Source organism: Curtobacterium sp. AC272 (assembly GCF_979258155.1).
The window spans coordinates 455420-510731 of record NZ_OZ409838.1 but is presented as its reverse complement, the minus strand read 5'-3'; the positions used below and the strand labels follow the sequence as shown (position 1 = coordinate 510731).

Annotated in this window: 56 protein-coding genes, 5 tRNA genes and 6 pseudogenes (2 of these 67 cut by a window edge); 22 read left to right on the top strand and 45 right to left on the bottom strand. The window is 71.5% G+C overall.

Annotation, left to right across the window (positions count from 1 at the left end):
• The 6 genes and pseudogenes from ACZZ0J_RS02615 to ACZZ0J_RS02590 form a co-directional block, all read right to left on the bottom strand.
• Positions 1–683, bottom strand: the 5' portion of a protein-coding gene (locus ACZZ0J_RS02615; protein ID WP_463434640.1) for an ABC transporter ATP-binding protein. Its footprint begins 22 nt before the window's first position; only the first 683 of its 705 coding nucleotides appear in the window; its start codon is at positions 681–683; its stop codon lies off the left edge, out of view.
• A gap of 148 nt (positions 684–831) precedes the next feature.
• Positions 832–1287: a hypothetical protein gene (locus ACZZ0J_RS02610; RefSeq protein WP_463438128.1), complete on the bottom strand. Its 456-nt coding sequence runs from the start codon at positions 1285–1287 to the stop codon at positions 832–834.
• Positions 1288–1296: 9 nt separating this feature from the next.
• Positions 1297–1620, bottom strand: a pseudogene (locus ACZZ0J_RS02605) (ATP-binding cassette domain-containing protein); the annotation flags it as partial.
• A 193-nt stretch (positions 1621–1813) separates the two neighbouring features.
• Positions 1814–2698 (bottom strand): ABC transporter permease, encoded by an 885-nt coding sequence (locus ACZZ0J_RS02600; protein ID WP_463434638.1) that lies wholly within the window; start codon positions 2696–2698, stop codon positions 1814–1816.
• Positions 2695–3723, bottom strand: a complete 1029-nt coding sequence (locus ACZZ0J_RS02595; RefSeq protein ID WP_463434636.1) for an ABC transporter permease — start codon at positions 3721–3723, stop codon at positions 2695–2697. The genes ACZZ0J_RS02600 and ACZZ0J_RS02595 overlap by 4 nt, the downstream gene beginning before the upstream one ends.
• Positions 3720–5321 (bottom strand): ABC transporter substrate-binding protein, encoded by a 1602-nt coding sequence (locus ACZZ0J_RS02590; RefSeq protein WP_214546761.1) that lies wholly within the window; start codon positions 5319–5321, stop codon positions 3720–3722. Before ACZZ0J_RS02590 ends, ACZZ0J_RS02595 begins: the two co-directional genes overlap by 4 nt.
• A 155-nt stretch (positions 5322–5476) precedes the next feature.
• Between ACZZ0J_RS02590 and ACZZ0J_RS02585 the strand changes: the two genes are divergently transcribed.
• Genes ACZZ0J_RS02585 through ACZZ0J_RS02575 form a run of 3 tightly spaced genes read left to right on the top strand, consistent with a single transcriptional unit; the run spans position 5477 to position 7175 of the window.
• Positions 5477–6070, top strand: coding sequence for a molybdopterin-dependent oxidoreductase (locus ACZZ0J_RS02585; RefSeq protein WP_463434633.1), 594 nt, complete (start codon positions 5477–5479; stop codon positions 6068–6070).
• Entirely contained in the window at positions 6067–6906 is an 840-nt protein-coding gene (locus tag ACZZ0J_RS02580; RefSeq protein WP_323749137.1) for a ferredoxin reductase, read from the top strand. The genes ACZZ0J_RS02585 and ACZZ0J_RS02580 overlap by 4 nt, the downstream gene beginning before the upstream one ends.
• Positions 6906–7175: a DUF6510 family protein gene (locus ACZZ0J_RS02575; protein WP_463434631.1), complete on the top strand. Its 270-nt coding sequence runs from the start codon at positions 6906–6908 to the stop codon at positions 7173–7175. The genes ACZZ0J_RS02580 and ACZZ0J_RS02575 overlap by 1 nt, the downstream gene beginning before the upstream one ends.
• Positions 7176–7449: 274 nt before the next feature.
• On the opposite strand, the gene ACZZ0J_RS02570 is transcribed toward ACZZ0J_RS02575, so the two are convergent.
• Positions 7450–7521: transfer RNA gene (locus ACZZ0J_RS02570), tRNA-Gly, on the bottom strand.
• Positions 7522–7687: 166 nt separating this feature from the next.
• Here ACZZ0J_RS02570 and ACZZ0J_RS02565 point away from each other — a divergent pair.
• A complete protein-coding gene (locus ACZZ0J_RS02565) occupies positions 7688–7945 on the top strand; it encodes a hypothetical protein (protein WP_463434629.1) in 258 nt (85 codons plus the stop codon).
• On the opposite strand, the gene ACZZ0J_RS02560 is transcribed toward ACZZ0J_RS02565, so the two are convergent.
• A complete protein-coding gene (locus ACZZ0J_RS02560; RefSeq protein ID WP_463438127.1) occupies positions 7878–9218 on the bottom strand; it encodes a 2-isopropylmalate synthase in 1341 nt (446 codons plus the stop codon). The genes ACZZ0J_RS02565 and ACZZ0J_RS02560 overlap by 68 nt on opposite strands.
• Before the next feature lie 29 nt (positions 9219–9247).
• Positions 9248–9634: a hypothetical protein gene (locus ACZZ0J_RS02555; protein WP_463434627.1), complete on the bottom strand. Its 387-nt coding sequence runs from the start codon at positions 9632–9634 to the stop codon at positions 9248–9250.
• Between the two features lie 163 nt (positions 9635–9797).
• Between ACZZ0J_RS02555 and ACZZ0J_RS02550 the strand changes: the two genes are divergently transcribed.
• Positions 9798–10388, top strand: a complete 591-nt coding sequence (locus ACZZ0J_RS02550) for a FadR/GntR family transcriptional regulator (protein ID WP_463434625.1) — start codon at positions 9798–9800, stop codon at positions 10386–10388.
• Between the two features lie 61 nt (positions 10389–10449).
• Here the strand turns inward: ACZZ0J_RS02550 and ACZZ0J_RS02545 are convergent, their stop codons facing one another.
• The gene (locus tag ACZZ0J_RS02545; RefSeq protein WP_463434623.1) at positions 10450–10575 is read right to left on the bottom strand and encodes a hypothetical protein; all 126 of its coding nucleotides are present in this window, start codon (positions 10573–10575) and stop codon (positions 10450–10452) included.
• A complete protein-coding gene (locus ACZZ0J_RS02540) occupies positions 10572–11351 on the bottom strand; it encodes a hypothetical protein (protein WP_463434621.1) in 780 nt (259 codons plus the stop codon). Before ACZZ0J_RS02540 ends, ACZZ0J_RS02545 begins: the two co-directional genes overlap by 4 nt.
• A 140-nt stretch (positions 11352–11491) precedes the next feature.
• Here ACZZ0J_RS02540 and ACZZ0J_RS02535 point away from each other — a divergent pair, with 140 nt between their 5' ends.
• A complete protein-coding gene (locus ACZZ0J_RS02535) occupies positions 11492–11722 on the top strand; it encodes a hypothetical protein (protein WP_463434619.1) in 231 nt (76 codons plus the stop codon).
• A gap of 140 nt (positions 11723–11862) precedes the next feature.
• Here ACZZ0J_RS02535 and ACZZ0J_RS02530 read toward each other — a convergent pair whose 3' ends face one another.
• Positions 11863–13713, bottom strand: a complete 1851-nt coding sequence (locus ACZZ0J_RS02530) for a GMC oxidoreductase (protein ID WP_463434617.1) — start codon at positions 13711–13713, stop codon at positions 11863–11865.
• Between the two features lie 279 nt (positions 13714–13992).
• On the bottom strand, positions 13993–14724 hold the full coding sequence (locus ACZZ0J_RS02525; protein WP_463434615.1) for an oxidoreductase: 732 nt from the start codon (positions 14722–14724) through the stop codon (positions 13993–13995).
• Between the two features lie 373 nt (positions 14725–15097).
• Between ACZZ0J_RS02525 and ACZZ0J_RS02520 the strand changes: the two genes are divergently transcribed.
• Both ACZZ0J_RS02520 and ACZZ0J_RS02515 read left to right on the top strand, forming a co-directional pair.
• A complete protein-coding gene (locus ACZZ0J_RS02520; RefSeq protein WP_463434613.1) occupies positions 15098–15523 on the top strand; it encodes an MFS transporter in 426 nt (141 codons plus the stop codon).
• 450 nt (positions 15524–15973) lie between these two features.
• A complete protein-coding gene (locus ACZZ0J_RS02515) occupies positions 15974–16552 on the top strand; it encodes an MFS transporter (RefSeq protein ID WP_463434611.1) in 579 nt (192 codons plus the stop codon).
• On the opposite strand, the pseudogene ACZZ0J_RS02510 reads toward ACZZ0J_RS02515, so the two are convergent.
• From ACZZ0J_RS02510 to ACZZ0J_RS02495, 4 genes and pseudogenes are all read right to left on the bottom strand, one after another.
• Positions 16537–17297 (bottom strand): annotated as a pseudogene (locus tag ACZZ0J_RS02510) (SDR family NAD(P)-dependent oxidoreductase). The gene ACZZ0J_RS02515 and the pseudogene ACZZ0J_RS02510 sit on opposite strands and share 16 nt — an antisense overlap.
• Positions 17298–17558: 261 nt before the next feature.
• Entirely contained in the window at positions 17559–18539 is a 981-nt protein-coding gene (locus ACZZ0J_RS02505; protein ID WP_463434609.1) for a hypothetical protein, read from the bottom strand.
• A complete protein-coding gene (locus ACZZ0J_RS02500) occupies positions 18536–18847 on the bottom strand; it encodes a hypothetical protein (protein ID WP_463434607.1) in 312 nt (103 codons plus the stop codon). The genes ACZZ0J_RS02505 and ACZZ0J_RS02500 overlap by 4 nt, the downstream gene beginning before the upstream one ends.
• Positions 18848–19414: an SDR family NAD(P)-dependent oxidoreductase gene (locus ACZZ0J_RS02495; RefSeq protein WP_463434605.1), complete on the bottom strand. Its 567-nt coding sequence runs from the start codon at positions 19412–19414 to the stop codon at positions 18848–18850.
• A gap of 51 nt (positions 19415–19465) precedes the next feature.
• On the opposite strand from ACZZ0J_RS02495, the pseudogene ACZZ0J_RS02490 reads away from it, so the two are divergent.
• Positions 19466–19594 (top strand): annotated as a pseudogene (locus ACZZ0J_RS02490) (TetR family transcriptional regulator); the annotation flags it as partial.
• A 630-nt stretch (positions 19595–20224) separates the two neighbouring features.
• Here ACZZ0J_RS02490 and ACZZ0J_RS02485 read toward each other — a convergent pair.
• Together ACZZ0J_RS02485 and ACZZ0J_RS02480 are read right to left on the bottom strand one after the other, a co-directional pair.
• On the bottom strand, positions 20225–20431 hold the full coding sequence (locus ACZZ0J_RS02485) for a tautomerase family protein (protein ID WP_214546771.1): 207 nt from the start codon (positions 20429–20431) through the stop codon (positions 20225–20227).
• A 37-nt stretch (positions 20432–20468) separates the two neighbouring features.
• The gene (locus tag ACZZ0J_RS02480) at positions 20469–22109 is read right to left on the bottom strand and encodes an SDR family oxidoreductase (RefSeq protein ID WP_463434603.1); all 1641 of its coding nucleotides are present in this window, start codon (positions 22107–22109) and stop codon (positions 20469–20471) included.
• 97 nt (positions 22110–22206) lie between these two features.
• Here ACZZ0J_RS02480 and ACZZ0J_RS02475 point away from each other — a divergent pair, with 97 nt between their 5' ends.
• Positions 22207–22932, top strand: coding sequence for a TetR/AcrR family transcriptional regulator (locus ACZZ0J_RS02475; protein ID WP_463434601.1), 726 nt, complete (start codon positions 22207–22209; stop codon positions 22930–22932).
• The gene (locus tag ACZZ0J_RS02470) at positions 22929–23429 is read left to right on the top strand and encodes a VanZ family protein (protein ID WP_463434599.1); all 501 of its coding nucleotides are present in this window, start codon (positions 22929–22931) and stop codon (positions 23427–23429) included. Before ACZZ0J_RS02475 ends, ACZZ0J_RS02470 begins: the two co-directional genes overlap by 4 nt.
• Before the next feature lie 86 nt (positions 23430–23515).
• On the opposite strand, the gene ACZZ0J_RS02465 is transcribed toward ACZZ0J_RS02470, so the two are convergent.
• The 4 genes from ACZZ0J_RS02465 to ACZZ0J_RS02450 all read right to left on the bottom strand — a co-directional run bounded on the left by ACZZ0J_RS02465 (position 23516) and on the right by ACZZ0J_RS02450 (position 24482).
• On the bottom strand, positions 23516–24043 hold the full coding sequence (locus ACZZ0J_RS02465) for a hypothetical protein (RefSeq protein WP_463434597.1): 528 nt from the start codon (positions 24041–24043) through the stop codon (positions 23516–23518).
• 88 nt (positions 24044–24131) lie between these two features.
• Positions 24132–24206, bottom strand: a tRNA-Val gene (locus tag ACZZ0J_RS02460).
• Positions 24207–24254: 48 nt separating this feature from the next.
• Positions 24255–24328 (bottom strand) — tRNA-Cys (locus ACZZ0J_RS02455).
• An 82-nt stretch (positions 24329–24410) separates the two neighbouring features.
• A tRNA-Gly gene (locus ACZZ0J_RS02450) sits at positions 24411–24482 on the bottom strand.
• A gap of 215 nt (positions 24483–24697) precedes the next feature.
• On the opposite strand from ACZZ0J_RS02450, the gene ACZZ0J_RS02445 reads away from it, so the two are divergent.
• The 6 genes from ACZZ0J_RS02445 to ACZZ0J_RS02420 all read left to right on the top strand — a co-directional run bounded on the left by ACZZ0J_RS02445 (position 24698) and on the right by ACZZ0J_RS02420 (position 31145).
• A tRNA-Val gene (locus ACZZ0J_RS02445) sits at positions 24698–24770 on the top strand.
• 100 nt (positions 24771–24870) lie between these two features.
• On the top strand, positions 24871–26409 hold the full coding sequence (locus tag ACZZ0J_RS02440; RefSeq protein ID WP_463434595.1) for a DUF3375 family protein: 1539 nt from the start codon (positions 24871–24873) through the stop codon (positions 26407–26409).
• Complete coding sequence (locus ACZZ0J_RS02435; protein WP_463434593.1) at positions 26406–27185, top strand: DUF4194 domain-containing protein; 780 nt, start codon at positions 26406–26408, stop codon at positions 27183–27185. The genes ACZZ0J_RS02440 and ACZZ0J_RS02435 overlap by 4 nt, the downstream gene beginning before the upstream one ends.
• Positions 27182–28504 (top strand): ATP-binding protein, encoded by a 1323-nt coding sequence (locus ACZZ0J_RS02430; protein WP_463434591.1) that lies wholly within the window; start codon positions 27182–27184, stop codon positions 28502–28504. Before ACZZ0J_RS02435 ends, ACZZ0J_RS02430 begins: the two co-directional genes overlap by 4 nt.
• Before the next feature lie 80 nt (positions 28505–28584).
• Positions 28585–30546, top strand: a complete 1962-nt coding sequence (locus tag ACZZ0J_RS02425; RefSeq protein WP_463438126.1) for an ATP-binding protein — start codon at positions 28585–28587, stop codon at positions 30544–30546.
• Positions 30547–30845: 299 nt separating this feature from the next.
• Complete coding sequence (locus ACZZ0J_RS02420) at positions 30846–31145, top strand: hypothetical protein (protein ID WP_123292766.1); 300 nt, start codon at positions 30846–30848, stop codon at positions 31143–31145.
• A gap of 241 nt (positions 31146–31386) precedes the next feature.
• Here the strand turns inward: ACZZ0J_RS02420 and ACZZ0J_RS02415 are convergent, their stop codons facing one another.
• Positions 31387–32850, bottom strand: coding sequence for a peptide MFS transporter (locus tag ACZZ0J_RS02415; RefSeq protein WP_463434589.1), 1464 nt, complete (start codon positions 32848–32850; stop codon positions 31387–31389).
• A gap of 216 nt (positions 32851–33066) precedes the next feature.
• On the opposite strand from ACZZ0J_RS02415, the gene ACZZ0J_RS02410 reads away from it, so the two are divergent.
• Positions 33067–35202 (top strand): acyl-CoA dehydrogenase family protein, encoded by a 2136-nt coding sequence (locus ACZZ0J_RS02410; protein WP_463434587.1) that lies wholly within the window; start codon positions 33067–33069, stop codon positions 35200–35202.
• Positions 35203–35415: 213 nt separating this feature from the next.
• Here the strand turns inward: ACZZ0J_RS02410 and csrA are convergent, their stop codons facing one another.
• The 14 genes and pseudogenes from csrA to ACZZ0J_RS02340 all read right to left on the bottom strand — a co-directional run bounded on the left by csrA (position 35416) and on the right by ACZZ0J_RS02340 (position 45932).
• Positions 35416–35685, bottom strand: coding sequence for a carbon storage regulator CsrA (gene csrA / locus ACZZ0J_RS02405; RefSeq protein WP_111084126.1), 270 nt, complete (start codon positions 35683–35685; stop codon positions 35416–35418).
• Between the two features lie 4 nt (positions 35686–35689).
• Positions 35690–36421, bottom strand: a complete 732-nt coding sequence (locus ACZZ0J_RS02400; protein ID WP_463434584.1) for a hypothetical protein — start codon at positions 36419–36421, stop codon at positions 35690–35692.
• A complete protein-coding gene (locus tag ACZZ0J_RS02395) occupies positions 36418–36621 on the bottom strand; it encodes a hypothetical protein (RefSeq protein WP_463434582.1) in 204 nt (67 codons plus the stop codon). The genes ACZZ0J_RS02400 and ACZZ0J_RS02395 overlap by 4 nt, the downstream gene beginning before the upstream one ends.
• Positions 36596–38650, bottom strand: coding sequence for a flagellar biosynthesis protein FlhA (locus ACZZ0J_RS02390; protein ID WP_463434580.1), 2055 nt, complete (start codon positions 38648–38650; stop codon positions 36596–36598). The genes ACZZ0J_RS02395 and ACZZ0J_RS02390 overlap by 26 nt, the downstream gene beginning before the upstream one ends.
• Positions 38647–39794: pseudogene (locus ACZZ0J_RS02385) on the bottom strand (EscU/YscU/HrcU family type III secretion system export apparatus switch protein). Before ACZZ0J_RS02385 ends, ACZZ0J_RS02390 begins: the two are co-directional and overlap by 4 nt.
• The gene (locus tag ACZZ0J_RS02380) at positions 39698–40603 is read right to left on the bottom strand and encodes a flagellar biosynthetic protein FliR (RefSeq protein WP_463434578.1); all 906 of its coding nucleotides are present in this window, start codon (positions 40601–40603) and stop codon (positions 39698–39700) included. Before ACZZ0J_RS02380 ends, ACZZ0J_RS02385 begins: the two are co-directional and overlap by 97 nt.
• A complete protein-coding gene (fliQ, locus tag ACZZ0J_RS02375; protein WP_111084131.1) occupies positions 40603–40878 on the bottom strand; it encodes a flagellar biosynthesis protein FliQ in 276 nt (91 codons plus the stop codon). The genes ACZZ0J_RS02380 and fliQ overlap by 1 nt, the downstream gene beginning before the upstream one ends.
• A 9-nt stretch (positions 40879–40887) precedes the next feature.
• Positions 40888–41706, bottom strand: a complete 819-nt coding sequence (gene fliP, locus ACZZ0J_RS02370; protein WP_131846853.1) for a flagellar type III secretion system pore protein FliP — start codon at positions 41704–41706, stop codon at positions 40888–40890.
• Positions 41703–41942, bottom strand: coding sequence for a hypothetical protein (locus ACZZ0J_RS02365; protein WP_463434576.1), 240 nt, complete (start codon positions 41940–41942; stop codon positions 41703–41705). Before ACZZ0J_RS02365 ends, fliP begins: the two co-directional genes overlap by 4 nt.
• A gap of 34 nt (positions 41943–41976) precedes the next feature.
• Positions 41977–42216 (bottom strand): hypothetical protein, encoded by a 240-nt coding sequence (locus ACZZ0J_RS02360; protein WP_463434574.1) that lies wholly within the window; start codon positions 42214–42216, stop codon positions 41977–41979.
• A gap of 7 nt (positions 42217–42223) precedes the next feature.
• A complete protein-coding gene (fliN, locus tag ACZZ0J_RS02355) occupies positions 42224–42928 on the bottom strand; it encodes a flagellar motor switch protein FliN (RefSeq protein WP_123292757.1) in 705 nt (234 codons plus the stop codon).
• Positions 42928–43806, bottom strand: a complete 879-nt coding sequence (locus ACZZ0J_RS02350; RefSeq protein WP_123292756.1) for a flagellar motor switch protein FliM — start codon at positions 43804–43806, stop codon at positions 42928–42930. The genes fliN and ACZZ0J_RS02350 overlap by 1 nt, the downstream gene beginning before the upstream one ends.
• An 88-nt stretch (positions 43807–43894) precedes the next feature.
• Positions 43895–44743, bottom strand: coding sequence for an OmpA family protein (locus ACZZ0J_RS02345; RefSeq protein WP_463434572.1), 849 nt, complete (start codon positions 44741–44743; stop codon positions 43895–43897).
• Between the two features lie 82 nt (positions 44744–44825).
• On the bottom strand, positions 44826–45932 hold the full coding sequence (locus ACZZ0J_RS02340) for a flagellar FlbD family protein (protein WP_463434570.1): 1107 nt from the start codon (positions 45930–45932) through the stop codon (positions 44826–44828).
• A 198-nt stretch (positions 45933–46130) separates the two neighbouring features.
• Here ACZZ0J_RS02340 and ACZZ0J_RS02335 point away from each other — a divergent pair, with 198 nt between their 5' ends.
• From ACZZ0J_RS02335 to ACZZ0J_RS02325, 3 genes are all read left to right on the top strand, one after another.
• A complete protein-coding gene (locus tag ACZZ0J_RS02335; RefSeq protein ID WP_185002989.1) occupies positions 46131–47699 on the top strand; it encodes a helix-turn-helix domain-containing protein in 1569 nt (522 codons plus the stop codon).
• Positions 47700–47794: 95 nt separating this feature from the next.
• Positions 47795–48967, top strand: coding sequence for a DUF475 domain-containing protein (locus tag ACZZ0J_RS02330; RefSeq protein ID WP_463434568.1), 1173 nt, complete (start codon positions 47795–47797; stop codon positions 48965–48967).
• A 68-nt stretch (positions 48968–49035) separates the two neighbouring features.
• Positions 49036–50616 (top strand): Na+/H+ antiporter, encoded by a 1581-nt coding sequence (locus tag ACZZ0J_RS02325; protein WP_463434566.1) that lies wholly within the window; start codon positions 49036–49038, stop codon positions 50614–50616.
• 58 nt (positions 50617–50674) lie between these two features.
• Here the strand turns inward: ACZZ0J_RS02325 and ACZZ0J_RS02320 are convergent, their stop codons facing one another.
• The 7 genes and pseudogenes from ACZZ0J_RS02320 to ACZZ0J_RS02290 form a co-directional block, all read right to left on the bottom strand.
• Entirely contained in the window at positions 50675–51085 is a 411-nt protein-coding gene (locus ACZZ0J_RS02320; protein ID WP_463434564.1) for a formylglycine-generating enzyme family protein, read from the bottom strand.
• Positions 51067–51291, bottom strand: a pseudogene (locus tag ACZZ0J_RS02315) (SUMF1/EgtB/PvdO family nonheme iron enzyme); the annotation flags it as partial. The pseudogene ACZZ0J_RS02315 and the gene ACZZ0J_RS02320, both read right to left, overlap by 19 nt.
• A gap of 119 nt (positions 51292–51410) precedes the next feature.
• Positions 51411–51491, bottom strand: a pseudogene (locus ACZZ0J_RS02310) (hypothetical protein); the annotation flags it as partial.
• Positions 51492–51570: 79 nt separating this feature from the next.
• Positions 51571–53112, bottom strand: a complete 1542-nt coding sequence (locus tag ACZZ0J_RS02305; protein WP_123339569.1) for an arylsulfatase — start codon at positions 53110–53112, stop codon at positions 51571–51573.
• A 109-nt stretch (positions 53113–53221) separates the two neighbouring features.
• Positions 53222–53527 carry a hypothetical protein gene (locus ACZZ0J_RS02300; protein ID WP_463434562.1) on the bottom strand — a complete coding sequence of 102 codons (306 nt, stop codon included), beginning with the start codon at positions 53525–53527 and terminating at the stop codon, positions 53222–53224.
• Entirely contained in the window at positions 53524–54030 is a 507-nt protein-coding gene (locus ACZZ0J_RS02295) for a DUF1269 domain-containing protein (RefSeq protein ID WP_463434560.1), read from the bottom strand. The genes ACZZ0J_RS02300 and ACZZ0J_RS02295 overlap by 4 nt, the downstream gene beginning before the upstream one ends.
• Complete coding sequence (locus tag ACZZ0J_RS02290) at positions 54027–54446, bottom strand: SHOCT domain-containing protein (RefSeq protein WP_123339567.1); 420 nt, start codon at positions 54444–54446, stop codon at positions 54027–54029. The genes ACZZ0J_RS02295 and ACZZ0J_RS02290 overlap by 4 nt, the downstream gene beginning before the upstream one ends.
• A gap of 154 nt (positions 54447–54600) precedes the next feature.
• Between ACZZ0J_RS02290 and ACZZ0J_RS02285 the strand changes: the two genes are divergently transcribed.
• Positions 54601–55312 carry the 5' portion of an HAD family hydrolase gene (locus ACZZ0J_RS02285; protein WP_463434558.1) on the top strand. The gene runs 206 nt beyond the window's last position, so 712 of the gene's 918 nt are visible here — the first part of the coding sequence; it begins with the start codon at positions 54601–54603; its stop codon lies off the right edge, out of view.

The window sequence follows — 55312 nt, the reverse complement described above, 5'->3', positions numbered from 1 at the left end:
GTGCGGTGGCCGTCGCCGTGGTCGGTCCAGCCCTCGGTGTGCCGCCAGCGCGGTACCCCGTCGCCGACGTCGGGCAGCTCGGTGCTGCCCGGTTCGAGCGTCGCGGCCAGCAGGGTCGACGTGTACGGGTGGTTCGGGCCGGTGAAGACCCGTTCGGTCGGTCCGATCTCGACGATCCGGCCGCCGGTCATCACGGCGACCCGGTCGGCCACGCCCCGGACGACGGCCAGGTCGTGGCTGATGAACAGGCAACTGAGCCCGCGCGAGCGCTGCAGGTCGGCGAGGAGCGCGAGGATCCCGGCCTGCACCTGCACGTCGAGCGCGGTGGTGATCTCGTCGGCGATGACCAGGCGCGGCTCGGCGGCGAGGGCCCGGGCGATGCCGACGCGCTGCCGCTGCCCGCCGGAGAGCTGTGCCGGCAGCCGCTCGGCGAACTCCGGGCCGAGGCCGACCTGGGTGAGCAGCTCGCCGACGCGCTGCCGCGAGGACGTGCCCGTGAACAGCTTGAGCGGTCGCCCGATCGCCGCGCCCACGGTGCGCCGCGGGTTGAGCGACGTGTCGGCGTTCTGGAACACGAGCTGCACCGCACGACGGAGGTCCGGGGACCGTCCGGCGATCGGCTCGCGCAGGTCGCCGCTCACGGTCCCGTCGTCGAACGCGAACGTGCCCGACTCGGCCGGCACCAGGCCGGCCAGGGCGGTCGCGAGCGTCGACTTGCCGCTTCCGGACTCCCCACGACCGCGAGCGTCTCACGTGGCGCGATCGTGAAGGACACGCCGTCGACGGCGGCCGGTAGGCCGCGTCCGTAGCGGATCACCAGGTCCTCGGCGGTCACCACGGGACGGACGAGCGGTTCGGGAGGCACGGTTCGGCCGGCCGTGGAGGCGAGCGTCGACGAGACGGTCGCCGTCTCGGGCACGCGATCCGTCCCTCCCCCATCGGCACGGCCGTCTCGCCGCTGGCGCGTCGATCCGGAACCGGCGACGTGGGCCCAGGCCGTCGCCCGTCCGGTACCGCGGCCAGCAGGGCGCGCGTGTACTCGTGCTGCGGGGCGGCGAAGAGCGCCGCCGTGGCGGCGTGCTCGACGATCTCGCCGTCGCGCATGACGGCGATCTCGTCCGCCATCGCCGAGACGACCCCGAGGTCGTGGCTGACGAGCAGGACGGCCATGCCGAGCTGCCGTCCGAGGTCCGCGATCAGGTCGAGGACGGCAGCCTGGGTGACGACGTCGAGCGCGGTCGTGGGCTCGTCGAGCACCAGGACGCGCGGGCGGGCGGCGACGGCCATCGCGATGGCGATGCGCTGCTGCTGCCCGCCGGAGAGCTGGTGCGGGTAACGGCGGACGATCGCGTCGGGGTCTGGCAGCCGGACCAACCGGACCAGCTCGGCGACGCGCTCGGGGCCGTCGGGTTCGCGGTGGGCGCGCAGGGCCTCGCGGATCTGCTCGCCGACCCGCATCGACGGGGTGAGCGCCTGGCCGGCGTTCTGCGCGACGACGGAGGCGACGCCGCCGCGGAGCTCGCGGCGGCCGGACGGCGAAAGCGCGAACACGTCGTCGCCGCCGACGCGGACCGAGCCGCCGACGATCGTCGAGCCCGCGCGGAGGTGCGCGAGCAGGGTCCGGGCGACGGTGGACTTGCCGCTGCCGGACTCCCCGACGAGGCCGAGGGTGCGCCCGGCTGGATCGCGAAGGACACGCCGCGCACCACGGGGACCAGGCGCTTGCCGGCCGCGTAGGAGATCGCGAGGTCGTCGACGCGGACGATGGGGTCCGTCGCGGTCGCCGGTGCGGCCGGTGCGGTGTCGGTGTGCGTCATGCGCTCACTCCCTTCGTGGCGCGGTCGACTCCGAGCGACTTGCTCAGGCCGTCGGCTGCGAGGTTGAGCCCGATCACCAGGGTCGCCAGGGCGACGATCGGTGCGAGCGTGCCGAGCGGCACCACGGTCAGCGCCGTTCGGTTCTCCTGCACCATCAGCCCCCAGTCCGGCGTCGGTGGGTTGGCGCCGAAGCCGAGGAAGGACAGCGACGCGACGAGCAGCACGATCCACGAGGCCCGCATGGCGTACTCGACGAGCACCACGTCGAGGACGTTCGGCAGGATCTCGCGGAACACGATCGACAGCGCGCGTTCACCCCGGGCCCGGGCGGCCGTCACGTAGTCCTGCGTGATGACGGTGCGGGCGGCACCGCGGACGACGCGGGTCACGGCGGGCGCGTAGACGACGGTGACGGCGAGGACGATGACCCAGAGCCCGGCGTCGAAGACGGTGACGACGACGAGCAGGGCGAGGATCGACGGCACGCTGAGCAGGGCGTCGACGACGCGCATGACGGCCTCGTCGAACCAGTTGTCCGCGTACGCCGTGATGCAGCCGAGCACCGTGCCGACCGCGACCGCGATCGTCGTGGCCAGGAACGTCACGAGCAGGGCGTACCGGCCGCCGTTGAGCGTCCGCGACAGCACGTCACGGCCGTACTGGTCGGTGCCGAGCCAGTGCGTCCAGGTCGGGCCGGCGAGGACGTCGCCGGCGTTCGTCGCCACCGGGTCGTACCCGGCGATGACCGGTGCGAGCAGGGCGAGCACGACGTGCAGGGCGATGAGGCCGAGGCCGATGCTCAGCGCCGTCGAGCCGCGCAGGGGCGCGAGGGCCCCGGCGAGGACGAGGCGTCCGGGGCGGCGGGTGGCGGTGGCGGTCATGCGGCGGCCTTCCTGGTGCTGCGCGTCGTGCGGGTGCGCGTGCGCGGTCGCCGCTGGCGGGTCCGCAGCTTCGGGTCGAGGGCGAGCGCCACGAGGTCGGCGGCGAGGTTGCAGACGACGTAGATGACGGCGCTCAGGAGCGCGATCGCCTCGATCGTCGGCAGGTCGCGGTTGAAGACCGACTCGAGCATGAGCTTGCCCATGCCCGGGTAGTTGAAGACGTTCTCGACGACGACGACCCCGCCGAGCAGCCAGGCGACGTTGAGCGCGACGACGTTCAGCGTCGGCAGCAGCGCGCTCGGCACCGCGTGCTTCCAGACCACGCGACGCATCGTCAGGCCCTTGAGCTCCGCCGTGGTGACGAACTCGGACGCCATCACGTCGATGGTCGAGGAGCGGGCGGTGCGCACGATGTAGGCGGCCATCGCCAGGGTGAGCACGATGATCGGCAGCCAGATCGTCGGCAGGAGTTCGCCGACCGTGGCGTCGCTCCCCCGCAGCACGACGGCGGGGAAGACCGGCAGGCCGATCGCGAAGAGCAGCACGAGCACGGTCGCGACCATGAACTCGGGCACGCTCATCACGACGAGGCTGACGATCGAGATCACCTTGTCGGACGGGCGACCCCGACGGACCCCGGCGAGGACGCCGAGCGTCAGTGAGACCGTGACGCCGACGAGCATGGCGGGCACGGCGATGAGCATGCTGTTCCGGAAGGCGGTGAACAGCGTCGGCGCGACGGCTTCGCCGCTGACGAGCGAGGTGCCGAAGTCGCCGTGCACCGCGCCACCGAGCCACTGCAGGTAGCGGAGCCACACGTTCTGGTCGAGGCCGAGGGTCTCGCGGAGCTGCTTCACGGCGCCCGGGGTGGCGTTCTGGCCGAGGAGCTGCTGCGCGACGTCGCCGGGCAGTGCCTGCACGGCCAGGAACACGAAGAGCGAGGCGAGCACGACCGTGAGCACGGCGATGCCTACTCGGCGAAGGACGGGGACGAGGACGTCCGACGGGGTGTTCCTGGTCGTCATCGGCGCAGTCCGATCCGGAGGTAGTCGAACTCGAAGCCGTACTCCGAGTAGTTCACGACGTCGCGGGACAGCCCCACGAGCCGGTCGCCGAACATCGGGGTCATGTCGGCCCCGTCCTCGACCACGAGCCGCTGGGCGTCCTGGTAGAGCGTCAGCCGCTTGGCGTCGTCCATCTCGGCGCGGGCGTCGTCGAGCAGCCCGTCGAAGGTCTCGTTCGACCACGCGCTCTCGTTGTAGGACGAGCCCGTGCGGAAGATCTGGTTGAGGAGCTGGTCGATCGGCCGGCCGGTGAACCAGTAGCTCACCATGAGCGGCTTCTGCATCCAGATCTGCGTGTAGTACGAGTCCGAGCTCGCGTTGCGGACCGTCAGGCGGATGCCCGCGTCGGCGACGGCGTCGCGGTAGGCGACCGCCATCGGCGTGAAGACCGACTCGTAGCTCGACGTGTAGATCGAGGTCCGGAACCCCTCGTGACCGGCCTGCTTGAGCAGCGCCTTCGCCTTGTCCGGGTCGTACTCGCGGTGGTCGTCGACGAACGCGGCGAGCTGCGGCGGGACGGGGTTGTCCCACCCTGGCGAGCCGGTGCCCTGCAGGGCGGTGTCGACGATCTGCTGCGGGTCGTAGGCGAGCTTCATCGCCTGGCGGACCCGCGGGTCGCTGAACTCGTCGCTCGTGGCGAGCATCGGGATCGTGTACCACTGGGCGTTCTTCGACCGGGCGACGGTGGCGCGGTCGGACGCGGACACCACCCGAGCGGTCGCGAAGTCCAGGTTCGTCTGCGAGATCAGGTCGATCTGGCCGGCGAGGAGCGCGTTCACCCGGGCGGTGGTGTCCTGGATCGAGTAGAAGTCGATGCCGTCCAGCGCGGGACGCCCGGCGAAGTGGTCCTCGAACGCCTCGACACTGCCGGCACCGGCGGGGGTGAACGCGGAGAGCCGGAACGGACCCGTCCCGATCCCGGTGCGGCCGATGTCGGCGATCGCGGCCGCCGGCACGATGTAGCACTGGTACGCGGTGAGCAGCGACGGGAACTCGGCGTTCGGCTTGGTCAGCGAGAACCGCAGCGTGTACGGGTCGGTCGCACGCATCGAGTCGGCGTCCATCACCTCGCCGAGGACCCCGGCCTGCGGGCTGCCGGTCTTCTCGTCGAGGATGTGCCGGATGCTCGCGATGGCGTCGTCCGCGGTGAAGCGGCTGCCGTCGTGGAAGGTGACGCCACGGCGGAGCGAGAACGTCCACTCGGTGCCGTCGGCGTTCGCGGACCACTCCTCGGCGAGGTCGGGCACGGTGGTGCCCTGTTCGTCGAGCTTGACGAGTCGGTTGTAGAGCGCGCCGAGGTACTCGTACGCCGACAGGGAGCTGGCGGAGTCGAGGGTCTCGGCGGCCGAGGCGGCCGGGCGCGCGATGCGCAGGCGACCGCCGCGTCGGGCGACGCCGGTGGCCGCCGCCTCGGGGATGGTGGGCGTGCCGGCGTTCGCGCCGGAGCTGCACCCCGTCAGGGTGAGCAGGCCGAGGCCGGCCAGACCGGCGGCGCCGGTGAGGAGCGCTCGACGGCTCGGGCCGCGGGCGTTCCGGGGTTCGGGGACGATGGGCTGCATTCGGGGTGGCCCCTCCTGTAATCGTTCCGGTGAACGATAGAGGGAACCCGGCGATCCCCCAACTCCTGCTCCTCGTCCTCCGGAGTGTTTACGAACTCGTTACACGGGCGCCGCCGGCACGGAGCATGATCGGACCATCCCGTCCGAGGAGGATCATGGCGACGTTCACCAGGGGGTTCGGTGGCCGTCGGGCCGACCGCGACGACACCCGCATCCCACCCGGCCAGACCCTGGTGCGCGACTGGCCGGTCCTGTCAGCCGGTGCCACGCCCGACGTCGATCCGGCGTCGTGGACCTTCTCGATCCGCACCGAGAACGGTCTGCACACCTGGACGTGGGACGAGGTGCACGCGCTCGGCGTCGAGGACGTCACCGTCGACATCCACTGCGTCACGCACTGGACCAAGCTCGACATGGCCTGGCGCGGCGTCCCCCTCGACCGCCTGTTCGAGGACGTCGAGACGTCGCTCGACTACTGCATGGTGCACAGCACCGGCGGGTACACGACGAACGTGCCGCTCGACGAGCTGTTGGACGGCAAGGCGTGGATCGCGTTCGAGGCCGACGGTGAACCGCTCGAGCCCGAACACGGCGGTCCGGCGCGCCTGCTGGTGCCGCACCTGTACTTCTGGAAGAGCGCGAAGTGGGTGAGCGGGATCGTCATGCAGGCGGACGACGAGCCGGGCTTCTGGGAGAACGCGGGCTACAACCTGCACGGCGACCCGTGGAAGGAAGAGCGGTACTGGTGACGGTTCCCGACACCGACGTGTCCACCGACGTGTCCACGGATCCGTCCACGGATCCGTCCACCGACCTGGAGGCCCGGATCGCGCCCGCCACCCGGCCCGCGCCCCGCAGACGGCCGGCCTGGCACCCCGCGACGGTCGCCTCGGTGGAGCGCGAGACCCCGAACGCACGTCGGGTCGTCCTGGACGTCCCGACGTGGCCGGGGAACGACCCGGGCCAGCACCTGGACCTGCGACTCACGGCTGAGGACGGCTACCAGGCATCCCGCTCGTACTCGATCGCCTCGGCGGGTGACCGGACCGACGTCGTGCTCGCCGTCGACCGCGTGGAGGGTGGCGAGGTGTCCCCGTTCCTGGTGGACGCGGTCGAGGTCGGCGACGCGCTCGAGGTGCACGGGCCGCTCGGCGGCTGGTTCGTGTGGCGCCCCGCCCCGTCCGCCCGTCCGGTGCAGCTGATCGCCGGCGGCTCGGGGATCGTGCCGCTCGTCGCCATGGTCACCGCGCACGCCGAGGCCGGGGACCCCGCACCGTTCCGGCTGCTCGTCGCCGTCCGGACCCCCGACGACGTCTTCTTCCGCGCCGAACTCGACCGGGCCGTCGCTTCCGACGCTCCGCTCGACGTGACCACCGTGTACAGCCGGACCGCTCCACCCGGGTCCGCTGTGCCCGCGGGACGGCTGACCCGCGATGCGCTCGCCGCCGCGGTCTTCCCACCCGACGCCGGGGCGCTCGTCTACGTGTGCGGCTCGACGCCCTTCGTCGAGCAGGTGCTCCGCTGGCTCGCCGACCTCGGGCACGACACCACCGACGTCCGTGCCGAACGGTTCGGGGGCAGCTGATGACGGTCGTCGACGGCAACGCCCTCGCGGGGGTCCTGTCCGAGGTGCTCGGTCCGGAGCCGACCGTGACGGTGCTCTGCTGCGCGGGGTGCGGGTCCCGCGGATCGGTCGCACGCACCGCCGTGTACTGCTCGGCGATGGGCTCCGTCGCCCGGTGCCGGACGTGTGACACCGTGCTCGTCACGGTGGTCGAGGCCGGATCCGCGCGCTGGATCAGCCTCCCCGGTACCCGTGCAACGCTCGTCCCTATACCCGAGGACCTCTTCTGACGCAATCGCCAACCGCATGTCGTGCGGAGTTCTTGCGGTTTTCCGCATGCCCGAACTGGGGTCCAATCCGACCGTGACGATGCTCCGGATCACTCTTCGGGACATCGCTGGGCCACCCACCCGGCGTCTCCACTCGGGGCAGTGCGGCCTCTGCGTCCGGCGGGCGCGGGTACCCGAAGCCTGCGCCCCCGGATGCGCCCGCTCACGGCGCCCGGGAACGACAGAACCCCCGGTGCTGCTCTGTCGAGCAACCCCGGGGGTCCTGTTCCGTCCGAGCGGATGACGAGATTCGAACTCGCGACCCTCACCTTGGCAAGGTGATGCGCTACCACTGCGCCACATCCGCGTTCGCACGCCGTCTGGGCCGTGCGGAGTCGACTGTACCCGATCGCGGGCCCACGGACGTGTTCTGCGGCAGATCCGGGCGTGTCCGGTGTCGCGAGGCGCGGCCCGGCGCGGCCCGGCACGGTCATCAGGCACGGTCATCAGGCACCGAGGAGTTCGATCGGAGCATGAGCTACGTGCACGACAACCCGGGCGGGACCGAGGCCCACGGCGTCGACCTGATCGACGGCGACACCCCCGCCATCCGCATCCTGGTGCACGGCGACCTGCCGACCACGATCGAGCACGAGGGGCGGACCTGGCTCGCCACCGGCGACGCGCACGACGACGGTGACGACCAGGCACCCCGATCGCGATCTACCGCCCGGTCTGAGCCGAGCGGATCGCTCGTGCCGCCTGCAGGACGGCTTCCACGCTCGCGGTGAGCACCGAGCGGTGTCGTCCGGCCGCCCAGTGCACCCCGGCCCCGTCGCGGTACTCGAGCAGGGTCAGTGCTGCACTGGCGCTGCCCGTCGTCCGCGACGTCTGGTGCAGCGAGACGATGTCGACTGCCGTCCCGCACCCGGCGAGCAGTTCGACGACCGCCTCGACCGGACCGACGTCGACGAAGGCTCCGCGGTGCTCGACTCCGTCGATCCGCAGGGTGAGTTCGGTGCGCGCGCCGTCGCCGTGCGTCGCCTCGATCGCCACCAGCTCGACGTCCGCCGGGGCTCCGGCCGCCCGCTCGTAGCTCCGCTCGAACAGGTCGAGGAGTTCGGGTCCGTCGACCTCGGCCCCCGAACCGTCGACGTGCTGCTGGACACGACGAGCGAAGTCGATCTGCAGCCGGCGCGGGAGCTCGATGCCGGACGCCGTCTCGAGCAGGTGTGCGACACCGCCCTTGCCGGACTGCGAGTTCACCCGGATGACCGCGTCGTAGTCCCTGCCGAGGTCGGCCGGGTCGATCGGCAGGTACGGGACGCGCCACGCGGTCTCCGACTCAGGACGCCCCGCTGCGGCCGCGCGTGCTCGGTGTTCGGCGAAGCCCTTGCGGATGGCGTCCTGGTGGGTACCGCTGAACGCGGTGTGCACCAGGTCGCCGACGTAGGGGTGCCGCGGGTGCAGCTCGATGCGGGTGGCGTGTTCGACCGTCCGCCGGACCTCGTCGATGTCGGAGAAGTCGATCATCGGGTCGATGCCCTGCGCGTGCAGGTTGAGGGCGAGCGTGGCGATGTCGACGTTGCCGGTCCGCTCGCCGTTGCCGAAGATGCAGCCCTCGACGCGTTGTGCCCCCGCGAGCACCGCGAGTTCGGCGCACGCGATGCCGGTCCCCCGGTCGTTGTGGGGGTGCACCGACAGGATCACGCCGTCGCGCCGGGCCAGGTTGCGGTGCATCCACTCGATCTGGTCGGCGTAGACGTTCGGCGTCGCGATCTCGACGGTCGCCGGCAGGTTGATGACCACCGGGCGCTCCGGTGTGGCGTCCCAGAGCTCGGTCATCGCGTCGCAGACCTCGAGGACGAACTCCGGCTCGGTCAGGTTGAAGACCTCCGGGGAGAACTCGAACCGGACGTTCGGCAGGTGCCCCGCGAGCTCGAGGACGTCGCGGCCCCCGGCGAGGATCATCTCGCGCAGCTCGTCCCGGTCCTTCCCGAGCACGACGTCGCGCCACGTCGGGGCGGTCGCGGTGTACATGTGGATCACGACGTCGTTGGTGATCCCGCGGATCGACTCGACCGTCCGTTCGATCAGGTCACGCCGGGCGGGGTGAACACGACGATCGTGACGTCGTCCGGCGCCAGGTCCGTGTCGGCGAGCAGCCGGACGAACGCGTGGTCCGTCTCCGACGCCGACGGGTAGCCGACCTCGATCTCCTTGTAGCCCATCCGCACCATGAGCTCGAAGAACCGCCGTTTGCGTTCGGGGTCCATCGGCTCCGCGAGCGCCTGGTTGCCGTCGCGCAGGTCGACGGGGACCCACAGTGGCGCCGCGGTGAGCGACCGCGTCGGCCAGGTGCGGTCGGTGAGCGGGACGGCGACGCGGTCGGAGACGTCCTGGTACCGGTACGACGGCATCGGGGACGGACGCTGTCGGTTCCACGATGGGGTCGCGACGTCGGGGGTGGTGGTGGTCATGAGGCTCCTCTGCAGCTGTCGCGACGACCGTAGCACCACTCCTCAGACAAGTAGAGGTGTTGCGTGCGATGCGGCAGGATGGGCACATGACACCGGTCCGCCGCGAACCCTCGCCGAACAGGCCGCCGACGCCCTGCTCGCCCGCATCCGCGACGGTGAGTGGGTGCTCGGCGACAAGCTCCCCGGCGAGACGACGCTGGCACCGCAGCTCGGCGTCGGTCGCTCGACGGTGCGCGAGGCGATCCGGCACCTCGCCGGTCGGGGCGTGCTGGCCTCGCGGCAGGGCGCCGGGGTCTTCGTCACCGCGCTCGACGTGCAGGACGGCCTCGACGACGTGGTCCGCCGCGCCGACATCGCCGCCGTGGTCGAGGCCCGTATCGCCATCGAGGTCGAGGCGTCGTCCCTCGCCGCGGATCGCCGGACCCTGGCTGAGCTCCGCACGATGCGGCGCGCGGTCGAGGTACCGGCAGGAACGACGCGCCTCGATCGAGCAGCACGTCGACGCGGACACGGCGCTGCACCGCGCGATCGTCGTCGCCGCCCACAACCCGCTGCTCACCGAGCTCTTCGACGGGTTCACCCTCGCAGCCGCCAGGCGATGATCGAACTGCTGCGCATCGACGGGGTGTACGGCAGCGAGGCCGACCGCGACGTGCACGACGACATCGTCGACGCGATCGACGCCGGGGACGCGGCCGCGGCCGCAGCCCTGACCCGGGCGCACCTCCGCAGCCTGACGGCTCGGCTCGGCTGAGCGCAGGCCGGCTCCCGCCCGGTCTGGACCGCGCTCGGCGGCGGCCGGGTGCCCGTCCGGGTCAGTGGCCCCGGACGTCGCCCGTCAGGATCGCGTGCTCGGCGCCGGCCGACAGCTCGTCGTGCAGCGCGTCCGCGAAGAACTCCCCCGCACCGAGGCTGACCAGGTGGGTGAGTGCACCGGTCACGTCCGCCAGAGCGGGGTTCCACTCGTCGTGGAGGGATGCCCGGACGTGCCCGGACTCGTGCACGACGACGACCCCGATGTGGTCGTGGGCATCGCCGACCTCGAGCACGGCGTCGTACACGACGGGTTCGGTGTCCTCGCCGAGGGCTCCAGGTGCACCTCGCCGATCCCGGGCCACTCGGTGCGGAACACGGGCAGGTCCGGTGCGTGCAGGTGCGGGGCGCGTTCGTCGGTGACGGACTCGATCTCCCCCGACGTCAGGTACTCGTCGACGACCTCGTGGATCCGGTCGTGCAGTCCGGGCTCGTACTGCCACCAGCGCTGGTGCACCGCCCGGAGCCAGTCCTGCGTCGCGGCGTCGGCCGAGGCCGAGGTCCCGACCAGCTGCGGTGCCGTGCCGGGCGATCCGACGACCTCGAGCTGCTCGTCGTGCGTCTCGACGGTGATGGACCCGGTGGCCTCGTCGGGGTGCACGCCGTGGACGTCCTCGGGGGCCGCGGCCCAAATGCTCGCCGGGAGCTTCGGCGGCAGGGCGAACGCGACCGCGATCGCCGGACGTGCCAACGCCTCGTCGAGCGCGTCGCCGAGGTGCACCTCGTCCGAGCGGGACCCCATGACGATGCCGCCGGTGGGGGGCACGGCGGCCAACCGTTCGAGGTCCTCGTGGTCCGCGTTCATCGACGCGAACACGGGGGTGTCCGCCCACTGGACGAACTCGCCGGCCGCACGGTCCTGGTCCTCGAACGGCACGTTCCAGACCGAGGGGTCCGCGAGCACCCACGACGCCGAACGACCGGCGGGCCACGGCGCACGGCGTCGACCACGGCGGGGACGAGCCCGGGCAGCCCGCGGTACGCCGGACGCACGGTGAGCCGGTCCAGCGCGAGCAGGTCCGGCTTGCCGAGCATCTCGGCGGCGTGCGTCTGCAGCGACAGGAAGGTCTCGCCGGTGGCGTCCGGCACGACGATCGCCGCGGCGAAGCCACCGTCGACGTCGGACACCTGGTACCCGAGTACGAGCGCCTCGACCGACTCGGCGATCGGCTCGTGTACGCGGCGACCTCGGCGACCGACACCGCTTCGGCCTCGTCGTCGGTGATGGGCACCCGGACGTCGATCACCCACCGGTCGACGTCCTGGCCGGGGTAGGCGTCGCCGTCCTCGTCCGAGATCGTGATGTGCACGAGCCGCAGGGAACCGTCCCACGCGTCGTGGACGTGCTGGGCGATGGCGGCTTCAGGGTCGTCGGTCACGGACGCCACCGTATCGGTGGCGGACCGGGCACGTGGTCAACCGTGCTGCGCGACCATCGCGTCGACGCTCCGCATCGCGGTCGCCAGGATGGTGAGGACCGGGTTCACCCCGCCGTTCGTGACGTGCACCGAGCCGTCGGTCACGCGCAGGTTGTCGTGTCCCCACACTCGGCCGGTGGGGTCGACGACCGACGTCGCCGGGTCCGTCCCCATCCGGAGCGTGCCGGCCTGGTGCTGCCCACCGCTCGTGCCCCGGACCGGACCGTGCAGCTCCGCCACGCGCGTGGCGCCGGCCGCGCGCAACCAGTCGCCGCTCCGGGCGCTGGTGTGGTCGCGAGCACGGACGTCCTCCGGGTGGACCCCACCGCTGAACGACGCCACCGGGATGCCGTACCGGTCCGTCACCGCGGGGTCGACGCGGACGCGTGCGTCGGCCGTGGTGACCTCCTGGATCGGCCCCATGATCCGCATGCTGCGCCGCGCCAGGTCCCGCATCGCGTGCTTGCCGTCGAGCCCGGAACGCGGCGCGAGCCCCGTGCCGACGAGGTACTGGTACGTGTTCGACGGCGTCGCGATGAACTCGTTCGCCAGGATCCCGCCACCGATCTGCCCGGGCACGCCGTGCCGGTAGTCGGTGGTGGCGATCGACGGCCCCGGTCCGAGACCGTCGTCCACCACGTCGTCGAAGACCCCCATCGCGCCGCCGTAGACGTGGCCCTGCAGGTGCCGGCCGACCTGGTCCGCGCCGTTGCCGATGCCGTCGGGCTCCTGGTCGCTCCGGCTGTTCAGCAGGAGCCGTGCCGACTCCACCGCCCCGGCCGCCACGACGACCTCGGCGGCGTCGACCTCGGCCCGCCAGTCGCGGCCGTCCGCGGTGCCGACGATCGTGACGCCGACCACGCGGCCGGCACCGTCCGTACGCAGCCGGGCGACCCGTGACTCGAGCACGATCGACGCGTTCCCGGTGGCGAACGCGCGGGTCAGCATGGTGTTCTGGCTGCCGTTCTTGGCGTCGACCGGGCACGCGAAGCCGACGCACATGCCGCACTGCTCGCACGCGCGGCGACCCAGGTACGGCGTCGAGTTGATCAGGAGCGGGACGTGCACCGTCGAGATGCCCAGGGCGTCCGCGGCGCCGGCGAGCCGGTCCCGCGCTGCCCCCGACGGCAGCGGTGGCATCGGTCGCGCGCGCGAGCGTTCCCCGGACCACGGACCGTCGACGTCACCGCCGCTGACCCCGATCTCCCACTCGGCGCGCTCGTACCAGGGCTCGAGTTCGTCGTACCCGAACGGCCAGTCGGCCAGGGCGCTGCCGTCCGGCACGCCGTACGTCGACGCCATCGCGAAGTCCCGCGGCCCGAACCGCCAGGCCTGTGCGCCGTAGACCCGCGTGCCGCCGCCGGCCGTGACGGCGTTGTTGTGCCAACCCGGTGACGAGGGCCGGAGCACCAGGCGCTCGCGACCGTCCGCCACCGTCCGCGGGTTGCCGACGTCGGACGGCCCTGACCGCGGCGCCACGCCCCAGCTCGACCGCGGGTTCCGGATGTGGTCACGGCTGAGGTCCGCGGTGCCGGGCCACCCACCGGCCTCGACCACGAGCACTCGCCGACCGGACTCGGCGAGCCCGCACGCCGCGACACCCCCGCCGGCGCCCGACCCGACGACGACCGCGTCGTACCGATCGGCCAGCTGCGACGGGTGCACGACCGAGGGCGCTGCGGTCGGCACCGGTACCGGCACGCTCCAGCCGTCCGGCGGACCGGGCTGCCACCACCATGTCCCAGGACCGCTCCCCGCGTTCCCGCCGTTCCCCGCGTCGGCGTAGTAGCCCGCGGCCACGAGCTCGGCGAACCAGGTCCAGTCCGGACCCTGTTCGTCTCCCTGCAACGTCCGCGGACGCGTCGACGACGGCTCGGAGACGGTCCAGCCAGTCGGGCCGGTCGACCAGCACCCCGGCCAGGAACCCGAGCGCGCCGGCCTCGGACGCCGACGGGTACTCGTCCGCCGGCACCACCTGGTCGACCAGGGAACGGAGCCGTTCGTCGTGCGTGCGGAGGAACTCCTGCGCCGCGGTGGCCGCGTGGTCCGTCATCGGTCCTGCCTCCGAGCAGCGCCGGTGCCGCCCCACGAGCACCGTAACGGACACGGCAGGGTCCGAGGCCGGGCTCAGCCGCCGATGCCCTCCAGGTCGAGCAGGTCGTCGTCGCTCAGCACGACGGCGGCGCCCTCGAGGTTCTCGCGCAGGTGTGCCCGCGACGACGTGCCCGGGATCAGCAGGATGTTCGGGGACCGGCGGAGCAGCCACGCCAGGGCGACGGACATCGGCGTCGCCCCGAGCCGTGTCGCCACGGTCGAGAGCAGCTCGGACTGCAGCGGAGAGAAGCCGCCGAGCGGGAAGAACGGCACGTAGGCGACCCCCTCGTCGGCGAGACGGTCGATGAGCGGGTCGTCCTGCCGGTTGGCGAGGTTGTACATGTTCTGCACGGACACGATCGGAGCGATCCCCTGCGCTTCGTCCACTTGGTCCAGCGTGGCGTTGCTCACGCCGAGGTGCCGGATGACTCCCTGTCGCTGCAGGTCGACCAGCGTCTCGAACGCCGGGGCGATCGGCCCCGCGACCGGACCGTTCGCGTCGCCCAGCCGCAGGTTGACCAGGTCCAGCACGTCGACGCCGAGCGTCTCGAGGTTGTCGTCGACCTGTGCGCGCAGCTCGTCGGGCTCCCTGGCGGTGGGCCACCCGCCTCGGGCGTCGCGTCGCGCGCCGACCTTGGTCGCGATCACGAGGTCGTCGGCGTACGGGTGCAGCGCCTCGTGCAGCAGTTCGTTGGCCACACGAGGGCCGTACGTCTCGGCGGTGTCGATGTGCGTGATGCCGCCGGCGACGGCGTCCCGGAGCACGGCGACGGCTTCGTCGTGGTCCTTCGGCGGTCCGACGACCCAGGGCCGGCGAGCTGCATCCCGCCGTAGCCGAAGCGTGTGACCGATGCGTCGCCGAGGGTCCAGGTGCCGCCGGGCAGGCGAGGGGTGGTCGGGTTCATCGGATCTCCTTCGGGGACGTGCCCACGCCGAGGGCGCAGCGCAGCGCACTCCTGACAGCCTGCTCGCGTGGGCAGCGGCTCGCACGACACCGACGCGCGTTCCGGCCCACTTGCAGCGGACGCCCCGCTGGACGTACGCTCCAGGCAGAGGGCAAAATGCCTCGTCGCCCCGGCGGCCAGGCACCCACACGCGGTCTCGGACGAGTCGCCACTTCTTCATCGAAGGAGTGCACGTGTCCACCCGTTCCCCCGCCCGGCTCCGCGACGCCGGGATCGCCCTCGCCGGTCTGTCCGCCGTCTTCCTGTTCGAGATGCTCGACAACTCGGTGCTGAACGTCGCGCTGCCCAGCATCGGCCGTGAACTCCACGCGTCGACGACCGGCCTGCAGTGGGTCACCGGCGCCTACTCGGTCGTGTTCGGCGCCCTCATGCTCCTGTTCGGTGCGGTCGCCGACCGGTTCGGCCGACGCCGGGTGATGCTCGTCGGCCTGGTGCTGCTCGCGCTCTCCGCGCTGGCGACCACGCTCGTCACCACGACCGGCGAACTCATCGCGGTCCGCGCGCTCATGGGGCTCGCGGCGGCCATGCGACGACGCCCGGGTCGATGGCCCTGGCCTTCCGGCTCTTCGACACCGACGCCCTGCGGGTCCGGGCGCTGACGGTCATCTCCACCGCGGGCCTGGTCGGGCTCGCGGTCGGTCCGACGGCGGGTGGCTTCGCCCTCGCGGTGGCGCCGTGGCAGGCCCTGCTCCTGGTGAACGTGCCGATCGCGGCGCTCGCGTTCATCGGCATCCGGTCCGGCGTGCCGGCTGACCGACCGGAAGACCTGCACCCCGACCGGATCGACGTGACCGGCGCGCTGTTCGGGACCACGGCCCTGGTCGCTGCACTCGGGACGCCCACCCTCTTCGCCGAGGCGGGCAGCGCCTCCTGGCCGGGGTGGACCGGGGTCGTCGTGACGGTCGCGGCGGTGGCGGCCTTCGTGCGGCGGGAGCGCACCGCGGCACAGCCGCTGCTCGACCTGCGCCTGCTCGCCCGTCCGCTCGTCGCGAGCGGTCCTCGCGTACAAGGCGGCCTCCGGCCTGGCCGTCTCCGGCCTGTCGTACCTGGTGACGCTGCAGCTGCAGTTCGCCTGGGGCTGGTCACCGGCACTCGCCGCGATCGGGACGCTGCCGCAGGTGGTGGTGCTCCTGGCGTCCGGACGCTTCGTCGGCCCGTTCGTGCAGCGGGTGGGCCTCGGCCGCGCGGCCTGGCTGAGCGCCGGCGCCGTCGTCGCAGGACTCGCGCTCTTCACGGTCGGCGGCCGTGCCGGGTACGGCTGGGTCGCCGCGGCGCTCGTACTCGTCGCCGCGGGGATGCGGGTCGTCGGGGTCGTCGCCGGCAACAACGTGCTCCAGGGCCTGCCGTCGAACCGGACGTCGGTCGGTGCGGCGCTCGTCGACACCTCGAGCGAGCTCGCGACCGCGGTGGGCATCGCGGCGACCGGGACGGTGCTGGCGGTGCTCGTGCCGGGCAGCATCGCGACGACGTCCTGGAGCGTCGATCGGCTGGCCGCGTTCGAAGGCGGGATCACCGTCGCAGGCGTGGTCCTGACGGTCGTCGCCGCCGTGCTCGTCGCCGTCGGCATGGCCCGCGCGAAGACCCGCGCGGGCACGCCGGTTGCCGAACCGGCTCAGACGGCGCTGTAGCCGCCGTCCGCCACGAGCACGGATCCGGTGATGAAGGACGCCGCGTCGCTCGCCAGGAACACGACGCTCGGCGCGATCTCCTCGGGCAGGGCGAACCGCTGCTGCGGTGCGTCCTCGATCCAGTACCGCCGGAACTCCGGGGAGTCCACCGGGGCCATCTCGGTCTTCACGTACCCGGGGCGACGGCGTTCACGCGGATCCCGTAGTGCGCCCACTCGACGGCGAGCGACTTCGTCAGGTGGTGCACGGCGGCCTTCGACGCGTTGTACGCCGGCTGCCACTGCGGCCGGTTGACGATGAGCCCGGACATGCTGCCGATGTTCACGATCGAGCCCGAACCGGCGTCACGCATGTGCGCGCCCACCGCCGTCGACGTCTTCCACAGTGCGCGGACGTTGAGGTCGAACACGTCGTCCCACTCGCTGTCGGGCACGTCGAAGGCGTCGCGGTGGTGGCACGTGCCGGCGTTGTTGACGAGCACGTCGATGCGGCCGAGGGCCGTCATCGCCTCCTCGGTCATGCGCGCCACCTGCTCGCCGTCGGTGATGTCCGCCGTGATGGTGACGAAGTCGTGGCCGGCATCCGCGGCCTCGGCGGCGACACGGGCGTTGCGCTCCGCGGAGCGCCCGACGATGGCGACGCGGGCGCCGGCCTCGGCGAGGCCGAACGCGAACGCCCGACCGAGTCCCTGGTTGCCGCCGGTGACGAGGGCGGTCCTGCCGGTGAGGTCGAAGGGTGAGGTCATGGAGCGGGCGCCTTCCTGAGCGGGGTCGGCGCGGTGCACCGCGTCGACGAGGTACCGCCCTGCGTACACGACCCGGCCGGGAGGCGCGGCGTGCGTCCGCCCCGCGCCGCACCTGCCGCTGCGGTCACGACCACCGCCGCCCTCTCTCCCGCGACGCCGACCGCTGTGCACCTCGAGGGCCGGCGCAGGCGCCCGTCACCGTGGGCCCGTGGGCCCGTGGGACTCGGCGAGGTCCGATGTCCCGGTCACGGCCGGACGTGTTCATCCGTCGCCTTCTCGTTTCCTTCTGCGAACCGCGAACGCTCGAACGACTCGCCCCGGTGGCGCAACGACCATGACGCTGGTCACGACGAGCAGGGCGACGATTCCCACCGCTCCGATCGTCAGCAGGTCCGGGCGGAGGACGGACTGGCCCCGCAGGGCCTGCCACAGCGCGATCGAGGTGACCGCGGCGTACGCCGCCCCTGCCACGACCACGACGCGCAAGCGCGACCGCTCAGGCATCGTCGCCGGCAGGACGAGCGCGAGGAGCGGCAGCACCTGCAGGGCGTGCATCCCGACGAAGTGGGACACGCGGAGGTCGCCGTGGAGGGTGTTCCAGCCGAGCACGGGGATCCCGCCGGAAGGGTCGTCGCCCCCCACAGAGTGCGAGCCGTACGTCCCCGAACCCGGATCGGCCAGCTGCGCCGAAGTGGGGACGACCATGAGGAACCCCACGGAGAGGCCGGCCAGGGCGACGACGAGCCCGATCCGGAGCGCCCAGGCCGAGGCCCGGTCGTCCAGGGTCGAGAAGACCGCAACCGCGGCGCCGACGAGCAGCGTGGCGCAGTACATGAGGGTGACCCCACCGGCCATCAGCTGGTAGAACAACTGGTTCGTCGGGGTCGACACGTTGAAGTGGCTCCCCACGCCTCGCACGACCTGGATCGAGATCACGATGATCTCGAGCAGCGATGCCGCCGCGCCGACGGTCCCGGCCCACCAGCCGATCCGTCGCAGGACGGGTCGCTGCACCAGGGAGTGCATCCACGCCAGCGTGACCGCGTACAGCGCGAGGGACACGGAGAACTTGAGCGGCTTCGCCCAGATCGGGTCCGCTGCGAGCGTGCGCGGATCGACGATCAACCCCACGACGCACACCACCGCCCAGACGCCCATCAGCACAGCGAACGCCACGAGCGGCCGGTGCCAACTCCGGGTACTGAGCAGGCGGGCACGGGTCGCGTCGAGGACGACGCTCACGAGCGGGCGTCCACCGCAGTCATCTCCTCGGAGATCGACCAGAGCCGAGCAGCGGTCTCCGGGTCCTGTGCCCGCTTCGACCGGCCGATGACCTCGGCTCCACCGCGCATGTGCATCATGCGCCGCGGTCCGACGAAGGTCCCACCGGGCAGGTCGGCGGTCGCGGCCATGAGGGACGGCAGCGCACCGTCCTCTGGCTCCTGCCCGAGGACCGGGACGAGACGGTCCCACAGGTTCGGGCGCTGTCCGGCCGGCCGCTCGTAGATCGCCGTCTTCACCAGGCCCGGGTGGGCTGCCAGCGCGCGCACCTAGGACCCCGACGCCAGCAGGCGCCGGTCGAGTTCGGACGTGAACAGCAGGTTGGCGAGCTTGGAGTCCGCGTAGGCACGGCCGGCGTTGTAGGTGCGCCGGTACCAGTCGAGGTCGGTGAGGTCGAGTCGGGCCATGCGTTCCGCCTGGGAAGCGACGGTGACCACACGGTCGGTGACGTGCGGCAGGAGCAGCGTCGTCAGCAGGAAGTGTCCGAGGTGGTTCGTCCCGAACTGGAGTTCGTGCCCGTCCGCCGTCCGTTCCAGGTCCTTCGACTCGACACCGGCGTTGTTCACCAGGATCGCGATCGGCTCGTCGATGCCGTCGGCGAACGCCCCGACCGTGTCGAGCCGGGCGAGGTCGAGTCGGCGCACGCGGTGGGTCCCCGGAGCGCCGGGGAGGGCGGAGACGACCGCCCGGCCCTTCTCCTCGTTGCGGACCGCGAGGATGATCCGCGCTCCCGACCCTGCCAGTGCGACGGCCGTCGCACGGCCGATGCCGCTCGTGCCGCCGGTGATGATCACGGTCTCGTCGGTCGGTGCTCGACCGGTCCTGGTTTCGTCCATGTCGCCAATGTAGACACTGCCCACTTTGTTGTCAACGTCTACACTGGGGATATGAGTGCGCAAGCCCGTCCGTACCACCACGGTTCACTCCGGCAGGAGCTGGTGCGGGAGGGCCGCGCGCTCCTGATCGAGGAGGGGCAGCAGGCGGTGAGCGTGCGGGAGCTCGCGCGCCGCGTCGGCGTCAGTCACGGCGCACCCCTGCGACACTTCCGGGATCGGGAGGCCGTCCTCGACGCGATCGCCGCGGACGGCTTCGACGAACTCCGTGGCCACCTGGAGGCCGCGCGCGGTCCCGGGGACCTCGGGCCCCGCCTCAGCGAGTACGTCCGAGCGCACGTCCGCTTCGCCCAGGAGAACGGTCCCCTCGTCCAGCTGATGTTCACGTCGACCGACGACAGCTCTGGACCCGAGCGCGACCGCGGGTCGCGGTCCTCGGCGGAGCGGTTCTTCGCCCTGGGTGCGGAACTGCTCGGTGAGCGCGACCCGGCATCGATGGGCCCGGTCCCGTTCCTGCTCGCGGCGACGACCGAGGGCATCAGTGCACTGGCGGCGGCCGGGCGGATCCCCCGGAGCGTGTGGACGAGGTCGTCGTCGCGGCGGTGCGGATGCTCCTCCCACAGATCGAGCAGCAGCTCGGCCAGCCCTCCGACGTCTCGACGAGCCAGTCCGGCCCGTGATCGACGCGTGGCGGCCGCGGTCAGCGTGTCGCCTGGCTTCAGCCCGGACGTCGTGACGAGCGCGGTGTCGGAGTCGTCGTCGCCGAGAAGGCGGCGGGGAACCGTGTTGCCGGCCCCCGCCGCGCGCGGACGGTCAGACGCGGCCGAGCATCGCTTCGTTGAGGATGGTGCCGCCGAGCATCCAGCCACCGTCGGCGACCTCGTCGAGGATGACGAGCGTCGTGGGTCGGGCTCGCTCGCCGTAGACGTCGACGATGGCATCGGTGACGGCGTCCTGGAGCGTCTTCTTGGACTCGGGGGTCAGGGTGTCAGCAGGGATCTTGATGTTGGCGAAGGGCATGGTGTTCCTCTCAGTGGGGGGTCCGGACGTTCCGGGGTCAGGGTGCGGCGTTCGGGGACAGGAGGTCCGCGATGCCGACGCGGCGGTAGAACTCGGCTCGGATGCGGTCCGCGACGGCCGAGACGACCTCGCTGCCGTCGTGCGAGGGATCGATGTGGACGCGGTACGGACGACCACCGCCCGGCAGGTCCACGACCCGGACGATCTCGTCGGCAACGTCCTGTACGTCGGCGTCCGTCGGCACGGTCTCGGCGAGGCGGCCGGTCAGGTCCCGCCGGAGCGCTCCGTACTCCTCGTCGTGTGCAGCGACGCGGTCGGCGTCCGCCGGCACCGCGGCGTTGGTGAAGTGGTTCGTGCCCGAGGTGAAGGCGCCCGGGACCACGATGGTGGTGTCGATGCCGAAGCGGACGAGTTCTGCGGCGTAGCTCTCGGCAAGGGCGTCCAACCCGGCCTTCGCCGCGAAGTACGGCGCCACGAACGGCGGGTGTCCGCCGCGGGTCGACGAACTGCCGACCCAGACGACCAGTCCGGACCGGCGGTCACGCATGTGGGGCAGGACGGCACGGGCGACGCGTTGGGCGCCGACCACGTTGACGTCGTACAGCGCCGCGAACTGCTCCGGCGTGAACGCCTCGGCCGGGCCGTAGGCCATGTGTCCGGCGTTCTGCACGAGGACGTCGATGCGCCCGTGTGCACGGACGACGGTGTCGACCGCGTCCTCGACGGACTGCAGCGACTGCACGTCGAGCTCGACGGCGCCGAGCTGCAGCGCCTCACGGTCGGCGAGGTCCTCGAGCGCCCTGCGAACGGTCGCGTTCCGACCGTCGACGGCACGCATCCCCGCGACGACGACGTTGCCTGCCCGTGCGAGCGACTCCGCCGTCAGACGACCGAAGCCGCTCGGGCTCCGGTGACGAGGACGACCCGCGGCGTGGGCATCAGACCATCCCCCGTTGGCGCGGATGGTCTGCCCGTTCACCCAGTGTCCGTCCGGTCCGACCAGGAACGCCACGACGCCGGCGATGTCCTCCGGGGTGCCGAGGCGTTCGAGGGGCGGCGCCTTCGCCAGCGTGTCGATCTGCTCTTCCGTCTTCCCGTCGAGGAACAGCGCGGTCGCCGTCGGCCCCGGAGCGACCACGTTCGCCGTGACGTCACGGCCACGGAGTTCCTTCGCCAGGATCAGCGTCATGCCCTCTGCCGCGCTCTTGCTCGCGACGTAGGCGCCGTAGGTGGGGAACTGCGTCCCGACCACCGAGGTCGACATGCCGACGAACGCGCCACCGGCTCGGAGGCGACGTGCCGCCTGCTGTGCGACGACGAAGGTGCCGCGGATGTTCGTCCGGTGCAGCGCGTCGAGGACCTCCAGGTCCTGGTCGGCGATCGTCGACAGTGCGAGGCGTCCGGCGGAGTGCACGACGACGTCGACGCCACCGTGGTCGGCCTCGACCTGGTCGAACATGGCGGCCACGGCGTGCTCGTCGGCGACGTCTGCCTGCACGGCGACCGCGTGTCCGCCGACTGCTGTGATCTCCTCGACGGTGGCCGCGGCAGCTGCCGTCCCGCTCGCGTGGTTCACGATCACGGTGAAGCCGTCCGCTGCCAGACGGGACGAGACCGCGCGGCCGATACCGCGCGAGCCGCCCGTGACGATGGCAACGCGAGCAGAAGTGTGAGCCATAGGGTGTCCTTTCATTGATACGCGTCTACCGTTTCGACGCTACGACAGAACGTAGCATGACTACGATCGGTGCTACAAGCTGCGCTACGATCACTGCATGGCTCGTTCTGACGAAACACTCCGCAACGCGCTGCTCAGCGCGGCGGAGGAGCAGCTGGTCGCGTCTCCGGACGGGGACATCGCCACCCGAGCGGTCTGCGAAGCAGTGGGCGTGACACAGCCTGTCCTCTACCGGATCTTCGGCGACAAGCGTGGTCTCCTGGACGCCCTCGCCGAGACGGGTCTGCAGCGGTACACGCAGCGGAAAGCCGAACTCGAGGCGTCGGACGACCCGTCGGTGGACCTGCGCCGCGGCTGGGACGACCACCTCGCCTTCGCCCGCGAGCACGCCGCGCTCTACCGGCTGATGTTCGCTCCGCGACCGTGGGCGAAGAGCGCTGCCCGCGATGGACTGACCGTCCTGCTCGAGCGGACACTGACGCGCTGTGCCGCCGCCGGCATGCTCCGTGTCGACGTACCCGTCGCGGCGACGATGTTGCTCGCAGCCAACGTCGGACTCGCCCTCGACCGGATGAGCACGCCCGCGCGGTACGAATCCGCCATCGCTGCCGACGCGCTCCGTGACGCAGTCCTGAGCGCCGTCCTGGTGGAGCCGCGCGACCGGGGCCACGACGACCTCGACGCAGCGCCCCGTCGACAGCTCCGCGCGCAGCTCGACGCCGGTGGGTCGAGCGCATTGCTCCCCGAGGAAGCCGCACTCATGCGGGTGTGGCTCGACCGCCTCGACCCGCAGACCGACCGCGGCCACGGAGGGTCCCGATGATCTCCACCTTCCTCGTCGAGCACGCAGCCCTGGTCCGCGTCGCGTTCTGGGTCGGCGTCGCCGTCGCCGCGGGCCTGGCGTGGGCGCTCCACCGCCTGCGGCTCCGTGGTGTGCTGCTCGGCCTGTCCGGGTTGTCGTTCATCGCGGTGCTCGTGCTCACCCTGCTGCCCGACGGCGCTCGGCCTGACGGCGTCACGTGCACCGTGCAGTTCTCCGTCCCGTTCCAGGGCCTGGACACGCTCGCCAACGTCGCGATGCTGCTGCCGCTCGCACTCTTCCTCGGCACGGCGACGAACCGACCGCTCACAGTCCTCGCCGGTGTGATCGCCCTCTCCGCCGTCATCGAGGTCGTCCAGGCGCTCGCCCCGGTGCTCGGCCGGCGGTGCGACACGAACGACTGGTTCATGAACAGCGTCGGAGCGGTGCTGGGGGCGGCGATGGCGCTCGCCGTCTGCGCGATCGACCGACGGCGACGGGCTGCCTCCGTCTCTGGCTGAGGAGCTGCCGGCGCCGGCCGCCCCGGCGTCGGCGCGGGCGCCGGCCGCGACGAGGAACCGCCCGGCGGACCGCCGCGTCCGCTCGCTCAGCGCGTGTCGGTCGCGTCGCGCCGGTCGAGCTCGACGAGCATCGCGGCGGTGTTCCGCAGCACCTTCGGTGTCTGCACGAGGGTGACGACCAGGATCACGAGGAACATCGCCGCCGCGAACCAGAAGACCGGCCGCCCGGTGACGGCGAGGAACACCTCGAGCGCCATCAGCACCACGAACACGATGGGCCCGAACCACCGCTGCCGGCGGTACTGCAGCTGGTAGTGCGTGAGCGCCTGGCGCCACTGCGCCGGGTCGGCATCAGCGGGCAGTTCTCCGCGCCTGACCGCTCGGCCGAGCGCACGATCACGCGCTGCCGGGCCGACGCTCCGGCGTTGCCGACCGATCCAGAGCCCGAAGACCACGCCGAACGCGGCGCCTGTCACGGCACTCGCCGCGACTCGGATCCCGACGGGGACGTCGGCGGGCATGGTGACGAACGTCGACAGGTACCAGAACCCGCCGAACGCGACGGCGAGGACGATCATCACGGCCCACAGCGGCCACCCACGCATCGAATCCATCTCGCCATCGTGCCAGCCGAGCGCGGCGGTCGCCCGCAACGACGAAAGCCCCCGGCGGGACCTGGTGGTCCTGCCGGGGGCTTTCTCGTGGTGGGCGATACTGGGATCGAACCAGTGACCTCTTCCGTGTCAGGGAAGCGCGCTACCGCTGCGCCAATCGCCCAGATTCCCTGTCTGAACCGGGGTTCGTACAGGATCTGGAGGGTGTTGCTGGAGGTGGGGACGGGATTCGAACCCGCGTGGACGGCTTTGCAGGCCGCTGCCTAGCCTCTCGGCCACCCCACCATCGAGGTTCACGTCTCCGTGAGTACCCGAACGGTGGGATACCCTCTGGTGAGTCGTGGGACTTCGAGAAGGCCCACACTCGAGCGGATGACGAGATTCGAACTCGCGACCCTCACCTTGGCAAGGTGATGCGCTACCACTGCGCCACATCCGCATTTGTCTTTCCGCTGTCGCGGCGACGACGTAAACTCTATACGAACCCAGGGGCATCCACCAAAATCCTTCCCGTTCACCGGGCGTGTCCCCCGAGTTCATGCGGATCCGGCTGGTTCGAGCCCCCTCGTCAGCAGCGCGCCACACCCGGGGCGCGCGCCGTGTTCGATGCACCGCCGGACTTCCGCTACTATCGACTCGCACGAACAGTGCAGGGGGCGATTGGCGCAGTTGGTAGCGCGCTTCGTTCACACCGAAGAGGTCATCAGTTCGAGTCTGGTATCGCCCACCCTTGAGACAGAGCCCGACGCAGCAGCGTCGGGCTCTTGTCATCTCACCGGGCCGCATCATGCGGGCCACACCATCAGCACGATCGGACGAAGGGGCGCATGACCGACGTCGACCTCGAGTTCGCCCGGGTCCGAGCGGTCCTCGACCGTCCGACCCTGCGCCTCATGTCCCGCCCGACGAGCGCGACGGTCCTCGCCGTGTTCCGCACGGTGTTCGACCGCGACGTCCAGTACGTCCCCGCCGACCGCATGCACCTGCAGGTCGAGGAGCACGTCGCCCGCCTGCAGGCCTCGGGCGCACGCGTGCCCGCGAGCGAACAGCACGAGCAGAGCGAACAGGACCCCCGACCGAACGGCCGAGCCCTCTGCCGCGAGTGGGTGGCGGCACAATGGCTGGTCCGCTCCAACTCCCCCGACGGCGACGAGCAGTACTCCCTGACCAGTCACGCGCTCGAGGCCCTGAGCCTCGTCGACGCCCTGTCGGCCGACCGTGCCCTGATCAGCGAGAGCCGTCTGGCGATGATCGTCGACGCCGTGCACCGCTGGGCCGCCCGCGCCGAGCCGGACCCCGACGTGCAGATCCGCCGTATCGACGCCCAGATCGCCGAACTGCGGGCCGAGCGTGAACGCCTCGAGCACGGCGACGACGTCGTCACCGTCGAGGACGACCGGATGCGCGACGGGTACACGAACATCTCCGACCTGATCCGGCAGCTCCCGAGCGACTTCAAGCGCGTGGAAGAGGCCGTCGCGACGATGCACCGCTCGATCGTCGAGGACTTCCGGCAAGAGGTCCGCCCGATCGGCGAGATCCTCGACGACTACCTCGCGCGCACCGACAACCTGATGCAGGCGACGCCCGAGGGCCGCGCGTTCGAGGGTGCCTTCGAGCTCCTGCGCGACGACGCCCTGCTGCTCCGCCTGCGCGACGACATCGCGACGATCCTGTCCCACTCCTTCGCCGACGGGCTCGGAGCCGGTGAGCGCCGCGCGTTCCGCAACACGGTCACGATCCTGCGCCAGGGCATCGAGGACGTCCTCGCGCAGCGGCGCCAGCTCACCGCCACGCTCCGCGACCAGATCGTCGCCCACGACGTCGTGCGCGACCGCGAACTCGACGCCGTGATCCGCTCGATCAACCGCGGCCTGGCGACGCTGATGGACCAGGGCGGTGCGCGCGACCGCATCCCGCTCCCGCTGCTGCCGGCGTCGGCCGAGGTCGGCACCCTGCGCGAGCGCTTCTACGACCCGGACGCCGAGTCCGTGCCGCCGCCCATCGAGGAACCCGACGACGACGTCTTCGAGGACCTCGACGTCGAGATGCTCCGCAAGCACGGTGGCCCGCTCCTGACCGAGCTTCGTGCCGCGCTCCGGTTCGCCGACGCCGACTCGAGCGTCGACGCCTTCCACGGGCTGCCGCCCGAACAGCGTCGACCGGTCGAGCTCTTCGGCCTCGCCCACCTGCTCACCGGACGCGACGACTTCGAGTCCGCCGCGCACGTCGCCGAACACCGGACAGTGCGTCCGGACGGCAGCCCGGTCACCTTCCACATGCCCACCGCCGCGCTCGCTGCCGAGCACGCGCCGGTCGGCGATCCCCACGACGACACCGCAGAGAACGCACAGGAGGCACGGTGAGCGACACGACGCCGGCACCGGTCGACGAGACCGTCCCGTACGACGACCCCGCATCCGTCCTGCAGGACGACGAACGCGACGAATCCAGCTTCGCCCTCTTCGAGGGCGACGAGGGTCGGCTCGACGAGCACCAGCGACGTGCGCTGGTGGCGCTGCTCCGGCACTCGTACGTCAGCTCCCGCACGCACCCCGACGAGTGGCGTGCGGTGCTCGACGCCGAGTACCAGTTGCGGTCGCGTCTGAACGACCTGTTCCTCGAACTCCACGTCGACCGTGACCGCGAGGTCGCGTGGAAGCGCCAGGCCCGTTCGGAGAGCCAGCGCCGCACGTTCCCCACGTTGCTGCGCGACCTGCCGTACACCCGCGAGGAGACGATCGTCCTCGTCTACCTGCGGATGCGCCTGCGCGCCGATGCCCGACCGGGTCCGGACCAGGTGGTCGTCGACCGCTCGGAGATCCTCGGGCACGTCGCCGGGTTCCGACCGGCGACCGCGACCGACCGCACGCGCGACGAGGGCCGGGTGGCGAAGGCCGTCGAACGCCTCGTGACGGCGCGCATCCTGATCCGCACCTCGGACCCGGACCGTTTCCGGGTGGCGAGCGTCGTCGAGGTGCTGCTCCCCCTGGAGCGCCTGCTGGAACTGGACACGTGGCTGCGGACCACCACCGCGCACGAAGACGCGACCGACCAGGGCGGCGAGCCGACCGACGGAGCCGCCACGGGCCTCCCGGCCGACGAGACCGACACCGATGACGACGGCGAGACGGAAGCATGACCGACACCTTCCAGATCCCCGCGCTGTTCGACACGGTCGCGCAGTGGCGCGCCGAGTCGATGCAGGTCGTGAACTGGGGCGGGTTCCACGGCCACCGGCAGGTCGAGCTGTCCGGCACCGCGACGCTCATCTCCGGCGCGTCCGGCACCGGCAAGTCCACGCTGATGGACGCGTACCTGGCCGTGATGATGCCGTCCGACGTGCCGTTCAACGGCGCCTCGAACGACGCCACGACGGGTCGCGCGCGCAGCGCCGACCAGCGCAACCTGCTCACGTACCTGCGGGGCAAGGTCGACACCCGCCGTGACCCCGAGTCCGGTGCCCTGCGCGACGTGAACCTGCGCGGCGACGACCAGACCACCTGGGGTGCGGCCGCGGTCACCTTCCGGAACGACGACGAGCGGCGCTTCACGGTGCTGCGGGCGTACATCGTGCCGAAGCGCGCGCGGGGCGTCGGCGACATCCAGATGACCATGGCGACGGTCGACGACACGTTCGACCTGCGCCGGCTCGAGGAGTTCGTACCGACGCGCTTCCACCACCTCGAACTGACCGGTCGGGTGCCGGGGCTGGTGATCCGCGACACCTACCAGGAGCTCGCGTACACGCTGCAGACCCGGCTCGGCATCGGCGACTCCGGCGGCGGGAACCGGGCGATGCGTCTGCTGGCGCGCATCCAGGCGGGGCAGCACCTGCCGACGGTCGATGCGCTGTACAAGTCGCTCGTGCTCGAGACCCCGGGCACCTACGAGGCCGCCGACCGCGCCCTCGCGCACTTCTCCGCCCTCGACGAGGCGTACGAGGCGATGGACACCGAGGAGCGCAAGGTGCGCATCCTCTCCCCGATCACCGACCTGCACGACGAGATCGAACGCTCGAAGGCCGCGGCCGAGGCCCTGGACGGCATCGCCACCGGCGCCGAGGTCTCCCCGTTCGCGCACTGGACGGCCTCGCGGAAGCGGACCTGCTCGACGCCGAGGTGGACCGCAACGGCCGGGAGCGCACGGCGTCCCGCGCCGAGGTCGCCGCTGCCGAGGCCCGGCACGCCGCCGTGGAGATCGAGCTGCGTGACGCCGAGGCGCGGCTGCGCGACCAGGGCGGCAACGCGCTCGCCCAGCTCGAGGACCGCATCGAACGACTCACCCGTGAGCGCGACGCGGTGGTCCGGACCCGGGCGACCTTCGACGAGCGCACAGCGGTGCTCGGCACGTCCGTCGCGACCGAGGCCGACTTCACTGCCGCGCAGCGCAGCTCGCACGAGTTCCTCGGGTCCTACGCTGCTTCGCGCTCGTCGTTGGACGACCGCCGCGACGCCCTGACGCGCGAGGAGTACCCGCTGCTCGACCGGGAGCGCTCGCTGCGCCAGGAGCGGCAGTCGCTCGAGCACCGACAGGGCGCGATGCCCCTGCCGATGCACGAAGCCCGGCTCGCGATGGCCCGTGCCGCCGGCATCGACCCCGCCGACCTGCCGTTCGTCGCCGAACTGCTCGACGTACAGCCCGGCGAGGAGCGCTGGCGGACGGCGATCGAGTCCGTCCTGGCCCCCGTCGCCCGCACCCTGCTGGTCGACCAGGACCGCCTCGGCGCCTTCAGTGAGGCGATCGACGCACTCCGCCTGCCCGTCCGCGTGCAGTTCGAGGGCGTGCCGACCGGACCGCACCTGGACCTCGACGGCGACCCCGCGATGGTCTCCGGCAAGCTCGCCATCAAGCACTCGCCGTTCAGCACCTGGGTGCGGGAGCGGATCGAGTCGGACCGCACCGACGCCCGCTGCGTCACCGACGCCTCGGAGCTCGGTGGTGGTGGCCGGCGTGTGACCGAGTCCGGCCAGCTCCGCGACGGCCGGCGTGGTGCGCACGGTGACCGCCGCCAGGCCAACGTCATCGGCTTCACGAACGAGGCCCGCGTCGCCGCCGTCGAGCAGGAGCTCGCGTCGATCGCGCAGGACCTCGCCACGCTCGAGGCCCGTCGCACCGACGTCGCGCAGGACCTCACCGCGCTCGACGTCCTCCGCGCAGCGCACCAGCACGTCGTCGACGTGACGTGGGACGCCATCGACGTCGAGGGCGTCGAGACGTCGCTCGCCCGCCTCGACGAGGAACGCCAGGCGCTGCTCGCCGCCGACGACGGCCTCCGGACCCTGCGCGCCTCGGTCGCCCGCCTGCGGAAGTCGCTCGACGAGACCGCCGACCGACGCTCCGCCGCACGGCTCTCCGTGCAGCGCCTCGAGGAGCGGCACGCCGTGCTCGTCGACGGCCAGGACGCCGCCGCCGAGATCCTGTCGCGTTTCGACGACACCCCCGAGTCGTTGCCCGACGACGAGCAGTCGCGACTGCTCGCCGAGACGTTCGCCGAGGTCGGTGCCCCGGACGGTGTGGACGGTTTCGACGACGCCACCCGACGGCTCCGACGACGCCTCGAGGAGCGGCTGTCGCAGGCACTCGACGGTGCCGCAGCGGCCTCGACCTCGTTGACGCTCACGTTCCAGCGGTACCAGGACGCCTGGCCGGACCCGAACCTCGGCACCGGCGTCGCGTCGTACCCGGACTACCACGCCATCCTCGACCAGATCGTCGCGACCGGCCTGCACGCCCGACGCACCGAGTGGCGTCGGCGGCTGTCGCAGTGGAGCGGCGAGGACCTCGTGCCGCTCGCCGGGGCCTTCGACCGGGCCGTCGTCGAGATCGAGGAGCGCCTCGAACCCGTCAACGAGATCCTGCGGGACCTGCCGTTCGGCGCGAACCGCGACCGCCTGAAGATCCAGATCCGGCGGGTCACCCGCGAGGACGTCACCGCGTTCCGCCGGGAGCTCCGCGCCCTGTCCGCCTCGGTCGACGCCGAGCTGACCGACGACGTGCTCGAGACCCGGTTCCGCCGGCTCCGACGCTTCATGGCCGTCATCCGCCCCGACCCCGACGCCGCCCGTGGCCGCACCACCCAGCGCGACGCCGTGCTCGACGTCCGGCGGCACATGGAGATCACAGCGGTCCGCTACGACACGTCGGGCGACGACCTCGGTGTCTACTCGTCGCTCGGTGACAAGTCCGGTGGTGAGACGCAGGAACTCGTGGCGTTCATCGTCGGTGCGGCGCTCCGCTACCAGCTCGGCGACGAGACCCGGCCCCGGCCCCGGTTCGCCCCGGTGTTCCTCGACGAGGCGTTCATCAAGGCGGACTCGGAGTTCGCCGGTCGTGCGGTCACCGCGTGGCTCCGGCTCGGGTTCCAGCTGGTGGTGAGTGCGCCGCTCGACAAGGTCACGGCGCTCGAGCCCTCGATGGAGCGGCTGCTCTCGATGCGCAAGCACCCCGAGACGGGCCACTCGTCCATCACCGAGATCGCCCGGGTCCCCGCCGACGCCTGACGGGGCGGGGGCGTCGTCCCCGAGGTTCCGAAATCTCGGAACCTCGGGCGCCCCCGCGTGCATCCGTGGAACCTCGGCGGCCCGCACGCGGCATGTCGTGGAACCTCGGCGTCGCCCCGCCGTCCACGTCGCCCCCATCATGTCCCCGAAGCGTCCGAGCCCGTCAGGTTCCGAGATCTCGGAACCTCGGGCGCTCGGGCGTGCATCCGTGGAACCTCAGCGGCCCGCACGCGGCATGTCGTGGAACCTCAGCGCGTGGGACGGAGCGGGTTGATCGGCGAGCACGCTACGGTGATGCCGTGTTCGGACGCCGCTCCCCCAAGCCCCGCCCCGACGACGCCCCCGGCCTCGGCATCGGCGCGCTCGTGCAGGTCATCGACTCCGCGGAGGGCGGTGAGCGGTGGGCCGACGAGCCGATCGGCGTGATCGTGGCTCCTGGCGGCAACCAGATCGTCGGCTACCCCGGCGTCGGCGAGCCGCTGTCGTGGACCGTCGCGTTCGAGGAGCCCGTGTACACGAAGGACGGCCGCGGCCCCTTCGAGCGCGCGACCGTCCTGAGTCGTCAGTTGGTGCCGATCACGACCGGCAGCGGCGAGTAGCCCAGCGGGCTCAGTACTCTTCGGAGCCGCTCTTCATCATGGCGGCGACCGCCATGCAGCAGCCCACACCTCCGAGGACGCCGATGCCGATGATGATGCCGGCGATGAGTTCGAGCATGGGGTGACTCCTTGGTTGCTTCGGCCGTGTGGCTTCCCTCAGGTTAGCGGATGCCGCGACGGAGTAGCGGATGCCGCGACGGAGTAGCGGATGCCGCGACGGAGTAGCGGATGCCGCGACGGATCAGCGGATACCGCGCATGAGCTTCAGGACCGGCTTGGCCAGGACGAGCAGGACCACACCGACCGCGACGGCGACGAGACCGAGCACGGCGAAGTACGGTGCCTCGTTTGCCGGGTCGTAGTACTGCGACAGCACCCCGGTGACGGCGGTGCCGAGCGACACGGACAGGAAGAACAGCGCGACCATCTGCGTCTGGAACTTCGGCGGCGCGAGCTTCGTGGCCACGGACTGCCCGACGGGTGACAGCAGCAGCTCGGCCAGCGTGAAGACGAGCAGGATGCCGACCAGGGCAAGCAGCGGCGTGCCGTTCTGGCCCGAGCCGACGAAGGGCAGGAACAGCAGGAACGCGACGCCCATGATGCCGGTGCCCAGGCCGAACTTCGTCGGGGTGGACGGCTGTCGGTCGCCGAGCTTGGTCCAGAGCGCTGCGAAGACCCCGGACAGCACGATGATGAAGACCGGGTTGATCGACTGCACCCACGACACCGGCATCTGCCACCCGAACAACGAGCGGTTCAGTCGCTCGTCGGAGTAGACCGTGACGACGGTGAACTGCTGCTGGTAGAGCGACCAGAACACGGCGCTGCCGATGAAGAGCGGGATGAACGCGAACACCCGCGACCGCTCCTGTGCCGTGATGCCGCTCGTCAGGATGACGACGAAGTACCCGATCGTGGCGAGGATCACGATCGCGACGACCACGGTGGGCAGGTTGCCGACGTTCAGCAGGCCGGTCAGGACGGCGACCACGATCACGACCAGGGCGACGACGACCCCGACCCCGATCAGCGGCAGGCGCCGGCGGTCGACCGGGTTCGTGACGTGGCGGACCGTGTCGGGCAGGTTCTTCCGACGGATCGCGTACTGCACCAGGCCGGCTGCCATGCCGACGGCGGCGAGCCCGAAGCCGTAGTGGAAGCCGAGCAAGCTCTGCAGCAGGCCGGTCAGGAGCGGCCCGAAGAACGCACCGAGGTTGACGCCGAGGTAGTACAGCGAGAACCCGGCGTCACGGCGGGGGTCGTCGCGGCTGTAGAGCCCGCCGACGATCGTCGTGGCGGTCGCCTTGAGTCCGCCGGACCCGAGCGCGATGAGGACGAGGCCGACTCCGACGCCCGCAACCCCGGGGATGAGCGCCAGGGCGATGTGGCCGAGCATGACGACGATCGCGCTGCCGAACAGGGTGCGGTCGGCACCGAGCAGCCGGTCGGCGATCCACGCGCCGATGATCGTGAACAGGTACACGGCACCGCCGTACGCGCCCATGATCCCGGTCGCGATGCCCTTGTCGATCCCCAGGCCGCCCTGCGTGACCGTGTAGTACATGTAGATCAGGACGATGCCCTGCATGCCGTAGAACGAGAACCGCTCCCAGAGCTCCACCGCGAAGGGCGTCGACAGCTCGAACGGCTGTCCGAAGAAGGTGCGTTTGGGCTTGGGATCGTGTCCCGTGGTGGAGCCTGACATGTCGGCCAGTCTGCCCCGCAGGCCGGTGGCACGCCCAATCGTCGATGGGTGCTCAACAAATTCGTCGGCACGTCCTCTTGGAGGGTTCCCACGGCGGCGACCCCCACGCACCGACCGCCGGTTGTCCGAGCCACACCGCGTTCGCCCGGCTCCCGGCGGCGGTGTCTAGCGTGGGGAGCGCAACACCGGACACCGCAGTTCAGGAGGACTCCGACCATGGTCGACACCGCATCCGCGCAGCACACCGGCACGCCCACGGCGAAGCACGACGCCGGCGTGAACCCGGGCACGAACGCCAGCGAAGACTCGGGCAAGAACGCGAGCAAGCACACGAGCGACAACCCGAGCAAGCACACCGACATCCGCATCGACGTCGACATGGTCGAGACCCTCCTGCTCGGCCGCTGGGCCGAGGACCGCCGGATCTCCCGCCGCCTCGTGCTCGACCCCGCGCTGCACAAGACCGAGGGTCTCGGCACCATCGAGCACCGGGCCCGCGCGTTCGAGCAGCTGCAGATCCTGGTCGACGCCGGAGCCATCCAGCGCCCCTACCCGCCAGAGCTCGGCGGCCAGGACAACCACGGCGGCAACCTGGCGGCGTTCGAGGAGATCACCACCGCCGACCCGTCGTTGCAGATCAAGGCCGGCGTGCAGTGGGGTCTGTTCGGCTCCGCGGTGCACCACCTCGGCACCGCGCGGAACCACGAGGAGTTCCTGCCCGGCATCATCGGGTTCGACGTCCCCGGCTGCTTCGCCATGACCGAGACCGGCCACGGTTCGGACGTGCAGAACATCGCCACGTCGGCCACGTACGACCCCGCAACGCAGGAGTTCGTCGTGCACACGCCGTTCCGCGGAGCGTGGAAGGACTACATCGGCAACGCGGCCCTGCACGGCAAGGCGGCCGTCGTCTTCGCGAAGCTCGTCACCCAGGGCGTCGACCACGGCGTGCACGCGTTCTACGTGCCGCTCCGTGACGACGACGGCGAGTTCCTGCCGGGCGTCGGCGGCGAGGACGACGGTGTCAAGGGCGGCCTGAACGGCATCGACAACGGCCGGCTGCACTTCGACCACGTCCGCGTCCCCCGCACGAACCTGCTGAACCGCTACGGCGACGTCGCCGAGGACGGCACCTACAGCTCGCCGATCGACTCGCCCGGACGCCGCTTCTTCACGATGCTCGGCACCCTGGTGCAGGGCCGCGTGTCGCTCGACGGCGCCGCGGTCGTCGCCCAGAAGATCGGGCTGCAGATCGCGCTGACGTACGCGATGCAGCGCCGGCAGTTCCCGACGGCGGGCGGTGTCGAGGGCGTTCTGCTCGACTACGGCCGGCACCAGCGCCGACTCATCCCCCGCCTGGCGACGGTGTTCGCGCAGTCGTTCGCGCACGAGCAGCTGCTCCGCACCTTCGACGACGTGTTCAGCGGGCGCGCCGACACCCCGGAGCGCCGCGAGGACCTGGAGACCCAGGCCGCCGCGTTCAAGTCGCTGTCGACGTGGTCCGCCCTCGACACCCTGCAGGAGTGCCGCGAGGCCTGCGGCGGCGCGGGCTTCCTCGCCGAGAACCGTCTGACGAGCCTGCGCGCCGACCTCGACGTCTACGTCACGTTCGAGGGCGACAACACCGTCCTGCTGCAACTCGTCGGCAAGCGGCTGCTCACCGACTTCCGGAAGCGGGCGCCGCGCGATGCCGCATCGACCGCGAAGTTCGTCGCCTCGCAGGTGGGCGCGAAGCTCGCGGACGCCTCGGGCCTCCGCCGCCTGGGCCAGACCGTCGCCGACCGCGGGTCGCTCGCCGCGAGCGTCACGGACCTGCACGACCCCGCCACGCAGCGCGCGCTGCTCGCCGGCCGCGTGGACACGATGGTCACCGAGATCGGGCTCCGGCTGAACACCGCCGGCAAGGACCGCGCCCGCCAGGCCGTGCTCCTGAACCGGTCGCAGCACGAGCTGATCGAGGCCGCGCGCGCCCACGCGGAACTCATGCAGTGGGACGCCTTCACGGAAGGGCTCGACGCGGTCCCCCAGGGCGACACCCGCCGGGTCCTCGTGTGGCTGCGCGACCTGTTCGCGCTCGGCCTGCTCGAGCAGCACCTCGACTGGTACCTGGTGCACGGCCGCCTGAGTGCGCAGCGTGCCCGTGCGGTGTCGGCGTCGATCGACCGGCTCGTGGCCCGGCTCCGACCGGTGGTCCCGCAGCTCATCGAGACCTTCGGCTACGAGCCCGGCCACGTGCGGGCGCCGATCGCGCTCGGCGAGGAGCAGGCGCGCCAGGACGAGGCCCGTGCATGGTTCGCCGCCGAGGCGGCAGCAGGACGACTCCCCGAACAGGAGAAGAAGCCGCGCGCGTAGCCGCCCGGTGCGGACGGTCCGGCCTGGAGGCACGGGTCGGGTCGTCCCCGCTGGCGCCACTCCGAAGGAATGGCGTTCCGTCCGGTCCGCGCCCCGCCAGCGTCATCGCGCCCTGAAGAGTCGGGGCGCGATGCCCGCAACGGGGCGCGGTGCCCACCACGGGGAGCGCTCGCCACCGAAGGTGCGACAACGACCGCGCGCGCTCGGCCCGGACTACGCCCGGTCGGCCCCGCCGCGGTCGCCGAGCGCGGCACGCAGCCGTGCCTCGGCGTCGTCACCGGAGGCACCGGTCGCGCCGGCAGCCGCAGCGGCCTCGGCGTTCGCCTCGGCGACCGCCCGCACGACCTCTTCACGCTGGATCTTCACCCCGCGTGGTGCGTCGATGCCGATCCGGACGCCGTCGCCCCGGGCGTCGAGGACCGTGATGACGATGTCGTCACCGACGAGGATCCGCTCGCCGACCTTCCGCGTGAGTACCAGCACCCGCTCAGCCTAGCGACAGGACGGGGACCCCCAGCAGGTCGACGGACTCCGGCGTGGCGGTCTCCGCCGCGCCGATCGCGACGACACCGGCCACCGGCAGCCGTGCGGCCACCGCGGACACCATGGCCGCGGAGTCCTCGGGCTTCCGTCCGACGTCGACGACGACCCAGACCTGGTCGGCCTCGATCCCTTCGCCGGTCGCCCGGTCGTCCCACGCGGCGACGGCGAGCACCGCGTGGCCGTCGCGCACGCCGTCGGCACGCGCGAGGATCGCCGACCGCCGGTCGGCGGCGTCCGTCGGCCGCAGCGCGTGCCGGACGGCGAACAGCCCGGCAGCGGCGTCGACGTCGTTCGCCCGGCCGACCAACAGGACCAGGTCACCATCAGCTGACCGCACTGCCGGCACAGCGGATCGCACGGCAGGCGCCGTGGACCGGGCCGCGCGCCGGCCGGGCGCGACGTCGGGGACGGTGGTCGGGCCTCCTGGCAGGGTGTCGGTGACGGCCTGGAGGCGCGGGTCGACGTCCGCAGGCCCGTCCGCTTCCGGCAGGGCGCGCGTGGGGCGCGGGGCGCTCCCCGTGATCCCGTCCGCCACGAAGCCGTCGAGCACCGACGCGAACGCGTCGGCACGCGTGGCCTGGGTGCCGTCGCCGCGCGCGATGCGGGCCTCGGCCGCGTCGGCGTCGGCGAGCAGCGCAGCGATGCCGATCCGCTGGACGGGTGAGTCGGCGATCACGACGCGGGCGGTCGGGGTCTCCCCGGTTCCGGCACCTCGACGGTGGCCTCGACGTGGGCCTTGCGGAACAGCCCGCCGATGCCCGGCGTGGTGACCCGCTCGGCGGCGACGATCCGTGCACCCGCGCCGAACTCGGCCCGGACGGCGTCCCGGACCTCGTCGAGCGTTGCGCCGTTACGCTGCAATCGGGTCGGCGGCACGGACCACTCCCACGGTCTCGATGGTGGAGCCCGCGGCGGTGGCCTCCTGGTACGACAGCACCGGGAGCCCGTTCGACTGGGCGGCGACCATGCGGTGCACAGCCGGGCGGAGCTGCGGGGCGCAGACGAGGACGGCGGACAGGCCCTGGTCCTCGACGCTGCGCACGGCGTCGCGGACGGAGCCCAGGACCTGCTCGATGCGGTGGGCGTCGAGGACGATCTGGCTGCCCTGCTCGGAGGGTCGCAGGCCCTCGAGCATCGACTGCTCGAGCAGCGGGTCGATCATGATGACGCGCAGGGTGCCCTGGTCGGTGTGGCGGGCGGCGAGGGCGGGGCCGAGTGCGGCGCGGGCGGCCTCGACCAGGCCCTCGGGGTCGGTGGAGGCCTTGGCGCGCAGGGTCAGCGCCTCGCAGATCCGCCCGAGGTCGTTGATCGGCACGCGTTCGGCGAGCAGGCCCTGCAGCACGCGCTGGAGTTCGGCCATCGAGAGCATGCCCGGCACGAGTTCCTCGACCGCGGCGGGGTTGACCTGCTTGACGCCCTCGGTCAGGACCTTGACGTCCTCGCGGGTGAGCAGGCGGGCGGCGTTGTCGCCGATGACGGCCTGCAGGTGCGTGACGAGCACGGACACCCGGTCGATCACGGTGGCGCCGGTCATCTCGGCGGCGTGCCGGAGTTCGGCGGGCACCCACTTGCCGGTCAGGCCGAACACCGGCTCGACCGTCGAGGTGCCCGGCAGCCCGTCCAGGTGGTCGCCGAGCGCCAGGACGCTGCGGGCCGGGGCGGTGCCGCGGCCGGCCTCGACGCCGGCGATCCGGATGGCGTAGGTCGACGGCGGCAGGTCGATGCTGTCGCGCGTGCGGACCGGCGGCACGACGATGCCCATGTCGACGGCGATCTTCCGCCGCAGCGCGCGGACCCGACCGAGCAGGTCGTCGGAGGCGCCGGACACCATGTCGACCAGGTCGGGCGCCAGCAGGATCTCGAGGGCGTGCACGCGCATCTGCTCGATGAGGTCCTCGGGGGTGTCGCCGGAGGGAGCGGCGGCTTCGAGGGCCTGCTGCTCGGCGGCGGCGGACTCGGCGTTCGCGGCGTTCCGGCCGATGCGCCACGCGGTGAACAGCAGGGTCGCACCGACGAGCAGGAAGGGCAGGATCGGCATGCCGGGGATGAACCCCATCGCGATGGCGGCGACGCCGGCGATCATCAGGGCGTTGCGCGACTGCGACAGCTGGGTGGCGGCCGAGGCCCCCATCTCGGACTCCGCGCCGGAGCGGGTGACGATCATGCCGGTGGAGACCGCCATGAGCAGGGCCGGGATCTGCGTGACGAGGCCGTCGCCGATCGTCAGGATGCCGTACTTCGACAGGGCGTCGGTGGCGGAGAGCCCGTTCTGCAGCATACCGATCGCGATGCCGCCGACCAGGTTGATGATGATGATCAGGATGCCGGCGATCGCGTCGCCCTTGACGAACTTCGAGGCGCCGTCCATCGCGCCGTAGAAGTCGGCCTCGGCGGAGACCGCGGCCCGACGGTCCTTCGCCTGCTGGTCGGTGATGAGCCCCGCGTTCAGGTCGGCGTCGATCGCCATCTGCTTGCCGGGCATGGCGTCGAGGGTGAACCGTGCCCCGACCTCGGCGACGCGCTCGGCACCCTTCGTCACGACGACGAACTGGATGACGATGAGGATCAGGAAGATCACCGCGCCGATGATGATCGACCCGGACACGGCGACGTGGCCGAAGGCCTGGATGACGTCGCCGGCGAAGCCCTCGCCGAGCACGAGCCGGGTCGACGCCACGTTCAGGCCGAGGCGGAACAGCGTCGCGACGAGCAGCAGCGACGGGAACACCGAGAAGTCGAGCGGCTTCTTCACGAACAGCGTCGTGAGCAGGATCACCAGCGCCAGCAGGATGTTGATGATGATCAGGAAGTCGAGCAGGAACGACGGCACCGGCAGGATCAGCAGCAGGATGATGCCGACGATGAACACCGGGACGACGAGCTTCGGCAGGTCCTTGCGGTTCATGCGGGGAGTCCTTCGGTCGGGGTCTCGGCGATGCGCGGTGCGCGGAGTTTGCGGGGGCGGAGGTCACCGGTCACCGTGGCCGGGTCGATGACGCTCGCGACCTCGTCGGGCGTGGTCGGCCTCGGCGGTGCGTGGGTGCCGGCCGCGGCGCCGCGGGCCTTCAGGGCCATCACGAACGACAGCACCCGGGCGACCGGCGTGTACAGGTCGACGGGGATCTCGTGCCCGAGCTCGCACGCGGCGTGCAGCGCGCGGGTGAGCGGCACGTCGCGCACGATCGGCACGCGGTCCTCCTCTGCCCGGGCACGGATGACGTCGGCGACGGGCCCGGCGCCCTTCGCGACCACCCGCGGTGCGGCCTTGCCCGGCTCGTACTTGAGCGCGACGGCGTAGTGGGTCGGGTTCGTCATGACGACGTCCGCGGTGCCGACCGCCTGGATCATCCGGTTGCGGCTCATCGCGAGCTGGCGGGAGCGGCGCTGGCCCTTGACGAGCGGGTCGCCGTCGCTCTTCTTCTGCTCGTCCTTGACCTCGCGCTTGGTCATCATGGTGCGCTTGCGGTTGCGGCGGATGACCACGAGCACGTCGATCGCGGCGAGGACGAGCCCGGCGGCGATCGCGGCGCGGAGCAGCGTGCCCGCGCCGTCCGCTGCTGCCCGAGCACGGCGGACAACGGCAGCGAGCCGCTGGTCATGAGCACGGGCATCAGGCCCTGCACGGCGAACCAGAGCACGAGCCCGACGACGGTGGTCTTCAGCAGGGCCTTCGCCCCGTTCCACAGCGCCTGGACGCCGAACACGCGCTTCAGGCCCACGATGGGGTCGAAGTGCGACGCCTCCGGAGCGAGCTTCCGGATGTGCACGCCGCCCTGCGCGACGGCGGCCGCGGTGACGGCGACGAGGACCACCGCGAGCATCGGGCCGAGGGTCGCGCCGACACTGGCCATCGCGTCGCCGAACACGTGGTTCATGGTGCCGATCGTCGGGTTCGCGATGACGGACTGCACGGCGACGAGCTGTGCCGTGCCGGCGGCCGCCGCGTTGCCGATCATCGACGGCACCATGAGGGCGACGACGGCGATGCCGATCCACGCACCGAGGTCCTGGGACCGGCCGAGCTGGCCCTTCCGGTGGACCTCCTGCATGCGCTTCTGGGTGGCCTTCTCGGACTTCTCACCACTGTCGGACACGGTGCCTCACCCCGTCCCGTGATCGCCTGGACGGCGTCGCCGGTCAGCGACGACACCACCGAGGGCAGGGCCATGAAGAGCGCTCCGGCGAACAGGACGGTCAGCCCGATCTTGATCGGGAACCCCATCTGGAACGCGTTGAGGGCCGGTGCGACGCGGGTGAGCAGGCCGAGGCCGACGTCCGCCAGGAACAGCACGACCACCAGCGGTCCGGCGATCTGCAGCGTCGCCAGGAACATCTGCGACATCGCCGCCACGAGCAGGTGGGCCAGACCGTCGACCGCGAACGTGCCGGTCAGGGGTACGGCGTCGAAGGACCGCACGAGCCCACCGACGATGAGCTGGTACCCGCCCGAGGTGAACAGGAGCGCGAGCGCCGCCATCTGGAACAGCCGGGTGAACTGGGCGCCGTTGACCTGCGACTGCGGGTCGAACGCCTGCGCAAGCGTGAACCCGCCGAACAGGTCGATGAGCGCACCGGCGGACTGCACCGCGGCGAACACCAGGAACACGAGGAAGCCGAGCGACAACCCGACGACGAGCTGGGTGAGCAGCGCGAGCAGGAAGGGCCCGGTGTCGAGCGACTCGTAGCCGACGGCGAGCCGCGGGGCGACGCCGATCGCCAGGCCGAGCCCGAGGATCACCTTCACGGTGCCGGGGAACGCCCGGTACGAGAACGGCGGCGCGATGACGAAGAACGCGACGAGCCGGACGCCGGCGAGCATGGTCGCCTCCAGACGGTCGGCGTTGATCGCGAGCTCCATCAGCCACTGCCGAGCAGCTTCGGGATCATGTCGAAGGCGACGTGCGTGAACGCCACCATCTCCGAGATCATCCAGTTGCCGCAGACGACCAGGGCGATCGCGACGGCGACGGCCTTCGGCACGAACGAGAGCGTGACCTCCTGGATCTGGGTCACGGACTGGAACAGCGAGATCGCGAACCCGACGACGAGCGACGTGACGAGCACCGGAGCGGCGAGCTTGCCCGCGACCAGGAGCGCCTGGAGGACCAGGTCGATGACGGCCTGCTGGTTCATGCCTGCCCCCTAGACAACGTGGTAGCTCTCGATGAGCGACGTGATGATGAGGCCCCAGCCGTCGACCAGGACGAAGAGCAGGATCTTGAAGGGCAGCGAGATCATGACCGGCGGGAGCATCATCATGCCCATCGACATGAGCGCCGCCGAGACGACGAGGTCGATCACCAGGAACGGGATGAAGATGACGAACCCGATGATGAACGCGCTGCGGAGCTCCGAGATGATGAACGCCGGGATGACGGTCGTCATCGGCACGTCGGCCATCGACTTCGGGTTGTCGAGCCCGGCGGCGCGGGTGATCAGGGCGACGTCCTCGTCACGGGTCTGGTGCAGCATGAAGGTCCGCAAGGGTTTCGTGCCGATCTCGACGGCCTGATTGAAGTCGAGGTGGCCGGCCAGGTAGGGCTGCAGGGCGTCGTCGTTGATGTGCCCGAGCACCGGCGCCATCACGAACAGCGACAGGAACAGCGCCAGGCCCGCGATCACCTGGTTCGGCGGGATCGACTGCAAGCCCAGGGCGTTCCGGGTCATCGCGAGGACGACGAAGATCTTCGTGAACGACGTCATCATGAGCATGAGCGCCGGGGCGACGCTGAGCAGCGTGATGCCGATGAGCGTCACGACGGCCGACGACGGGGTGCCGTCCGGGCCGTTCACGCTGACGCTGAAGTCGCCGTTCGCGGGAGCGGTCGGCGTGGCGGGGGCGGTCGGTTCGACGACGCCGGCGGCGTGGGCGCCGGTCGCGGTGAGCATGAGGAAGCCGGCGACGACCGCCAGCCCGAGCAGGACGAGGGCCAGGACACGTGCCGAGCGGACCGCGGTCACCCGGCCCGCCGGTTCCGCAGTGCGGCGGCTGCCTGCCGCCAGGTGTCGACGGACAGGATCGAGCCCTGCAGCTGCTGCGCGGTCGGCACCGTGGTGCGCTGCGGACGACGGTTGCGCGGGCGCATCGGCAGGGCCTCCTGGAGGGACGTGGGGGCGTCCGCCTGCAGCGCCAGTTCCTGACCGAACGCGTCGGCCGACGGGGCGGGACGCACCGGCAGCTGCACGGGTCCGGTCACGATGGCGAGCCCGGAGCGGGCGCCTGCGCGCTCGTCAACAGGCTGACGCCCTGCTCGGAGACCCCGAGCACCAGGCGCTCCCCTCGACGTCGACCACCACGACGCTCGCCTTGCCGCCGAGGCCCTGCCGGCCGACGACCTCGACGGTCGCTGCACGGCGCCCGGAGGTCTTGCCCGCGAAGCGCTTCTTGCTGGCACGGTGCAGCACCCACATGAGGGCGAGCACGACGCCGAGCGACAGCGCGACGCGGAGCGTGATGAGGAGGGTGTCCACGCGGGGCTCAGAGGGATTCGGCGACGTCGAGGATGCGGGTGATCCGGACGGCGTAGTCCTGGTCGACGACGACGACCTCGCCGTGCGCGATGAGGCGACCGTTCAGCAGGACGTCGGCGGGCGCACCGGCGCTGCGGTCGAGTTCGACGACCGCGCCGGGCTCCATGCCGAGCACGTCGCGGACCGACATGCGGGTGCGGCCGATCTCGACGGTCAGGGTCATCTCGACGTTGTTGATGCGGCCGAGGTTGCCGGCGGGCACCCCGACGGGCGCCGCGGCCGAGACGGTGCCGTGCTCGCGCACCCGGATGCCGAACCAGCCGCTCGGGACACCACCGGCGGTCAGCTCGAACACCACCGTGTCGGGGTCGGCCAACAGCGCCGCCGCCGACTCGCGGCTCGCCTCGCCGAGGACCCCGACGCCGAGCACCGACGCGGCGGCCTCGAGCGACGGACGCAGCACGTCGGTGACGGCCACGATCCCGTGGTCGGTGCCGCCGGCCGCGATCACGGCCTCCAGGTCGGTGAGCACGAGGGCCAGATCGGCCGACAGGCCGCCGACGAACGACGCGACCACGGCGTCGGTCGCCGCTTCGAGCACGACCGGGGTCGCGCCTCCCGGCAGCAGCAGCGCACCCAGCGGGACGGCCGTCGGCAGCTGCGCCGCGAGCGACTCGGCCGCGGTGGTCTGGAGGGTGGTCGTTTCGGTCATCAGTGCTGCTCCGTGCTCGTGGTGGTGACGACGATGCCGGCGAGGCGCGAGCCGTTCGCGCCGACCGCGGCGGTGCCGACGGGTTCACCGTCGACCGCGATGGTGAGGGGGCGGTGCTGCGGGTGCGGCAGCGGCAGGACGTCGCCGACCGCGAGCCGGAGGACCTGCGTCGGCAGGACCGTCGCCGGCGCGAAGCGCAGGCTGACCCCGACGGGGACGCCCGCGAGCTGCGCGTCGAGCAGGGCCTGGGCGTCGGCGGGCGACACGTGCGCGGCGGCCTCGCCGAGCTGCGGCAGCACGGCCTCGGCCGGCAGGGCGAGCGTGCCGGGGGCGACGCGGTCGCCGACGCGGATCGAGAACGCCGCGACGATCATCAGGTCGCCCTTCTGGGCGGCCTGGGCGAACTGCGAGTTGAACTGGAAGCCACCGGCCGTGACGTCGTGCGCGAGCAACCCGCCGAACGAGTAGCGGAGGTCGTCGAGGGCGTCCTCGACGATCTTGCGCACGAGGGCCTGCTCGATGGGCGTGAACGTGCGCTCCGGGGTCGGCAGCGGCTTCGAGGCACCGAGCGCGTGCGAGACCCAGGTCAGCGCGGCGTCGAGCGGGACCTGCAGGACGCCCTTCGGGACGACGTCCGCGATCGGCAGCAGCACCATGCCGGTGAGCGCGGGCAGCGAGGCGGCGTACTCGTCGTACGTCACCATCTGCACCTGCTCGCAGGTGACCTGGCTGACGGCACGCACCTTCGCGGTGAGCTGCGTGCCCCACTGCCGCGCGAACGTCTCGAACGCGAGCTCGAGGACCCGGGCGTGCTCGCGGGCGAGCGTCGACGGACGCGCGAAGTCGTACACCTCGGGCGCTGGCAGGGTCTCGGTCACGGGTGCGTCTATCGGTCGCCTGTGCGGCACCCGTCAGTGCTGTACCCCGTACTGGGGATGCGGGGTCTCCAGCCCCGTCGGTCGTGCGTCAGCCCTGGCGTGCCCCGTCCTGCGCCTTCGCCAGTGCCGGCATCAGCGCGCTGACGTCCTGGTCGGCGTTCGACAGCACCACGATGTCGACCCGTCGGTTCAGGGCGAGGTCCTGGTCGGTCCCGCCCTTCGCGAGCGGCCGGCTCGACCCGAAGCCGACGCTCTGCACGTGGTCGCCCGGCATCCCGCCGCGCTCGACCAGGTCGCGCAGCACCCCGGTCGCCCGGGCCGCGCTGAGCTCCCAGTTGGTGGCGTACGGCGCCGTCGAGTTCCGCTGGTCGGCGTGCCCCTCGACGCTGACGTCGTGGTGGCTCGTCTTCAGGACCGGTGCGATCGCGTCCATGATCGACTTCGCCTGGTCGGACAGGTCCGCGCTGTTCGTGCCGAAGTAGGTCTCACTGCCGACGAGGCGGACGATCAGGCCGCGGGCGTCGACGGTGAACTGCACGTTCGCGGTCTGGCCGGCCTTCGCGAGGTTCTGCTTGATCGCCTGCTCGATCGCGGTGAGGTCGTCGAGCTCCTTCTGGGCGTCGGCGAGGTCCTGCTTCGTCGCGGTCACCGGCACGACGGTCGACGCGGGGTCGACGTTGGTGTCCTTCGTGCCGGACGACGCCGTCGAGTGGTCGGCCTGCGACTTGTCGGTCGAGTACCCGGATCCGTCCTCCACCTGGTCCTTCGTCACCACCGTGCCGCTGGCGGTGTCGACCTTCTGCGACTTCACCTCGCCGAAGCCCGTCGCCAGGGAGTTCTTCAGGGCGATGTACTTCTCCTGGTCGACCGTCGACATGGCGAACAGCACCAGGAACATGCACATCAGCACCGTGATCATGTCCATGTACGACGCCATCCAGCGCTCGTCGGGGTGCTCGGCGTCGTCGTGGCCCTTCTTCGCACGACCGCGGCCACGGCCGCGGGGTTCGCGCTCATCGTCAGGCCGCCAGCTGCTGGTCGTCGGCGTCGGCGTCCTGCTTGTTCTTGCCGGCCTTGCTCTTCGAGGTGTCGGTGCGCGCTGCCGGCGGCACCATCGCCTTGAGGCGTTCACCGAGCAGGCGCGGCTGGCTGCCTGCCTGGACCGCGAGCAGCCCTTCCATCAGGAGCGTCTGGCGGTCCGACTCGAGCTGTGCGAGCTTCCGGAGCTTGCCGCCGATCGGCAGCCACATGAAGTTCGCGGTGAGCAGGCCCCACAGGGTCGCGACGAACGCGCTCGCGATGAGGGGACCGAGCTCGTCGGGCTTGCCGAGGTTCGCGAGCACGTGGGTCAGGGACACGACGGTGCCGATGATGCCCACCGTCGGAGCGAAGCCGCCGAGCCCCATGAAGAACGCACTCGCACTGCGCGTGGGGGCCGCGTTCGACTCGATCTCGTCCTCGAGCAGGATCCGCAGCTCGTCGCCGTCGGTGCCGTCCGCGATGTTCTGCAGCGCCTTCTTCATGAACGGGTCGTCGTGCTTGTCGGCCTCCTGCTCGAGGGCGAGCAGACCGTTCGACCGAGCCGTCTCCGCCAGGCCCACGACGTCGTCGATGACCGACTGCGGCGGGGTGACCTTGCCGGTGAACGCCTTCGGCACGGCCTTGAAGCTCGCGATGGCGTCCTTCAGCGTGGTGCTCGCGATGCCGCAGCCGATGGTGGCTCCGAACACGAGCAGCATCGGCGCGGGCAGGAACAGCCCGGCGAGCTCGACGTGCTCCATCTCGACCATGCCGAACAGGGCGCCGAAGGCGAGCAGGATCCCGATGATCGTCGCGATGTCCACGTCAGCGACCCCGTCCTGCGTGCGGAGCGGAGCGACCGCGGCGAGCGTCGGCTGGGGGCCGGTGGCGTTCCGCGTGTTCGGCAGGTCGGTGCCGTAGGCCATGCCGACGATGCGGGCGCGGTACGCGGCGATCAGGTCGATGACGTCGGCCATGGACTCGCGGACGATGTACTTCGCCCCGTCGACCATGATGAGCGTCGTGTCCGGCGTCTCGTGGATGCGCTCCACGAGGTCGGGGTTGACAGCGAATGCGCTGCCGTTGAGTCGTGTGACGACGATCATGGCCCGTCCTGGTTCTCGATCGTCCCGCCGCCGTCCGTGGGGCGGGATGCTGCCCGTCCGTGGGCCTGCACGGAGGTCTATCGGCGGACCACACCTGTCCGTTAGTTCATCTCAGATACGAGTTGTTGTGCCCCGATCGCTGGGAATCCAGTGCACCGTCACCCCGGTTTTATCTCATGAGCGTGTTACGTTGGCGCCATGTCCGACACCACCACCGTCGTCTCGCCGGCCACCCCGGCATCCGCCGCCCCGCTCCGCGAGGTCGGTGCCCTCATCCGGGGCGCCCGCAAGGGCCGCAGCATGACCCAGGCGCAGCTCGCCGAACGCGTCGGCACCAGCCAGAGCGCGATCAACCGCATCGAACAGGGCGGGCAGAACCTGTCCCTCGAGATGCTCACCCGCATCAGCGACGCCCTCGACCAGCAGATCGTCTCGATCGGCGGCGCCCCGCAGCGTGCCCACCTGCGCGTGCAGGGCGGCCGGAAGCTCAGCGGGTCCATCGCCGTCAACTCGAGCAAGAACGCCGCCGTCGCGCTGCTCTGCGCCTCGCTGCTCAACCGCGGCGTCACCCGCCTGCACAAGGTCGCCAGGATCGTCGAGGTCGACCGGATCATCGACGTGCTCCGCAGCCTCGGCGCGAGCGTCACGTGGTCCGAGGACGGCGAGACCCTCGAGATCGTCGCCCCGTCAGACCTGCACCTCGACGCGATCGACGCCGACGCCGCCCGCCGTACGCGCAGCGTCCTGATGTTCCTCGGCCCGCTCAGCGGCCGGTACGAGTCCTTCCGGCTGCCGTACGCCGGAGGCTGCGACCTCGGCACCCGCACGGTCGAACCGCACCTCATCGCGCTGCGCCCCTTCGGCGTCGACGTCGAGGCGACCTCCGGCTGGTACGAGGTCGGCGTCGCGAACCAGGACGTGCCCACGAAGTCCGTCGTCCTCACCGAGCGCGGCGACACCGTCACCGAGAACGCGATCCTCGCCGCGGCCGCCCGCGACGGCGAGACCGTCATCCGCAACGCCAGCCCCAACTACATGGTGCAGGACCTCTGCTTCTTCCTCGAGCTGCTCGGGGTGCAGGTCGAGGGCATCGGCACCACGACGCTCCGCATCACCGGCAAGAGCCGCATCGACGAGGTCGTGGACTACTGGCCAAGCGAGGACCCGGTCGAGGCGATGAGCCTGCTGACCGCCGGCATCGTCACCGACTCCACGCTCACCGTCACCCGGGCGCCGATCGAGTTCCTCGAGATCGAGCTCGCGACCCTGGCCGAGATGGGCCTGCGGTTCGACGTCACCGACGAGTACCCGGCAGCGAACGGCCGCACCCGCCTGGTCGACATCACCGTGCACCCGTCCGAGCTGCACGCCCCGATCGACAAGATCCACGCGATGCCGTTTCCCGGGCTGAACATCGACAACCTGCCGTTCTTCGTGGTCATCGCCGCGATGGCCGAGGGCACCACGCTCGTGCACGACTGGGTCTACGAGGGCCGGGCGATCCACCTGCTCGACCTGACCCGCCTCGGCGCGAGCGTCACCCTGCGCGACCCGCACCGCCTCGACGTCACCGGTCCGACGCACTTCTCCGGTGCCGAGATCAGCTGCCCGCCGGCCCTCCGGCCCGCGGTGGTCATCCTGCTGGCGATGCTCGCGGCGAAGGGCGAGAGCGTCCTGCGGAACGTGGGCATCATCGCCCGCGGCTACGAGCAGCTGCAGGAACGGCTGAACTCCCTCGGCGCGTCCATCGAGACGTTCCACGACTGAGGCGACCGCCTGCCCGCGTGACCCGACGGCCCGTCCCCGCAAGTGGGGACGGGCCGTCACCCGTTCTGCGCGGATCGACCCGTGCCTCCAGGCTGATGCGCAGGAGCGCTCCACCGCCCACCCAGGCGACCGGTGCTGGATGGGGTGATGGCCACGAGATCGCTCTTGACCGTCCCCCTGTTCATCACGGTCGCGGCCGCCGCGGCGGCCTGGTTCGTCCTCGGCCCCGCGGCCGCCCTGGCGTTCGTCGCGCTCGCGCTCCTCGAGATCGCGATGGCCGCCGACTCGTCGGTGCCGATGGCCGGCATCGCCGGACGACTGCACTCCCCGCCCGACGGCTGTTCCTGTCGCTCGGGATCGTCGCGGGCGTCCTCGCGATGCGGCTGCTCCTGCCGCCGGCTGCGGTCGCGGTCGGCGACGCGACCGACCCCGCGAGCTCCGTGCAGGAAGCCGTCTTCGCCCCCGGCTCGTTCTCGGCGCACCTCGCCGAGGTGCGGCCCGCCCTCGCCGCCTTCGGCGCCGCCTTCATCTGGCTCGTGTTCGCCGAGTACCTGTTCAACACGGACCGTGCGTCGCGCAGGTCCTGGCTGGGCCGTCTGGAGGCCCGGCTCGCCGCCGTCGCGCGTCCTCGCGTCTGGTCGCTGGTCACGGCTGCGACGGGGGTCGCCGTCACGGCCGTCCTCGTCGGCGTCGACCGCGCGTGGTCGCCGGGAGCCCTGCTGCCGGTCGTGCTCGGCGGTGCGGCGGGCATCGCCGCGTACCTCGGGTCGAAGCGCGTCGCCGCCTGGGCGCTCGACGGGGTCGGCTCGGACACCGCGTCGATCGGGGTCGGGCGGGGTGCCTGGCGGATCCACGCGTACGCGTCGACCGTCGTGTTCGAGCGGGGGCTCGTCGTGTTCATGCTGTTCGAGATCCTGGACGGCGTGTACAGCCTGTCCGGGTCCGGAACCCTCGGCGCCGACGGACTCGGCGCGCTCGAACAGGCGGCGGTCGCGGTGGCGGCGATCGGCGTCGGTGCCGTGTTCCTGGCGCGGTTGACCTCGCGGTTGGACGAGGCCGCGGGACTGAAGCGGCTGCGGTACCTGAAGGCCGGGGCGGCGTACGTGCTCGGGGTGGTCGCGGTGCTGCTGTGGGCGAGCCTGCTCGTACCGATCCCCGGGGTCGTCGTCGCCTGGTTCGGCAGCGTGGTGATCGGTTCGGCGCTCGCGAGCTCATTGCCGTGGCGAGCGTGGTGGCGGCGGGTGTCGCGGCGCCCGCACCCCGTCTGATCGCGCGTCTGGAAGGATCCACCGGTGATCGGCGTTGACTTGCGGGTCGGACGACGATCGGAGTGCACGTGCTGGGTCCTGAACTGGTGGTCGTCCTCGGCCTCGCCATCGCGCTGACGGCGGGGATCGCGGACCGGATCCGGGTGGCCCCTCCGGTCCTGCTGCTCGTCTTCGGCGCTGCGCTGGCCTTCGTGCCCGAGTTCGCGGACGTCGAGCTGCCGGCCGACGCCGTCCTGCTGTTGTTCCTGCCGGCGCTCCTGTACTGGGAGAGCCTGACGACGTCGCTCCGCGAGATCCGGAAGAACCTGCGCGGTATCGTCCTGATGGGCACGCTGCTCGTCGTCGCCACGGCGGGCGCCGTCGCCGTCCTGCTCCACCTGCTCGGGATGCCGTGGGGTCCGGCCTGGGTGCTCGGCGCCGCTGTGGCCCCGACCGACGCGACCGCGGTCGGGGTGCTCACGAAGATGCTGCCGCGCCGCAACGTCACCGTGCTGCGCGCCGAGAGCCTGGTCAACGACGGCACGACCCTCGTCGTGTACGGCATCGCGGTCGCCGTCACGGTGGGCACGCAGGAGCTCACGTTCTGGGGCGTGTCGGGCATGCTCGTCCTGTCGTACCTCGGTGGGGTCGCCGCGGGGCTCGCCGCGGCGTGGGTCGGCACGCTCGTGCTGCGCCGGGTCGACACCGTGGTGCTCGAGAACCTCGTCACGCTCCTCGTGCCGTTCGGTGCGTTCCTGGCGGCCGAGGCGATCGGCGCGTCCGGTGTGCTCGCCGTGGTGGCCGCCGGCATCGTCGTCAGCCAGGTCGGCCCGAAGCTCGACCGGGCCGAGACCCGGCAGCAGGTCCGCGCCTTCTGGTCGTTCCTGACCTTCCTGCTCAACGGTGCACTGTTCGTCCTGGTCGGCATCGAGGCGATGGTCGCGGCCCGGGCGCTGACGCCGTCCGAGCTGCTCCGCGCCGTCGGCGTCGTCCTGGCCGTCGCGGTCGTGCTCGTCGTGGTCCGGTTCGCGTTCCTCAACGCCGCGGGCGGCACCGTCTGGCTCGTCACCCGTCGGACGGGAGGCGCGCCCCGCGAGGGCCACCGCGACCGGCTCGTGAGCGGCTTCGCCGGGTTCCGCGGCGCGGTCTCGCTGGCGATGGCCGTCGCCGTGCCCCGCGTGCTCGAGTCCGGAGCGGACTTCCCGGACCGCGACCTCATCGTCTTCGTGACGGCCGGCGTGGTCGTCGTCACCATCGTCGGTCAGGCACTCGTGCTGCCGGCGGTCCTGCGGCGGGCCGCGCTGCCCGAGGACGAGTCGGTCGGTGAGGAACGTCGCTACGCCGAACGGACCGCGATCGAGGAGGCCCTCGACGCCCTGCCGCGGTTGGCACGGTCGACCGGAGCCGACCGGGCCACCGTGGACCGGGTGCGCAAGGACTACGAGGCGCACCTGGACGTCATCCAGGCACGCGAGGAGGACGACGACGACCACCCGGCGGTGCAACGGCACGACACCGCCGTCGCGCTCGAGCTCGCCCTCGTCCAACACAAGGCCGCGACCCTGCTGCGGCTCCGTGACTCGGACGAGATCGACGACCTGGTGCTCCGCCAGGTCCGCGCCGGGTACGACGCGGAAGAGGCGCGACTCGACGGCATCACCCCCGCGTAGCGGAACACCGGACGGGGCGGTCAGACCGGTCGGGAGGGGTCAGGCCGGTCGGGAGGGGTCAGACCGCGATGCGGAAGCCGATGTGGCTCATCCCGGTGTCGGTCTCCTGGCCGCGCCGTGCCGCCGGGCGGTACCGGCGGCAGTAGCTGTCGGCGCACAGGAACGATCCGCCCTTCACGACCCGGCGCTCGACGGCCGCGGCCTCGGACGCCGGCGCACAGCAGTCGTGCTCGGCGGCGGGGTCCACGTACCGGTCGCTGGTCCACTCCCAGACGTTGCCCGCCGTGTCGTGCAGACCGTAGCCGTTCGGTGGGAACGACCCGACCGGCGACGTCCGTCCGTACCCGCGTTCCGCACGCCAGGGGAAGTCGCCGTGCCAGTAGTTCGCGCGGCGCTCCCGGGGCGCTCCGGCTCGTCTCCCCAGGTGAACTCCGCGCCCTCGAGGCCGCCGCGCGCCGCGAACTCCCACTCGGCTTCGGTGGGCAGTCGTCCGCCCGCCCACACGGCGTAGGCAGCCGCGTCCTCGTGGGCCACGTGCACGACCGGGTGGTCGGCGCGGTCGGCGATGGTCGAGCCAGGGCCGGAGGGACGACGCCAGTTCGCCCCGGGGGTCCACGCCCACCACTGGCTGAGGTGTCGGAGGTCCACCGGCCCGCTCGTCCCGGTGAACACCATCGAGCCGGCGTGCAGGTTCTCGGCCGGGGCACCGGGGAACTGCGCCGGGTCGAGGGCCGATCCGCCACCGTGCGGTACCCGGTGGCACGGACGAACGCCGCGAACTCCCGGTTCGTCACGGCCTGCGGGGCGATCTCGAACGCGGCGACGGTGACGCTGCGCGCCGGGGACTCCTCCGGGTAGTGCTGGTCGGAGCCCATCGTGAACGCGCCCCGGCGATCCGCACCATCGAGGAGCGGATCGCCGTGGCGGTTGCCGGGCCGGTGGTGGTCGGCACCGTCAGTCGCCGCCGGCCAGGAACGACTGCAGCTTGTCGACCGCCTGGTCGATGCTGAACGTCGCCGCGCGCTGTCGTGGCGGGAACTCCTCGAAGGTGTCGAGGAACTGGGTGACCAGCGTCGTGGCGGCGAGCAGCAGGTAGTCGTTCTCGAACAACCAGTCGAAGTACGTGTTCGACGTCTGGTCCGCTCGTTCGAACGGATCGGTCCGGAGGTTGTAGAGCTTCGGGACCCGCAGCACGACGAACGGATCGAACCAGACCTGCAGGGTGCCGGTGACACGCTGCTCCATGAACACCGCCTTCCAGTTGTCGAACCGGAGCGCGAGGACGTCGCCGTCGTCCGAGAAGTACACCAGGCCCGGCCGCGGACCCTGATCGACCTCCCCGGTGAGGTACGGCAGGAAGTCGTACCCGTCGATGTGCACCTTGTAGGTCCGGTCGCCGATCGTCTTGCCGACCTTGAGCTCCTCGACCGTGGTCGTGTCCCCCACCGCCGCCAGGAACGTCGGGAGCCAGTCGTGGTGCTGGATGATCGCGTTCGAGATCGACCCCGCCTCGATGTGGCCGGGCCAGCGGATCATCTGCGGGACCCGGAACGCGCCCTCCCAGTTCGTGTTCTTCTCACTGCGGAACGGGGTCATCCCGCCGTCCGGCCACGTGTTCATGTGCGGGCCGTTGTCCGTGGAGTAGATCACGATCGTGTCGTCCGCGATCCCGAGCTCGTCGAGCTGGTCGAGGAGCGAGCCGACCACCAGGTCGTGGTCGATCATCGTGTCGTGGTACGGCGACTGCCACCGGCCGGCCTGCCCACGGCTCTCCGGCTTCGGGTGGGTCCGGAAGTGCATGTGGGTGGTGTTCATCCAGACGAAGAACGGGGTCTCGGACTCCGCCTGACGCCCGATGAAGTCCATCGCGGCGTCCGCGAACTCCTCGTCGATGGTCTCCATGCGCTTCTTGGTCAGCGGGCCGGTGTCCTCGACGCGCTGCTTGCCACGCCGTCCGTAGCGACCGTCCTCGGTGTCGTCGTCCTCGTCGGTCGACCACGAGTGGATCACGCCGCGCGGCCGGGCCCGCTCGTTGAAGGCCGGGAACTCCTCGATCGACGGCCAGTTCGCCGACTCGGGCTCCTCCTCCGCGTTCAGGTGGTACAGGTTGCCGTAGAACTCGTCGAACCCGTGCGCCGTCGGCAGGAACTCGTTCTTGTCGCCGAGGTGGTTCTTGCCGAACTGCCCGGTGGCGTACCCGTGCGGCTTCAGCACCTCGGCGATCGTGGGGTCCTCGGCTCGGAGCCCCAGGTCAGCGCCGGGCATGCCCACCTTGCTGAGCCCGGTGCGGAACACGCTCTGCCCCGTGATGAAGGACGACCGGCCGGCGGTGCAGCTCTGCTCGCCGTACGAGTCGGTGAAGCGCATGCCCTCGTCCGCGATCCGGTCGATGTTCGGTGTGCGGTAGCCCATCAGGCCGTCGCTGTAGGCGCTCAGGTTCGTGATCCCGATGTCGTCGCCCCAGATGACCAGGATGTTCGGCTTGTCCTTCGGCATCGCTGTCCTCCTCGTTCGCATGGTCGTGCTCGTGCTCGTGCTTGGATCGTGCTCGGGTGCGCTCCGGCGCGGGCCACCCCGACCGGGTGAGATCGTGGACGTCGTCGGCTCAGCCCGTCAGCAGCGCGACGGCCACCGCGACGGCGGTCGCCAGCGCGCACGCGATCGGCAGGAGTCCGAGTCCCTGGGCCGCCGTGGCGGTCGACCGGACCGCCAGGTGCCGACCGTCGAGCCGGCGGAGCAGGAACCCCAGGACCACGACGACCACGAGGCCGACCCCCGCGATCGGGATCGTCCACCACCAGTCGAGCGGCGCCACGAGACCGAAGGCGACGAAGAAGGCCACGGTGGACACGAGTGACGCGGCCGTCACGAGGACGAGTGGCCGAGCCGACGGACCGACCGCGGTCGTCACGGGCGCCCGCCAAGGTCGTGCGCGATCGCCCGGAGGTCCTCGTCGGAGAGCGTCGTCCGGAGCACCGTGCCGCCCAGGTCCGTCATCGGGCCGACGAGCCGGTCCCCGTCGCCCGACGCCACGGAGACGACGACGGCCGCCCCGCCCCGCGCCAGCTCGACGGCGAGACGCTCCCGGAAGTCCGCGTCCACGCCGGCACGGTCCAGGCTCGCGAAGAGCGCCCCCACCGCACCGCCGACGACGAGCCCCGCGAACGGCATGAGGAACAGGAACCCGAGCACGGTGCCGAACACCGCGCTCGAGGCCGCTCGCGCACCACGCTGCGAATCACGTCCGGTGGAGCCGACGTGGGTGCGACCGTGCTCGTCGACGCGCACGACGGCGATGCCGTCGAGGGCGATCTCGGCGCTCCGGTCGAGGCGCAGTGCGGCGTCGTGCGCTGCCAGTGCCCCGTCGTCGTCGTCGAACGCGATGACGACGAGCTCGGTCGCCGGGTCGCTCACGCCGCAGCCGGTGCCGGCGCCGCGCGGGTGCTGCCGACCGCGTTCGCCTTGATCGCGTCGAACTCCGCCGCCGTGATCGTGCCGGCGTCGAGGAGTGCGCGCGCCTTGGCGATCTCGTCGGACGGGGACGTGCCCGCCACGGTGCGGATGTAGCCGTCGGCGGCGTCCTTCTGCCGCTGGGCGGACTCCGCGCTGCGGTCCGCCATCCCACGACCGCGTGCGATCAGGTAGACGAACGTCGTCAGGAACGGAACGAAGACCAGGAAGAAGACCCAGATCGCCTTGTACCACCCGCTGAGCGACCGATCCCGCACGAGGTCCGCGAGCACCGAGAAGAGCGCCATGAGCGAGGCGATGAGCGCCGAGATGAGCAGCCCGTACCAGATCACTGCCCAGAACGTGTACCAGAAGTCCATGATCGTGTTCCCTTCAGGAGTGCGTGGGCCTGCTGTCTAGCGCCGACAGCGCGCGGCCGGCACCACCCGCTTCGGGCGATCCGGCGCGACGGGCGTTCCGGTTCACCCGATCAGGATGGTGCGCACCTGCCTGCGCGGCCGGACGATCCCGGGCATGGACACACTCCCCTCCTGGCGCCCGGGGCACGCCCGCGACGTCATCGAACGGTTCCTGACCCGCACGACCGGCGGGGACACCCCGCTGCCGGTCGACGACCGCGTCGCCGTCTTCGACAACGACGGCACGCTCTGGAACGAGAAGCCGATGCCGACCCAGCTGCACTGGCTCGTCCAGCAGTGGGCCGCTGCAGCGTCCGCCGATCCGGAGCTCGCGCGCACGCAGCCCTACGCGGCCGCGCAGTCCGGTGACCTGTCGTGGATCGGGGGCGCCGTCGACCGGCACGCGAGCGGGGACGACTCCGATCTCCGGCTGCTGCTGGCCGCGGTGGGGCGTGTGACCGCCGGCATGAGCGTCGACGACTACGGACGGCTCGTGTCGGACTTCTACGCGAACGCCGAACACCCCGTGCTCGGCGTTCCCTACGCGGCGACGGTCTACCAGCCGATGGTCGAGCTGGTGCGGCTCCTGCACGAGCACGGGTTCACCTGCTACGTGGTGTCCGCGGGGGAACGCGACTTCATGCGTCCCATGACGGAGCAGAACTACGGCATCGCCCCGGAACACGTCATCGGCTCGGCCATGGGGTTGGAGTACGTCGACGGCGAGGTCCGCTACGTCGACGCACTCGCCTTCTTCGACGACGGCCCGGAGAAGCCCGTCCGGGTCTGGAGCCGGATCGGGCGGCGGCCGGCCGTCGCGGTCGGGA

What these genes read in the sequence shown, in the direction of transcription:
- ACZZ0J_RS02590 (WP_214546761.1), bottom strand. Translation starts at nt 5,321, where the DNA reads ATGCAGCCCATCGTCCCCGAACCCCGGAACGCCCGCGGCCCGAGCCGT.
- ACZZ0J_RS02575 (WP_463434631.1), top strand. Translation starts at nt 6,906, where the DNA reads ATGACGGTCGTCGACGGCAACGCCCTCGCGGGGGTCCTGTCCGAGGTG.
- ACZZ0J_RS02335 (WP_185002989.1), top strand. Translation starts at nt 46,131, where the DNA reads ATGTCCGACACCACCACCGTCGTCTCGCCGGCCACCCCGGCATCCGCC.
- ACZZ0J_RS02380 (WP_463434578.1), bottom strand. Translation starts at nt 40,603, where the DNA reads ATGGAGCTCGCGATCAACGCCGACCGTCTGGAGGCGACCATGCTCGCC.
- ACZZ0J_RS02485 (WP_214546771.1), bottom strand. Translation starts at nt 20,431, where the DNA reads ATGCCCTTCGCCAACATCAAGATCCCTGCTGACACCCTGACCCCCGAG.
- ACZZ0J_RS02390 (WP_463434580.1), bottom strand. Translation starts at nt 38,650, where the DNA reads ATGAACCGCAAGGACCTGCCGAAGCTCGTCGTCCCGGTGTTCATCGTC.
- ACZZ0J_RS02290 (WP_123339567.1), bottom strand. Translation starts at nt 54,446, where the DNA reads ATGGACTTCTGGTACACGTTCTGGGCAGTGATCTGGTACGGGCTGCTC.
- ACZZ0J_RS02555 (WP_463434627.1), bottom strand. Translation starts at nt 9,634, where the DNA reads ATGACCACCACCACCCCCGACGTCGCGACCCCATCGTGGAACCGACAG.
- ACZZ0J_RS02340 (WP_463434570.1), bottom strand. Translation starts at nt 45,932, where the DNA reads ATGATCGTCGTCACACGACTCAACGGCAGCGCATTCGCTGTCAACCCC.
- ACZZ0J_RS02425 (WP_463438126.1), top strand. Translation starts at nt 28,585, where the DNA reads ATGCCCCTGCCGATGCACGAAGCCCGGCTCGCGATGGCCCGTGCCGCC.
- fliN (WP_123292757.1), bottom strand. Translation starts at nt 42,928, where the DNA reads ATGACCGAAACGACCACCCTCCAGACCACCGCGGCCGAGTCGCTCGCG.
- ACZZ0J_RS02345 (WP_463434572.1), bottom strand. Translation starts at nt 44,743, where the DNA reads ATGGCGTCGTACATGGACATGATCACGGTGCTGATGTGCATGTTCCTG.
- ACZZ0J_RS02440 (WP_463434595.1), top strand. Translation starts at nt 24,871, where the DNA reads ATGACCGACGTCGACCTCGAGTTCGCCCGGGTCCGAGCGGTCCTCGAC.
- ACZZ0J_RS02465 (WP_463434597.1), bottom strand. Translation starts at nt 24,043, where the DNA reads ATGGATTCGATGCGTGGGTGGCCGCTGTGGGCCGTGATGATCGTCCTC.
- ACZZ0J_RS02415 (WP_463434589.1), bottom strand. Translation starts at nt 32,850, where the DNA reads ATGTCAGGCTCCACCACGGGACACGATCCCAAGCCCAAACGCACCTTC.
- ACZZ0J_RS02610 (WP_463438128.1), bottom strand. Translation starts at nt 1,287, where the DNA reads ATGGCCGTCGCCGCCCGCCCGCGCGTCCTGGTGCTCGACGAGCCCACG.
- ACZZ0J_RS02495 (WP_463434605.1), bottom strand. Translation starts at nt 19,414, where the DNA reads ATGGACGAAACCAGGACCGGTCGAGCACCGACCGACGAGACCGTGATC.
- ACZZ0J_RS02470 (WP_463434599.1), top strand. Translation starts at nt 22,929, where the DNA reads ATGATCTCCACCTTCCTCGTCGAGCACGCAGCCCTGGTCCGCGTCGCG.
- ACZZ0J_RS02430 (WP_463434591.1), top strand. Translation starts at nt 27,182, where the DNA reads ATGACCGACACCTTCCAGATCCCCGCGCTGTTCGACACGGTCGCGCAG.
- ACZZ0J_RS02410 (WP_463434587.1), top strand. Translation starts at nt 33,067, where the DNA reads ATGGTCGACACCGCATCCGCGCAGCACACCGGCACGCCCACGGCGAAG.
- ACZZ0J_RS02305 (WP_123339569.1), bottom strand. Translation starts at nt 53,112, where the DNA reads ATGCCGAAGGACAAGCCGAACATCCTGGTCATCTGGGGCGACGACATC.
- ACZZ0J_RS02480 (WP_463434603.1), bottom strand. Translation starts at nt 22,109, where the DNA reads ATGGCTCACACTTCTGCTCGCGTTGCCATCGTCACGGGCGGCTCGCGC.
- ACZZ0J_RS02595 (WP_463434636.1), bottom strand. Translation starts at nt 3,723, where the DNA reads ATGACGACCAGGAACACCCCGTCGGACGTCCTCGTCCCCGTCCTTCGC.
- ACZZ0J_RS02330 (WP_463434568.1), top strand. Translation starts at nt 47,795, where the DNA reads ATGCGCAGGAGCGCTCCACCGCCCACCCAGGCGACCGGTGCTGGATGG.
- ACZZ0J_RS02475 (WP_463434601.1), top strand. Translation starts at nt 22,207, where the DNA reads ATGGCTCGTTCTGACGAAACACTCCGCAACGCGCTGCTCAGCGCGGCG.
- ACZZ0J_RS02600 (WP_463434638.1), bottom strand. Translation starts at nt 2,698, where the DNA reads ATGACCGCCACCGCCACCCGCCGCCCCGGACGCCTCGTCCTCGCCGGG.
- ACZZ0J_RS02585 (WP_463434633.1), top strand. Translation starts at nt 5,477, where the DNA reads ATGGCGACGTTCACCAGGGGGTTCGGTGGCCGTCGGGCCGACCGCGAC.
- ACZZ0J_RS02565 (WP_463434629.1), top strand. Translation starts at nt 7,688, where the DNA reads ATGAGCTACGTGCACGACAACCCGGGCGGGACCGAGGCCCACGGCGTC.
- fliQ (WP_111084131.1), bottom strand. Translation starts at nt 40,878, where the DNA reads ATGAACCAGCAGGCCGTCATCGACCTGGTCCTCCAGGCGCTCCTGGTC.